Genomic DNA, 50801 nt, shown 5'->3' on the forward strand with positions numbered 1-50801 from the left:
TATATGGTACTGTACTTCTTCCTTTGATCTTTATAATATTTGATTTTTCGATTGTTGTACCAGTACCATAAGTATTTGTAGTAACTAGTGTTGCGCTGTAATTGCCAGGAGTATTATACGTTACAATAGGGTTTTGCAATGTTGAGGCTGATGGTGATCCTCCAGGGAATGACCATAACCATGAAGTAGGTAATCCTATTGATGTATCTGAAAAAGTTATAGGCAAATCAATGCATAATTTTGAATTTGCAACTTTAAAATCTGAATATGGTTTTTCATGACTATCAAAAGTTAATTTTACATTATCTATCCAAATTCTAGAGCCATAACCCGAAGTACTTACAAACTTGATTAACACATTAGGTGATCCTATAAAACTATTTAAATTAATTCTTTCAGTTCTCCAATGCGAATCTAGTGTAGGTACCCAATTATTTGGATCAGCACTTAAATAAGTTTCTAATTGAAGGTTGTTTTTAGAATAAATATTTACCCAAGTAACACCACAGTCAGATGAGGCTAAAACATCTAATTTATCAGGGCTATTGGCATCAAATTTTGCATAAGCTAAATCAAAAGAAAAATCAGTTACACCAACAGTTAATTTTAGAGGTTGCAACATTATTTCATCAATATCTCCTGTTGGATTATCTGCGTTATTTATTACCATAGACGATGATGAATTATGCCCAACATCTGCACGTTTTTCCCATGTTAAGTTACTTCCTGAATTAGTAATTTCCCATCCAGCAGGTAAAAAAGAGCCTTCAAAATCTTGAGTAAAATTAGTTCCAACTGGATTGGCAATAGTAATAAAACTGGATTTATTATTTGTTGTACCTGCACCAGCAGCGTTAGTTGTAGTTAATGATACAAGATATGTACCAGGTGTATTATAATTAATGGTTGGGTTTTTTAAAATTGATGTTGACGGACTTCCTCCAGGAAATGACCATGCCCAAGTTGTTGGATTTCCAGTCGATGTATCTAAAAAAGGAATTGATATTGATGAACAATTGGTTTTTCTAACACTTGAAGTAAAATCTGAAACTGGAGTTGAATTTTGTGTAATTGCAACATTTACATTATCTATCCAAATTCGAGTTCCGTATCCCGATTTATTTTTAAAACGAATTGTTACATTGGGATTTCCTATATAAGAACTAAGGTTAATTACTTCTTTTCTCCAGTTATTTTCAGCAGTTGGAAACCAATTATTAGTCAGTGCAGTAGGAACAACAGTAGTTTGAAGCGCATCTAAGGATTTTGTATATACATTTGTCCATGTTAAACCGCAATTTGTTGAAACCTCTACCGATAATTGATCAGGACTTAAATCATTAAATTTGGTATATGCTACATCAAAAAACATTTGACTATTAACTCCAGAAGTAAAATTATAATAAGGCAACTGTATATAATCTAATTCATTTAATACAGAATTATCACTATTATTCATAATCATACACGCAGTATCACCATTTCCTACATTACTTCTTTTTTCCCAAGCTAAACCAGCGTCTGGATTTGTAATTAGCCATCCATTAGGTGGGAAAATACCTGTAAAACTTTCGGTATAGTTTCCAGAAGTAGGCTGTCCAACTTTTATATAATTAGTTACCGTTTTTGGATTTGTACCAAGAGCATTAGTCACGGTTAAAGTTACGGGGTATAATCCTGCTGTTGCATAAGTAACTGTAGGACTAACAGCAGTTGACGTTGATGGACTTCCTCCTGAAAAACTCCATACTCTAGAAACAGGTAACCCTAAAGAAATATCTTTAAAAACAATACCTTTACCTGGGCATATTGCAGTTGTATTTGCCGTAAAATTTGCCGTTGGTATACTGGCAAGAACTCCAGTAGCTATGAGATTGCTTGGTTGCCAAAGAAATTTTCTAGGATAATTTGCAACAGTTCCGTCTTCTAGCCAAAATGTCATGGCGCTTGTTTGATTAAGAGTAAACATGTTTTGACAATCAACATTATAATCCATATGATTCTCTGAATTCGCATAGACTCCGCAGCTGTTTAAGACATTTCTAGTGCATCCTTCGGCAACTTTAGTAGGAGGTGTATCGGCCATACCGTCATTAATTGGGTCGCAATCATCTTGAAAAGTATGGCGAAGTCCAAAATAATGACCTAACTCATGTGAAAAAACTTTTGCAAATGTTACTGAAGACGAAGACCCACAAGTACTACCAATGTAACGATAATTAAATGTAACGTGTGGTACTACATTTTGTACTGGAAGAAAGGCATGCCCAGACCCAGAAGCTCCTTGACCTGTATTGGGTTCATCTACAATAACAACATCTAAATAGTATTTAGAGTTGCTACCATACCACATATAGTTGTATATTGCTGGATTATAACCATCAATTATATGGGCTTCTGGATGCCAGTCTAATCCTGGAGTTTCCATTAAATTTCCAGTTGGATCTACTGTAGCCATTACAAATTGAATATCCATTTTACTTTTTACACTATTAAATCTCGGGTCAGTAGTTAAAAAACCAGGAAATAAACCATTAAAATCTTTATTTGCAATTTGCAACGCATCGTCAATTCTGCATTTCATATCTACTTTAGTAAAACTAGCTGCACCATCTGTTAAGATGTGAAATACAACAGGGATGACATACGGTAAAGCTGTTGGGGATTTATTAGCTTTGTTTTTGAAGTTTTCTAATTTAGGTAATGATTGCCTAAATAAAACCTCTTCTTTTTGTGATAATTTCACACCACAACCTACCTTGTTTTGGGCAAATGTGGTAAAGGTTATTAAAAAAAAGAGTAGGATACATAAATAATTTTTATTATTCATAAGTCGTTAATTGTTAACAGTTAATTCGTTTTAACACAGCCAAATTCTTACTTTTAATCAACAAAAAAAATAATGATATACATATATGTAAAATGATATAGTTAATCTTTAAAACGTTTCCATTTCATAAGCATAAACTTATCGCCAAGCTCGGTTATAATCATTCCTGCACCAGATAATAAATCCTTATTTTTAATATATTCTACCAGCTCTAAATGATTCAATATTTTATAAGTAGGATGGTAATTACCCTGCGATTTTTTTTTTATTCTATACTCTTTTACCCAGTTACTTACCGTAACATGCGAAACCCCAATAATGCGTTCTATTTCTCGATAACTAAGCCCTTCTAAATAAAGCTGTAAAGCTTTAACAACATAATAATCATCAATCTTTTTACCTAGTTTATTTACTGTAAAATAATAATTGCATTTTTTGCATAAATACCTTTGTTTATTATTAATCACACCGCTTTTTATAATCACATTGTTTTGGCATTTTGGGCAAGCTAAAATCTCTATATATATAAATTTTGCATAAATATATTAAATTAGCAATTATAATAAAAACACATTTAATATTTTTATTTAAAAAAAAATAAAAAGTATCTAATTTTAAAGCTAAAAAAATAAGTTTTTATCATTTTAAATCATTTTAACGCCATGCGATAATTTATAGCAAATTTAGTCTAGCAAGCCCTACCGCTATTTATTACCACCATAAAAACAAAACCAATAAGGCTTAACAAAAGCATACTAGGATTATTTTTTCTCGATATCACCGCAATTGAAGTAGAATACGTACTTTTAACCCAACTATATAATTACCCAAAAGGAATTAATTTTGTAACACAATTACCTAAAAAAGAACCATCAAAATAATACATAATGAGAAAAGCATTCCTAATAATTAGTATGACAATCCTTTCCCTAACAGGAATATTAATTTATATTAATTTAAAATTTAGTTTTCTACTAATAATATTTGTACCACTACTCATAATGGGATTATATGATATGCTTCAATCTAAAAAAACAATACGCAGAAACTTTCCATTACTAGGCAGAATGCGATATTTACTAGAATCTATCGGACCAGAAATGCGACAATATTTTGTTGAAACCGATTTAGAAGGAAAACCTTTCAACCGCTTACAACGAAGCATCGTATACCAACGAAGCAAAAAAGAAACAGACTCTATGCCTTTCGGAACACAACTAGATGTGTATAAGGAAGGTTACGAATGGATTAATCACAGTATCCGCTCTATTCCTTTTTCGCAAGTAAACCAAAACCCGAGAGTTCACATCGGATCATCACAATGCACAAAACCTTACCAAGCCAGTTTATTTAACATCAGCGCAATGAGCTTTGGCTCACTTAGCAAAAACGCCATTTTAGCCTTAAATAATGGCGCAAAACAAGGCGAATTTTACCACAATACAGGCGAAGGTGGCTTATCACCTTACCATTTGCAAGGCGGAGACGTAGTTTGGAATATCGGAACAGGATATTTTAGTTGTCGCACACAAGACGGCAAATTTAACTATGACCAATACACAAAAAGAGCCACTTTACACAACGTAAAAATGATCGAAATAAAATTCTCGCAAGGCGCAAAACCAGGTCACGGCGGCATTTTACCCAAAGAAAAAGTAACAGACGAAATAGCAACAATACGCCTAGTTTCTAAAGACCAAGATATATTATCACCACCTAGCCATTCTGCTTTTACAACACCTTTAGAATTAATAGATTTTATAAAATTGCTACGAAAAGGCTCAGGCGGAAAACCCATTGGAATAAAAATTTGTATCGGCAATAAATCAGAATTTTTATCCATTTGCAAAGCCATGGTCGAAACCAAAACCTACCTCGATTTTATTACCGTCGATGGTGGCGAAGGCGGTACTGGTGCCGCACCACAAGAATATTCAGACCACGTAGGCATGCCACTACGAGATGCCATCGCCTTTGTTTATGACGCCCTAAACGGATACGGAATAAAAGACCAAATTAAAATCATTTGCAGCGGAAAAGTTATTACAGGATTCGACATCATCAGAAATCTTTCTCTTGGCGCAGATTTATGCAACTCAGCACGAGGAATGATGTTTGCACTAGGCTGCATTCAAGCACTAGAATGTCATGCAAATACCTGCCCAACAGGTGTTGCCACCCAAAAACCAGAATTAACCAAAGGATTAGTTCCCGAAGAAAAAAGTATCCGAGTAGCAAGATTTCAGCACGAAACCGTAAAAAGCGCAATGGATCTAATGGCATCAGCCGGAATAGACCATCCAGACAAAGTAGACCGATCAGTTGTTAGCACAAGAACACATCTAGGCAAAACACAAACCTTTGAAGAAACATACCCCGAAATAAAAACAAACTCATTATTAGAAGCAAACACAGTACCTAACGAACTATTTCCCGCTTGGAAAAAAGCAAGTATAGCAAAATTTTAGGAGCTATTTCCCGCTATCCGTTACAATCTTTTTTTCGGAGAAAAACCTCAAAAAAGGATTTCCACTACTATCGGGGCTAAAATATCAGCAACCATAAGTGACCAATCAAAAAAACAGTACTATTTTTTTAACAAGTGTCAAAAATAAAAAAAATGAAACTACTTACATACAAAACATCAGCAACAGAACCAAGACTAGGATTTATTCATAACAATCAAATTATCGATATGCAAGATTTTGGCGAAATATCCAATTTCCCATTACCAAATGATATGTTAGAACTAATAGACCTTGGATTTGAAATTATTACCGAAATAAATGATTTAATTTCAGAAACAACCCAAGCACAAATAGATCAAATTAGTTACACAATAGACCAAATTACCATCCTTGCCCCCATCGAAAAACCAAGAAAAAACATCATCGGAATTGGCCTAAATTATACCCAACACATAACAGAAAGCGCAAAAATACTAGGCACAACAGGCAAATTACCCACAAAACCAATTATCTTCTCAAAACCAACCACAACAGTAACCGGAACCAATACAAATATTATAAAAAACACAAAACTAACCCAACAATTAGATTGGGAAGTAGAACTAGCAGTTGTTATTGGCAAAAAAGGAAAATATATTCAAAAAACACAAGCATTAGATTATGTTTTTGGCTATACCATAATCAACGATATTTCCGCACGAGATTGTCGCCGTGAAGGACAATGGATCGTTTCTAAAGGACAAGACACATTTGCACCAATGGGACCTTATTTAATAACAAAAGACGAAATAGAAAACCCACATAATTTAAACTTATCCTTAAAAGTAAACGGCCTAGAAAAACAAAATTCAAATACAAAATACTTATTATTCAACATCAATGATATAATCGAAGATTTAAGCATTATTTTCACATTAGAACCTGGAGATATTATCGCAACAGGAACACCATCAGGCGTTGGAGCAGGAAGAAACCCTCAAGAGTTTATGAATCATGGCGATATTGTAGAAGCTACTATACAACAAATAGGAACAATTATAAATACAGTTCAAGAAATTTAATTTTTTTAGAAAAAATCAGCTATTGGTACAAAATTGTTCGGCAAAAAACATTAAAAACAACTTTATATTCAAATTTTAAATAATCTACAATTTATATATGAAGTATTTTATACTTTTGCGGTTTACGTTTCAAATAAAGGATATATAATAAAACATGAAGAAGAAAATTGAAATTTTAGCTCCTGCTAAAAATTTAGTGCAAGGAATAGCCGCTATCAATGCCGGTGCAGATGCTGTATATATAGGTGCACCATTATTTGGAGCTAGAACCAATGCAACCAATTCTATAGAAGATATTGCCGAAATGGTAACTTATGCTCATTTATTTAAAGCCCAAGTATTTGTGGTAATAAATACCATATTATATGAGAATGAATTAGAACCTTGCCGACAATTAATTCACCAATTATACACTATTGGCGTAGATGCGCTTATCGTACAAGACATGTCTATTATGGAAATGGACATTCCTCCTATCGTTATTCATGCCAGTACACAAGCTAACAATAGAGACCCCAAACATGTTAAATTCTTAAAAGATGCTGGAATGCAACGCGTGGTATTGGCAAGAGAATTAAACTTAGACCAAATTAGAGAAATTAGCCAAGCTACTAATGTCGAATTAGAATTCTTTGTTTCTGGCGCACTTTGTGTTTCCTTTAGCGGGAACTGTTATATGAGTATTGCAGGTGGCGAACGCAGTGCAAACAGAGGTTCTTGTGCTCAAAACTGTCGTCTTCCTTATAACTTAACCGATGGTACAGGCAAAACTTTAATCGAAAACAGTCATTTATTATCTATCAAAGATTTAGACTTAAGCGACCAATTGCCCAATCTAATTGAAGCTGGCGTAACCTCATTTAAAATTGAAGGTCGGTTAAAAGACATGGTGTATGTAAAAAACAACACTTCCTATTTAAGAAAAAAATTAGATGCCTTTTTAGAAAATAACGATACCTTTCAAAAAGCCTCTTCTGGTCGTACATTTTACAACTTTGAAGCCGAAATGGATCGCAGCTTTAATCGTGGTTATACCGATTATTTTGTAAACAAACGCAAAGAAAAAATAGGAAATTGGGAAAGTCCAAAATCGCAAGGGCAAGTCATTGGTAAATTAATCGAAATTAAAGCCAATGGTTATGTGATAGAAAATTATGAGAAACTAAACAATGGCGACGGACTTTATTTTATTAACGAGCAAGGCGAAGCCGATGGTACCCAAGTAAACATCATTATTAATAACATTGTAGTTCCTAACACTCTTAAACCACTGGCTATTGGTACCATGATTTACAGAAATTCTGATGCCGAATTTAATAAAATGGTAGAAAAAGAGAACAGTGTCGTGCGCAAAATTGGCGTTACTTTACAATTTACCGAAACTTTAGAAGGATTTCAATTGCTTGCCATCGATGAAGACGGACACCAAAGCATAGCAACTTTAACAATAGAAAAAGAAGTGGCAAAAAACGAAACCTCTACAGTTCCGAATATAAAAACCAATTTAGCCAAAACAGGAAATACCCCTTTTATTATAGATGATATTCAGGTAAATTTTTCTAACAATTGGTTTTTACCTATTTCTAAAGTAAACGAAGTAAGACGAGAAGTTCTAGAACAACTCATAGATATTCGTGTTAACGAATACCATCGCGAAGAATTTCAAATTACAAAAACAGACCATCCTTATCCTGTCGAAAAACTCGATTTTACTTACAATGTATCCAACCATTTGGCAAAAGCTTTTTACAAACGTCATGGCGTAACCGAAATAGAAAAAGCCTTCGAGTTGCAATGGGATCCAGGAAAAGCAAGAGTAATGACTACTAAGTATTGTGTAAAATACGAACTAGGCAAATGCGCTCGTTTTCAAAGAGAAACTATGGGCGAAAAAGTCGTAGAACCACTTACATTGACACATGGTGAAAATGCTTATAAATTAAAATTTAACTGCAAACCGTGCGAAATGGAAATTTGGGAAAAAGATGCCGATTTAGAATTTGAAGATGAAGACGAACAATTGGGTTATGTTGCCCAAAAGAGATAATTATTGAATATAATAGATATAAAAAATCCGTTGATGAAACTTATCATTAACGGATTTTTTTATATCTAACAATTGGTTATTAGTACTTTAATAGTTCTAATAATCCTTCTTCAAATCTTACTTTAGGCAAATATTGGTCTTCTAAAGCTTTTACAAAAGGAATAGCACTTTCTAAACTTCCCACACGTTTTACGGGAGCGTCTAGATACTCGAAGCAGTTTTCCATGATTAAAGCCGAAATATCACTAGCAATGCCACCAAACATAGAATCTTCTTGCAAAATTATACATTTTCCTGTTTTCTTTACCGAAGCAAAAATAGTTTCGGTATCTAAAGGTTGTAACGAGCGCAAATCGATCAAATCGGCTGATATTTCAGGGTTTTTGTTTAATGTATCTAAAGCCCAGTGCACTCCTGCACCAAATGAAATTACTGTAACTGCTGTTCCTTCTTTTATCATAGCCGCTTTCCCAAATGGAATGGTATAATAATCTTTAGGAACATCTTGGTACATGCTTCGGTACAATTGTTTGTGTTCGAAGAACATAACAGGATTTGGATCATTTATTGCTGTATTTAATAATCCTTTGGCATCGTAAGGAAATGCTGGATAAATAACTTTTAGCCCTGGTGTTTTTGTAAACCAAGCTTCATTGGTTTGCGAATGAAAAGGACCAGCTTGCGTACCACCACCACAAGGCATACGAACCACTACGTCGGCATTTTCTAACCAACGGTAATGTGATTTTGCTAATAAATTTACGATTGGATTAAATCCTGTCGAAACAAAATCGGCAAATTGCATTTCAACAATCGCTTTGTGTCCGTTTATAGACAATCCCATGGCTGCAGAAACTACTGCGCTTTCACAAATAGGTGTGTTACGAACTCTTTCTTTGCCAAATTGCGCTACAAAACCATCAGTGATTTTAAATGCCCCACCATATTCTGCAATGTCTTGTCCCATAATAACCAAGTTATCATGACGCTCCATAGATTGGCGCAAACTATTAGAAATTGCATCAATCATTCTAATATTTTCTACTTCTTCAGAATGGTTAACCTCTTCAAAATCATAAGATTTGTAAACATCATTTAACTCTTCACTTAAACTAGCTATAATTTCTGGTTCTTTTTGAACGAGTGCCCAATCAGTATCTATTTCTTTCTTTAATTCTGCTCTAAAAGCCTCATCATCGTCATCAGATAAAACAGCTGTTGCTTTTAGGTAACTTCTAAAATTTTCAACTGGATCTTTTATAGCCCACATATCCATGAGTTGTTGCGGCACATATTTTGTACCACTCGCTTCTTCGTGCCCACGCATCCTGAAGGTTTTAAATTCTAAAAGAACTGGACGAGGATTTTCTTTCATTGATGCTTTTAATTCTGATATTAAATTATAAACATCAAGAATATTATTACCATCAACAATATGTGATTCCATACCAAAACCAATACCTTTATCTGCTAAGTTTTCGCAGCGGTATTGCTCGTTTGTTGGGGTAGATAATCCGTAACCATTATTTTCGATTACAAAAAGAACGGGCAATTCCCAAACAGAAGCAATGTTTAGTGCTTCGTGAAAATCTCCTTCGGAAGTAGCACCTTCACCTGTGAAAACTGCGGTTACTTTTCCGTTCTTTTTTAATTTATTTGCTAAAGCGATTCCGTCTGCTACCCCTAATTGTGGTCCCAAATGCGAAATCATTCCTATTATATTGTATTCTTGTGTACCAAAATGAAACGAACGGTCACGACCTTTTGTAAACCCATTGGCTTTTCCTTGCCATTGCGAGAAAAGGCGGTGTAGTGGTATATCTCTTCCTGTAAAAACCCCTAAATTACGGTGCATAGGTAAGATGTATTCGTCTTTGTCTAGAACTGCTGTAATTCCTACTGAAATGGCTTCTTGACCAATTCCTGAAAACCACTTTGAGACTTTTCCTTGACGGATAAGAATGAGCATTTTTTCTTCGATTAATCTTGGTTTTAGGATTCGTTTGTATAAATCGAGTAAAGTTTGGTTGGATATGTTTTTTCTGTCGAAATTCATTGTTATTGTATTTTTTTAATGTGGCGTAAAAGTATAAAAAAGAGATGGTTTTTTTGAGTACGAATTACACAAATTATCACGAATTTTAAAATAATAATGAATAATTACTGGTTTGCCTAGCCCTGATAGAAGTGAAAATCCTTTTTGTTTTTCCTTTAAAAACAAAAAGATTGCAACGAATAGCAGGAAATTGCTCCTAATAAAAAATATATTTATACATTTGTTTTATGATGGTATTATCCATTTGTAAGTTATTAACATATTATTTAAGAGATGCAAAACATTCCTAGTGTTGACTTGCGTGATTTCCTTTCGGGTAACCCGGAACGTAAACAAAAATTTGTAAATGAAATCGGAAAAGCTTTCGAAGAGATTGGCTTCGTAGCGTTAAAAGGTCATTTTTTAGATGACAAATTGGTTGGTGAATTGTATGGCGAAATTAGAAATTTTTTCTCCCTACCATTAGAAACAAAAGATGGCTATGAAATCCCTGGAATTGGTGGGCAGCGTGGTTATGTTTCTTTCGGGAAAGAACACGCAAAAGGCAGAAAAGAAGGAGATTTAAAAGAGTTTTGGCATTTTGGTCAATATGTGGACAAAGATTCGAAATATGCTGCTGAATATCCTGATAATGTAGAAGTTAAAGAATTGCCGAGATTTAACGAGGTTGGTAAAGAAGCTTATCAAATGTTAGAAAAAACTGGAATTACAGTTTTACAGGCTTTGGCATTGCATTTGGGTTTAGATGAGTTTTATTTTGACCAATATGGTTATGAAGGAAACTCGATTTTAAGACCTATTCATTATCCACCAATTACTGTTGAGCCTGAAAATGCTATTCGTGCTGCAGCTCATGGAGATATTAACTTGATTACTTTATTAATGGGTGCTCAAGGTCGTGGTTTACAAGTTCAGAATCATGATAGCGAATGGATTGATGCTATTGCAGAACCAGACGAATTAGTTATAAACGTTGGTGATATGTTGTCTCGCCATACCAATAACAGATTAAAATCGACAATTCACCAAGTGGTAAATCCGCCAAGAGAATTGTGGGGAACATCCCGTTATTCTATCCCATTTTTTATGCATCCAGTAAGCGAAATGCGCTTAGATGTTTTAGAGAATTGTGTTGATGCGGAAAATCCAAAATTATACGAAGATATTTCGGCAGGAGAATTCTTGTACGAAAGATTGGTCGATTTGGGATTAATCAAAAAATAATTTATAATTTTATATCATTAAGAAAGACATTGAGTTCGCTTGATGTCTTTTTTGGTTTTCAGATTACAAGCCATAATAAAAAACTTTTTTTGAACACAGATTTAAGAAATTAGAATAATTTAAGAAATTTCTCAAATTTCTTAAATCTGTATTCAAAAAATTAATAAATAAACGCCAAACAGAAACAAATATGAAAAATTTTCCGCATCAAGAATTAACTAAATCGTTAATTGGTATTTATTATGATGTATATAATGAATTAGGTTACGGATTTCTTGAAAAAGTATATCACAATGCAATGCAGATAGAATTAAAAAAAAGAGGGTTTGAAGTTGAAAATCAAAAAAAATTAAATGTTCATTATAAAAATGAAATCGTTGGAGAGTATATTCCAGATTTAATAGTAAATAATTCAGTAATTATTGAGTTAAAGTGTGTTGAGTATATGGTTGAAGCCCACGAATGTCAACTATTAAATTATTTAAAAGCAACAGATTGTGAAGTAGGTTTGTTATTAAACTTTGGAAAAGACCCACAATTTATTAGAAAGATTTTTACAAATGAATTTAAAAAACATAATAAGTATTAAGATTTCTTAAATTTCTCAAATCTGTGTTCAAAAAACATTAAAATTATGGACTTACAAGACCAACTAAAAAACCTTTTCCCAAATCACGAGCCAGCTCCAGAAGAAGCAATTCCAGAAGTAGAACACGAACTATACGTTCAAAAAGAACCTATGATTTGTAAATACGAAAAACGAAAAGGAAAAGCCACCACAATTATTGAAGGCTATGAAGGAAGTGACGAAGATTTTAAAATTTTAGCCAAAGAAATAAAAACCAAACTCAGTGTTGGCGGAACTTTCAAAGACGATTCGATAATAATTCAAGGAGATTACCGCGATAAAATTATGGAAATACTGAAACTAAAAGGATTTAAAGTAAAACGTGTGGGAGGATAAGCAATTTTAGAGTTTAGATTTCTCAAAACAAAAAAACATAAGAAACATAAGAAACACTTTGTAAACTTTGCGAAAACCTTTGTGAACATTATGGTTAAAAAACATAAGAAACACTTTGTAAACTTTGCGAAAACCTTTGTCAACTTTGTGGTTAAAAAACAAAAAAAAAAAACATAAGAAACACTTTGTGAACTTTGTGAAAACCTTTGTAAACTTTGTGGTTAAAAAACAAAAAAACATAAGAAAAACTTTGTGAACTTTGCGAAAACCTTTGTGAACATTGTGGTTAAAAAACAAAAAACATAAGAAACACTTTGTGAACTTTGCGAAAACCTTTGTGCACTTTGTGGTTAAAAAAAAAACATAAGAAACACTTTGTGAACTTTGTGAAAACCTTTGTAAACTTTGTGGTTAAAAAGCAAAAAAAAACATAAGAAACACTTTGTGAACATTGTGGTTAAAAAACAAAAAAAATGATACAATCATCAGAATTAATACTAAACCCAGACGGAAGTGTATATCACTTAAACCTACTTCCTGAAAATATAGCACACAACATTATTTTTGTAGGTGACCAAGAACGCGTATCAAAAATTACACAACATTTCGATAGCATCGAATTTTCAACACAAAAAAGAGAGTTCAAAACTCAAACAGGAACAATAAAAGGCAAACGAATTACAGTAATGTCTACAGGAATTGGTCCAGACAATATAGATATTGTAATGAACGAATTAGATGCTTTAGTCAACATCGATTTAGCAACACGCAAACCAAAAGAAAATCTTACCTCTTTAAATATTATTAGAATAGGCACTTCAGGCTCTTTGCAAGCCGATATACCTTGTGATAGTTTTGTAATGGCAAAATTCGGATTAGGATTAGACAACATGCTTCGCTCCTATTTAATCGACGAAGTTTCAATACCTGAAATGGAAGATGCTTTTATAAAACACACCAATTGGGATTTAAGAAAAGGAAAGCCTTATATAATTCCTTGTTCAGAAGAATTAGAAAAACTAATAGAAAGCGAGAAAATACACAAAGGAATTACAGCAACCGCAGGAGGCTTTTATGGTCCGCAAGGTCGTGTTTTACGTCTAAATATTCAAGACGAAAGTTTAAATTCTAAAATGGATAACTTCAATTTTGAAGACAACAGAATTACCAATCTAGAAATGGAAACTAGTGCAATATATGGGCTTGGTAAACTTTTAGGTCATCATTGCTTGTCACTAAATGCTATCATTGCCAATCGTGCTTCTGGAACCTTTAGCCAAGATCCTTACAAAGCCGTTGATGAGTTAATTGCGTATGCTTTAGAGAAATTAAGCAAATAAAAAGAAACACGGATTTAAGAAATCCGAGAAATTGTATAGATTATTCAAATTTCTCAAATCTGTGTTCAAAAAATAATAAATGAACCTAATCCTAGAAACCGACCGACTTATGCTTCGCCCGTTTGAATTATCAGATGCCGAAGCACTTTTTGATATGGACAAAAATCCAGAAGTTCATAATTATTTATGGCAAAAACCAGTTACAAAAATTGAAGAAGTACACGAGTATATCAAGATGGTTCGTCAACAATATTTAGAGAATAATATTGGGCGTTTTTCAACCATCATAAAAGAAACAGGAGAACTAATTGGTTGGACAGGCATAAAATTTGTAAACAATCATATCGAAAACGGAAACACCAATTTTTACGATTACGGTTATCGTCTAAACGAGAAATTTTGGAACAAAGGTTACGCAACTGAAGCATCAAAAGCTTGGTTAGATTATGGTTTTAATACAATGAAAATTGATAAAATGAACGCTTATACACATTTTGATAACGGTGCATCAAATCATATTCTGCAAAAAGTCGGCATGAATTTCATAGAAGATTATTTAGATGAACACGGTGCTCCTTGGAAATGGTGGCAAATGAATAATCCCAATTTGTAACGATATGAATTGGCAAGAAACTATAAACTTCGTTAAACAAATTCCGTACGGAAGAAACACAAATCGTCACGATTTTTCGCTTGTAATATCAGAAAATAAAGGAACTTGTAGCTCCAAACACGCTTATCTGAAAGATTATGCCAATAAAAACAACATTGCAAACGTTCAATTAATTATTGGCATTTATAAAATGTCTGAAACCAATACAAACATTGGAAAAATCCTAACAGATAATAATATCAATTATATTCCAGAAGCACATTGTTATTTAAAAATTGATCAAAAAATAGTCGATGCTACTTCTAATGAATCCAATTTCGAAAAAATAAAATCCGATTTACTTCAAGAAATCGAGATAGAACCCTACCAAGTTGCCAATTTTAAAGTAAAATACCATCAAGAATTTATAAAAAACTGGCTAACAGAATCTAATACTGCTTTTTCTTTCGAAAAAATATGGGAGATTAGAGAAAAATGTATTCAAAAGCTTTCAATATAAAACTACATTTGTCATTTAGAACAAAACTACAATGAAAATAATTCTTACAGGAGCAACAGGCGTTTTAGGATCTCATATTATGTATGAAATTTTAGAGCTTTTTATAACTAATTCTATTAGCGGCAAACTATTTCTTATCACCAGAAATAAAGGAAAAAACTCAGCAAAAGACAGAATAAACGAACTTTTATCTAGTAGCTATACACCTCAAATTCTTGCCGAAAAAGGATTAGAAAAATTACATTCTTATCTAGAAATCATAGATACCGATTTGTCTGAAATTGAAGATAATAATGCCCAAAAAATACGTGGTGCCTATTTTATTCACTCCGCAGGTTATGTTAATTTATCTACTGATGAAAACCAAAAAGAAAAAATATTTAATGAAAATGCCCAAATTACAAAAGACATTTTTAAAACCTTTTCTCCATTTATCAAAAAATTTATCTATATTAGTACTGCATTTTCCTCAGGAGTTAGAAACGGACTTATAGGCAACGATTTTCACAATCTAGATTTTATCCCAGAACACAGAAATGCTTACGAAAATGCAAAATTTCATTCAGAAAGCTTTGTAAAACAGCAATGCAAAACTTTAGGTTTGCCGTATCAAATTCTTCGTCCAAGCGTTATTGGAGGAAAAATGTTAGGAAAAGAGAATAATTATTTCATTCCTAAATATATGGTTTTTTATCTTCTAGCAAAATTTTTTCACTTTACGGCACAACGAAAAAACGAACAAGAAAATGTACGATTTCAAATAAATGAAGCAACAGGGTTAAACATTATTCCTGTAGATTATGTGGCAAAAGTAATTGTAAATTCTTTTCAAAGAGAAGATATTCAGCAACTTAATATCGTGCATAACAAAAGTTTTAATATCGTAAAAGGAGTGCAACTTATTATGCAAGAAGTAGGATATACTAATTTTAGTTTAATACAAAACACACTCGATTTTAATTACAAAACCAGTATCGAAAAATTATATTACGAAAGTATCGGAAAACATTTAAAACCTTATTTCACAACCAATCCTAACGAATATGACACCACATTATTAAACTCTATTCTCGAAATCCCAAAACTAGATACAGAAGCATTTACAAACATGATTCGTTATGCGAAATTGCATAATTTTAAAGATATAAACGTCTAATTTTAGAAGCTATTCATGACAACAATAAAAATAGTAGGGGTTCCAGAACATTTCAATTTACCATGGCAATTATGCCTAGAAAATGGCGAATTTGAAGCTGAAAATATAGATTTACAATGGACAGACATCCCTGAAGGAACAGGAAAAATGTGCCAAATGCTTCGTGATAAACAAACAGATATTGCCGTAATTCTAACCGAAGGAATTGTAAAAGACATCGTATCAGGAAACCCAAGCAAAATAGTACAAATTTATGTGCAAAGCCCACTTATTTGGGGAATTCACGTCGATGCAAATTCAAAATACCACAAGCTTTCAGATTTAGAAAACAAAAAACCAGCCATTTCCCGTTTAGGATCTGGATCACATTTAATGTCTATTATAAATGCACAAAATCAAGGTTGGAAAACCAGCAACCTGCAATTCGAAATAGTAAACACAATAAACGGCGCTGTAGAAGCCTTAACAAACCAAACTGCCGATTATTTTATGTGGGAACAATTCATGACAAAACCATTAGTTGACAACGGTATTTTTAGAAAAATTGCCAATTGTCCTACGCCATGGCCATGCTTTGTCATTGCCGTTCGTGAAGAAATACTTGCAAAACATCCAAAAATTATTCATAAAATTCTCGAAATAATTAATACCAAAACTTCAAAATTTAAAGAAATTACAAACATCAATACAACATTATCCTCAAGATACAACCTAAAAACAGAAGATGTTCAAGAATGGTTAACCCTAACCCAGTGGTCACAAGAACAATTATCAGAAAAAATGTTAAACAAAGTTCAAAATCAGCTATTTGAACTATCTATTATTCATAAAAAGATTACTTTTGATACCATAGTCAGATAATTGCTTATTTTTATCGTTTTTACAGTAAAGAATGTTACAATTCACAAAAGGATTTATTAAAAAATGCAAAGAAACGCTTTCTTTACCAAAGCCTTGGGATAATATTGTCATTTTTTTATTAAACATCTTACTAACCATTCCTGTATTTATCATCATAAATCAGAATTTAATCAATCCAAATTGGCAACTTCCCATAGATAGAATTTTATTATTTATAATAATCCTAACCTGTTTTCAGCTCATTCTAAGAGCACTCAAAACAATTATTGTAATTTGTATCTTTATATATCTAGTCTTTCTTATTTACGGATCAGTCTTTGGCGATTATAGCTTTTATAGAGTTTACGACGACTATCGTTCTATGATGTACACAATGGAAGAAAACCCCTATCCGCAGGATATTATTGTTAGCAAATTATTGCCATTCCCAAACAAAAACAAAGTACTAAGAGCCATAGATTTTCAAAACCCTAAAGTTAGAAATTTCGCATTATCAGCAACCACAAAATACTTCAAAGATACCAAACAAATAAAAGGATACAGAAATTACAGAACAACAATACAATGCTTTGCTGTATTTAAAGAAATAAAATCACGTTGGAACTACGTAAACGATCCCCAAGGAAACAACTACATCGCTTACGCATCAGAATCATTGCAGCACTTTTCTGGCGATTGCGACGACCACGCAATTCTCATGGCAGCAGGCATAAAAGCAGTAGGCGGAATCCCAAGACTAATCGAAACAAACGCACACATATATCCCGAAATGCTAATTGGCAACAAACGCGATTTACAAAATGTAATATACCTAATAAAAAAAGTACTTTTTGTCGAAGAAAGCAAAAACAAAGAAATTCACTATCACATAGATGAGCGCGGACAAATATGGCTAAATCTCGATTACACAGCAAATTACCCAGGCGGAAAATTTATGAGCGAAGAAATACTAGGGCAACTAACCCTAAATAATTAGAAGCACAACAACACATTTCTTTTCAAGATTATTCCCGCTCTGCGTTACAATTCTCGCAAAAAAGCGAGAGATTTTCACTTCGATCGGGGCTACAATTCATAGTAGAAAATACCATCAACCATACTAAAAATTACCATTCAATTTCAGAAAAACCATTCAATTTTAAGTACTCATTGGTTAACCTAAAATGATTATTTCCAAACCAAAAACCACGATTAGCACTCAATGGCGAAGGATGTCCAGATTCAAGAACCAAATGCCTTTCCCTATCTATTTTACGCCCTTTCTTGTGCGCAAAACTACCCCAAAGCAAGAAAACAACCCGTTGAGAATGAGTAGAAACATACTCGATAACAGCATCGGTAAAAATATTCCATTTCAAATGTTTATGGCTGTTAGCCAAATCCTTACGAACCGTTAAGGAAGCATTTAAAAGTAAAATTCCTTGCTTTGCCCAAGACTCTAAATTACCAGAAGTTGGCGAAAAAACTAGATCATATTCAGCATTTATTTCAGCAAAAATATTCTTTAACGAAGGCGGAATTTTTACACCATCATTTACAGAAAAACACAAACCATTAGCTTCCCCAACCCCATGATAAGGATCCTGACCAATAATAACCACCTTCAAATTTGTAAAATCACAAAAATTAAAAGCATTAAAAATCAAATCCTTTGCAGGAAAACAAGAATAATTTTCATATTCTTGATCAATAGTTTTCATTAAATCTTCAAAATAAGGCTTCTCTTTTTCAATTTCAAAAAAACCCAACCAAGAATTAGCATTAATCATAGGTAACATTTATTATTATTGCACAAATATAATCAGTTTAATTCATTACTACTGCTAAACTTTGTAACTTTGGGGCTTTGCAACTTAGAACCTTTGCAGTTAAAAAAAATGATTTCAATTACCGAAAAAACCCTTCAAGATTTACAATTTTCTACTGTTTTAGAAACAGTTTCTAGCATTTGCAATACTGATATTGGTGCAGCAAAAGCCCTAGAAATAACACCTTTCAAAGACGAAGAAACAATGATGACAGCTTTGCATCAAACCTCAGAATATATAGCTTCTTTTCAAAATAACAATGCCATTCCTAATCATGGTTTTGACGCCATTACTTATGAAATAAAATTTCTAGGCATCGAGGATAGTTTCCTAGAAGTAGGAAGTTTTCGGAAAATTGCAACTTTATCTGAAAACACAAATGTTTTACTTCAATATTTCAAAAAATTTGAAGATTATTATCCTAATCTATATAAAAAATCAAGCCAAATTGAACTCACAAAATACATCATTAGTAGTATAGCCGATGTAGTCGATAAATATGGCGAAATAAAAGACAATGCTTCTCCCAATTTATTAGAAATTCGCAGGGATATGAACCTAGTTCGTGGCAAAGTAAATCAAAGTTTTGGCATGGCACTAACCCAATATAATAGTTTGGGTTATTTAGATGATATTAAGGAAAGCTTTGTTAATAACCGTAGGGTTTTAGCGGTCTTAGCTATGTATCGTCGCAAGGTAAAAGGAACCATTTTAGGAAGCTCTAAAACAGGAAGTTTAGCCTTTATAGAACCCGAAGCTACACTAAGATATTCCCGAGAATTAAGTAATTTAGAATATGAAGAAAAAGAAGAAATAACTAGAATTTTAAAACTATTAACTAATATAATTCGCCCGTATTTACCACTACTAATTCAGTATCAAGATTTTTTAAGTGACATCGATGTAATTGCTGCCAAAGCAAAATATGCCAACAGAATAAACGGAATTTTGCCAAAAATAACAAAAGAAAGAAGAATATATTTTCGTGATGCCTACCACCCTATTTTGTATTTAACAAATAAAGGAAAAAACGAAATTACACATCCACAAACCATCGAATTTGATTCTAAAAACAGAATTATTGTAATTTCTGGACCTAATGCTGGAGGAAAAACTATTTCCTTAAAAACTGTAGGACTGCTACAATTAATGTTGCAATCTGGAATGCTAATTCCAGTGCACGAACGAAGCGAAACCTGCTTATTTGATCGAATTTTAACAGATATTGGCGACAACCAATCGATTGAAAATCATTTAAGTACTTACAGCTATCGATTAAAAAATATGAACTATTTTCTAAAAAAATGCAATGCAAAAACATTGTTTTTAATCGACGAATTTGGTACTGGTTCCGATCCTGATTTGGGTGGCGCTTTAGCAGAAATTTTCTTAGAAGAATTTTACCATCGTGAAGCTTTTGGAATTATTACAACACATTATACCAATCTTAAAATACTAGCTAATGAACTGCCATTTGCTACAAATGCCAACATGCTTTTTGACGAAAAATCACTAGAACCCATGTATAAATTAGCTTTAGGACAAGCAGGAAGTTCCTTTACATTTGAAGTAGCTCAAAAAAATGGCATTCCGTTTGGGTTAATAAATCGTGCCAAAAAGAAGATAGAAACTGGTAAAGTTCGTTTCGACAAAACCATTGCTAATTTGCAAAAAGAACGATCTAAAATGGAAAAAACTTCAATTAATCTGAAAGAAGAAGAAACCAAAGCACGTGAAGAAAGCAAAAAAATGGAGACTATAAATGCAAAAGTCAAGCAAAAATTAGAAAACTACCAAGAATTATATGATAGTAACCAGAAAACCATCTATTTAGGGCAAAAAATAGAAGCCCTTTCAGAAAAATATTTTAATAATAAAAATAAAAAAGAATTACTTGGTGAGTTTTTAAAAGTGGTAGAAATTGAAAATTCAAAACGAATAAAAGCCACTAAAACTGAAATAAAAGCCATTGCCGAAAAGAAAAAAGTAATTATAGAGGAAGTAACCGTTCAGGTTGAAGAAATTCGTAAAGAGAAAAAAGAAAAGAAACTCAAAGCAAATTTAGTACCTGAAAAAGTAAAAGTAATACTAAAAATAGGCGATAGAGTTAGAATGCTCGACGGAAAATCTGTAGGTACAATAGATAAAATCGAAAAAAACAAAGCCATTGTAAACTATGGTGTTTTTACATCAAAAGTAAATTTAGAAGCTTTAGAATTTGTACAGCCAAAATAATTTTTAAAATCCTACAAAAAAAAGGTTTTGTATAAATTACAAAACCTTTTTTTAAAAATTAAGTTATAGCTTAAAAAGCAACATTCCATCTTGGCAAACGATTGTTTTGGTCAAGGAAATTTTGTAAAATTTGTCCTTCTACAAATGTAGGAATCCCTTTTGTTGTATCATTATAAGTATCGTACCAATATACTTCTAATCTTGCAATATTTTCTTTTTTCATTTGTGCTGGCCAAGAATATTTACGCCCTGTTTTTGCAAACTGATGACCATTTACAATTTTGTCATACAATCCGCCACCTTTACTTTTTAGCGAACCATCATTTTGTATAGTTCCCGTAGATCCAACCATGATTAACTCTTTTACTTCACCATCTACTGCATAAACAAGGAAAACTCCACTTGCTGTTTCTGTAGCATTACAAGCTACCTCTAAACTATCATCTATTGTAAAAGTAAAACTATTGCTTACTTTAAAATTTTTTAATTCTTTATACATTTTCTATATTATTCGTTTATTTGATCATTCGAAAGCTAAAAACCAAAGGATTGCAAAAGTAGTACAAAAAAACCGTCTAATACTAATTGCAAATCCTGTTTTAAAGATTTTTTATCTCAAAATAGGATTTTTACACACAATGCGCAAAATAACTTTCTTAATCATTCTAAATCTGCTATATCAGTAATCTATTATTATTTTAATTACAAACAGTAGTATAAATCAATTTCAAAAAAGGAAAACTTTTTTTTATACTACGAACTACAATACTTATATTTGCAGCTCAATAATTACTACACATGAAAATTTCATATAACTGGTTAAAACAATTTATAAAAACTGATTGGGATTCCGAAAAAACAGCATCTATGCTTACCGATCTAGGACTTGAAATAGAAGGAATAGAAAAATACCAATCTATAAAAGGCGGACTAGAAGGAATCGTAGTAGGTCATGTACTTACTTGCATCCAGCACCCAAATGCCGATAAATTAAAAATAACAACAGTCGATTTAGGAGACGGAAATCCAATTCAAATTGTTTGTGGTGCCAGTAATGTAGCCGCAGGACAAAAAGTCCCCGTAGCCACAATTGGAACCATTTTGTACGACAAAGAAGGAAAATCATTCGAAATAAAAAAAGGAAAAATTCGTGGAGAAGAAAGTCACGGAATGATTTGTGCCGAAGACGAATTAGGTCTTGGCCATAGTCACGAAGGGATTATGATTCTAGACGAAAAACTAACACCAGGAACACCTGCTGCTGCAGTTTTTAATATAGAAAATGATGAGGTTTTCGAAATAGGACTCACACCAAACCGTGCCGATGCCATGTCGCATTGGGGAACAGCAAGAGACCTAAAAGCCGGAATGCTTCAAAACGGAACCAATATCGAACTAATTACACCTTCGGTTTCCAATTTTAAAATCGAAAAAAGAACCTTAAAAATTGATGTCAAAGTCGATGATAATAAATTGGTTCCTCGTTATTGTGGTGTAACCATTTCCGATATAAAAATCGGAATATCACCAGCTTGGCTTCAAAACAGATTGAAAGCCATCGGGATAACACCAAAAAATAATGTTGTCGATGTAACAAATTATGTTCTACACGAATTAGGACAACCATTACATGCTTTTGATGCAACCAAAATAAATGGTAAAATTATTATTAAAAATGTTGCAGAAGGAACAAAATTTACCACATTAGACGATGTAGAGCGCTCTTTGAGTACTGAAGATATTATGATTTGCGACGAAAACGGACCACTTTGCATTGCAGGTGTGCTGGGCGGAAAAGATTCAGGAGTATCTCAAAATACAACTTCTATATTTTTAGAAAGTGCTTATTTTAATGCTGTTTCTGTAAGAAAAACCGCAAAACGACACACCATAAGTACCGATGCTTCTTTCAGATTTGAAAGAGGAATAGACCCCAGTATCACAGAATACGCACTAAAACGAGCTGCAATTTTAATTTGCGAAGTATCTGGCGGACAAATAACCTCAGATATTATAGATATTTATCCCAAGAAAATTGAAGACCACCAAGTTATGTTGAATATTGAAAAAGTCAACAAAATAATTGGTCAAGAAATTCCAGACGATACCATCAAAAAAATATTGGCTTCGTTAGATATAAAAGTAAATAGTATATCTAAAGTGGCATTAGGACTTGTAATTCCTGCTTATCGTGTCGATGTAACTAGAGAAATTGATGTAATTGAAGAAATACTAAGAGTGTACGGCTATAATAACATTAATTTTACACAAAAATTAAATGCTACAACTTCTCATTCGTCGAGGACTGAAGATTATAAAATTCAGAATATAATTGCCAACTTATTGGTTGCAAATGGCTTCAACGAAATGATGGCAAATTCGCTAACAACGCCTACATATACTAGCTTAAGTGATAGTTTAAATGAAAGTAATAATGTTTTAATAATCAATCCGTTAAGCAATGATTTATCAGCCATGAGACAATCATTATTATTCTCAGGATTAGAAGCAATTTCTTTCAATATTAATAGAAAAAATAGCGATTTACGATTATTCGAATTCGGAAAAACATACCACAAATTGTTATCAGGAAATCAAGAAAACAGCCACCTAACTTTATTTATGACAGGAAATAAAATTTCCGAGAGTTGGACAAATCCACAAAAAGCATCAGATTTCTTTTTGTTTAAAGGTTATGTATTGGCTATTTTAGAACGATTGGGATTATCTAAAATTATTTCATCACCATTAAATACCGACGTTTTTGCCGAAGGAATGGTTTACGAAATGGGAAATTCTACACTGGTAGAGTTTGGTACAGTTAAAAAATCGATTTTAAAACATTTTGATATTAAACAAGAAGTGTTCTTTGCTGATTTTAATTGGAATTCGATTATTAAACAAATTTCAAACAATATCAAATTTACCGAAATTTCTAAATATCCCGAAGTTCGTAGAGACTTAGCCCTTTTGATAGACAATGAAATTCAATTTGTGCAACTATTTGATATTGCTAAAAAAACAGAAAAAAACTTACTAAAAAACATTAATTTATTCGATGTTTACGAAGGTAAAAATCTTCCAGAAGGCAAAAAATCGTATGCAATTAGTTTTATTTTACAAGACAACGCAAAAACACTAACCGATGCTCAAATTGACAAAGTAATGAGTAAATTAACTCAGAATTTTGAAACCGAATTGGGTGCTACATTGCGATAATATTTTTTATATAAAATTGAAAAGGGATATTTAAAAAAATATCCCTTTTTTTATGGGTAAAATATTTGATTTAATAATCATACCTATAATTTGTACCGTAGTGATATTGTTGTGCTTTTTTAATATTTCGATGTTCCAGAATGATTTGGATTTATATCTTTAAAAACTATTGAGCATAAATAACCTATAAAAAAACTCCAGTAATTACTGGAGTTTTCTATATCATCTAAGAATACATTTTCTTTCTTAATTCCTGAATTTTCTCATCTTCCAGATATTCATCAAAAGTGGTATAACGGTCTATCACTCCTTTTGGTGTAATTTCTAACACACGATTGGCAACAGTTTGTGCAAACTCATGGTCATGTGTGGTAAATAATATCGACCCTTTAAAGTTTTTTAACGAGTTGTTAAACGCTGTAATCGACTCTAAATCTAAGTGATTAGTTGGTTCATCAAGCATCAACACATTGGCACGCATCATCATCATGCGAGATAACATACAACGTACTTTTTCTCCTCCAGATAAAACCCGACCAGTTTTTAAGGCTTCTTCGCCAGAAAAAATCATTTTTCCTAGGAAACCACGTACATAAACTTCGTCACGCTCTTCTTCGGTTTTTGCCCATTGGCGCAACCAATCTACGAGTGTCAAATCATTTTCGAAAAAACTGTGATTGTCTGCTGGCAAATAGGATTGGTTGGTTGTAATTCCCCAATCGAAAGTACCAGAATCAGGAGTCATATTTCCGTTTAATATTTCGTAAAAAGCTGAAGTAGCACGAGAATCTTTCGAAAAAATAACTACTTTATCTCCTTTTGCCATATTCAAATCTACATTTTTAAATAAAACCTCACCATCTATCGAAGCGCTTAGGTTTTCAACATTCAAAATCTGATCTCCTGCTTCACGTTCGGTATCAAAAATAATAGCTGGATAACGGCGAGAGGAAGGTTTTATATCTGATAAATTTAATTTATCGATCATTTTTTTACGAGAAGTGGCTTGTTTAGATTTTGCAACATTGGCACTAAAACGACGAATAAATTCTTCTAATTCTTGTTTCTTTTCTTCGGCTTTCTTATTTTGCTGCGCTCTTTGTTTTGCTGCTAACTGAGATGATTCGTACCAGAAAGTATAGTTTCCTGAATAATGATTTATTTTTCCGTAATCGATATCGGAAACGTGTGTACAAACTGAATCTAAAAAGTGTCTGTCGTGAGAAACTACTAAAACTGTATTTTCGTAATTTGCCAAGAAATTTTCTAACCAACCTATGGTTTCAAAATCCAGGTCGTTGGTAGGCTCATCCATAATTAGCACATCAGGATTACCAAATAAGGCTTGTGCTAACAAAACACGAAGCTTCAATTTTCCTTCCATATCGCCCATCAAAGTATAATGATAATCGGCAGAAATTCCAAGATTAGAAAGCATTGCACCTGCATCAGATTCGGCATTCCAACCATTCATTTCTTCAAAACGAACTTGTAACTCTCCTATTCTATCTGCATTTGCATCGGTATAATCTGCATACAAGTCATCCATTTCTTTTTTTACAGCAAACAAAACCTTATTTCCCATCATCACTGTTTCAAGAACCGTAAGATCATCAAACATATTATGATTCTGGTTTAGAACCGACATACGTTTTCCCGGTTCTAGGATAACACGACCCGAAGTTGGATCTATTTCGCCTGCAATTATTTTAAGAAATGTAGATTTTCCAGCACCATTAGCGCCAATAATTCCGTAGCAATTACCTTGTGTAAAGGTTGTATTTACTTCGTCGAATAAAATTCGCTTACCAAATTGTACTGATAAATTTGAAATTGTTAACATTGATTTATTTATTTTTATAAAAGTCTTGCAAAAGTAACAAAAATAGTGGAAGTTTACGGTATGAGTTTCGTGTTATAATTCATAAAAATAAAATTAATGAACTTTCCTGTTACCTTTAATATTTTTGAAACCGTTGCTCCTATTCATTATTTCTTCGAAACAATGGCTTTTGTAATTGGAATTAGACTGTATTATCATCAAAAAAATGGAATTATAGATCCAATTTCAGATATGAATCGCCTTTGGATAATGCTTGGTGCCATGCTTGGTGCGCTTGTTGGTTCGAGGTTAATTGCTATTTTAGAATCTCCAGAGACTTTAAACCAAATTACACTCTTGAGTTTGTACCAAAGTAAAACCGTGGCTGGCGGATTTCTAGGCGGATTATTTGGTGTAGAAATTACCAAAAAAATTATTAAAGTGAGTATTGCTTCGGGAGATGTTTATGTAATACCTATTATAATAGCGGTTTTTATTGGACGAATTGGTTGTTTTTTATCCGGAATTGCGGAGCCAACTTTTGGTATAGAAACCACTTTTTTTATGGGAATGAATTTGGGTGATGGCAAACTTCGACATCCTGTGGCGTTATACGAAATGATGTATATGGTTTTACTTTTTGTTTTATTTAGTAAATTAAAAAGTAAATCGATGAAGAATGGAGAACGTTTCAAACTATTTATGATTTTATATTTCACTTATCGATTTGCAGTAGAATTTATCAAACCCTATCATCCTATTTTCTTAAATTTAAGTAGTATCCAGTGGAGTGCCATTTTTATTTTTGTATATTATTGGAAGTTTATGATTAGAACATTTAAAAACCTATTTTCTTAATGAAAACAAGAGATTATATCTATTACGATTACACAAAAAGTTTGTGCCCAGAATGTTTGCATACAATAGATGCAAAAATTGTTTTTCAGGACGATAAGGTTTTTATGCTTAAACATTGCAAAACCCACGGAGATAGCAAAGTAATGATTGCCGATGATGTTGAGTATTATAAACAAATTAGAAATTATAACAAACAATCGGAAATGCCTTTGAAATTTAATACCAAAGTACATTATGGTTGCCCATACGATTGTGGTTTGTGTACAGATCACGAACAACATTCATGCCTCACGGTTATTGAAGTTACCGATCGTTGCAATCTTTCTTGCCCTACTTGTTATGCCAGTTCTGCACCCAATTATGGGAGGCATAGAACTCTTGAAGAAATAGAAAAAATGTTCGATGCGGTGGTGGCAAATGAAGGAGAACCTGATGTAATTCAGATTTCTGGTGGCGAACCAACGGTGCACCCAGATTTTTTTAGAATTTTAGATATTGCAAAGTCCAAACCTATTAAACATCTAATGGTCAACACCAACGGAATTCGAATTGCAAAGGATATAAAATTTGTTGAAAAATTAGCCACTTATATGCCCGATTTCGAGCTGTATTTACAATTTGATAGTTTTAAAAAAGAAGTTTTAGAGAAATTGCGTGGCGAAGATCTAACCGAAGTGCGAAAGAAAGCAATAGACCATTTGAACCAATTTAATATTTCGACAACCTTAGTCGTTACCCTTCAAAAAGGCGAAAACGACGACGAAATAGGAGAAATTATTAAGTATGCCTTAACACAAAAATGTATTCGTGGCGTTACTTTTCAGCCCACACAAGTTGCTGGTCGTAACAAAGATTATAATGACGGAGAAGGAAGAATCACACTGACTGAAGTGCGACGCAAAATTTATGAACAATATCCCTTATTTACGCCACAGGATTTAATTCCAGTACCCTGTAATCCTGATGCTTTGTGCATGGCTTATGCCTTAAAAATTGACGATGATGTTTTCCCAATGACGCATTTAATAAATCCTGAAGATTTGCTAAACAATTCTAAAAACACCATAGTTTTCGAGCATGACGAAAAACTAAAAACACACATGTTAAATCTTTTTAGCACAGGAATTTCGGTCGATTGTGCTGAAGACCAAATCATGGGAGAACTTATGTGCTGCTTACCCAGAGTACAAAGTGATAATTTGCATTACGATAATTTATTCCGAATTCTAATCATGAATTTTATGGATCCTTATGATTTTGATGTTCGTGCTGTGAAGAAATCTTGTGTTCATATTGTAGACAAACGCTATAAAATTGTACCTTTTGAAACGATGAATATTTTTTATCGTGATAATAAAATTGAAGAAATTAGAAAAGAATTAAATATGTAATATTATGGAAAATTTTTTTTTAACCCTTTATTTAATCATAATGACACTAACTGTTTTTACATTTGTGATAGCTTTTTTTATGGCAATTTTTAGTAAAAAAAAGAACAAACTAGCTAGTAAATTACTAATTGGTTCTGTAATAGTTTTTATCATCGGTTTTGGTGGTTGCATTGCATTAATCAGTTTAAGCTAATCAAAAATGAATAAAATTATTAATTTTATTAGTATCCTAATTGTTGGAATAAGTATAATTTCATTTTTCATATCAATACTTTATCTAATTTTTGATAAAAAAAATCGTAAAAAAGCTTTACAAACTCTATTAGCATCTGTTATACTTTTTATCATCGGATTTAGCGCTTGTGTATCTACTTTTGATTTAGATGTGAGATAGATAATGGCAAATCATAACGCAGATAAATTGGCTATATTAATTTATATTGTTTTTGTTTTTTTTATACATAATAAACCCATAAGCAACAAAATTTTATTATATACAAGACTAATAACTTGCTCATTAGTTCTATATTTTAACTGTCTATTAACAGCATATTATCAATTATAAAAATACATTTGCTTATCATAAATATATTTCGATGATTGCCTATTTCAAAAAAACAATTTACCTACTTCCTATTACCGCCATCTCACTTTTGTGCTCTTGCAAACAAGGAACAACAGAAGAAGGTTTTAAAGCTTATTTTGGGGGAGAAATAATAAATCCGAACTCAAAATATGTCTTTTTATGCAAAGACAATGAAGTTATAGATACTATCATTTTAGATCATAAAAACAGGTTTCTAAAAAAATACGATTCCCTAGTTCCAGGCATGTACACTTTTAAGCATGAACCAGAATATCAGCAAATTTACTTCGAAAAAAACGATAGTTTAATGGTTCGCTTAAACACAAATGAGTTTGATAATTCTCTTACTTTTTGTGGGCGTGGCGACGAAAAAAACAACTTCCTCATGGAACTTTTTTTGAAAAATGAAGCCGAAAAAAATGCTTCATTCGATTTATATGATAAAGATTTTAAAACATTTTCAAAAGACATAGAAAAAAATTATAATACAAGCAAAGCTTTCTATTTAAGAAGACAAACAGAATTAGGCTGGAGTGAAGATTTTGACTTATATGCAAAAGCAATGCTAGAGATGCCCTATTTTACTAAAAAAGAAATGTATCCATTTGTGCATGAGCGTCGTACAAATAAAAAATCTTGTAACGATATACCAAAAGATTATTATAATTTTAGAAAAAAAATAGATTTTAACAACGAAAAATTAACTACTTTTTCTCCCTTTGTTCGCTACCTAACATCTATGCTTAACAATGTAACTTGCAAAGACAATGATGAAAAATCATTAGAAAATAACATCAAAAAATTGCAGGTTGCCGATTCACTATTTACAAATGTTAAAATAAAAAATTCAGTTTTAAACAACATTACTTTCATGTATTTACTTGAAGATCAAAACATGATAAGTAATAAATCCTTTTTAGATAAATATTTTAAGCTTTCTACCGATATGGAAAAGCAAAAAGAAATTAAGAAAATACAAGAATCTATTCAGTATTTATTGCCTAATAAATTATTACCAACTATTAATTTAGTCGATAAAAACGAAAAGCCCGTCACAATAAAGAATTTATTTACTAAAAAAACAGTTCTTTTCTTCTGGAGTTCCGAAGCAAAATCACATCTAGAATTAGTGCACCTACGAATTACCGAATTGAAAATAAAATACCCAAATTGGAATTTTGTAGCCATAAATATAGACACTTCCGACAAGCAATGGAGAAATACATTATCTAAATATAATTTTAAAAACACAACCGAATTGCACGCCACAAATTTTCAAGATATTAAAAATAAATGGGTAATTACTAAAATTCATCGTGCCATGCTTATAAATCCCGGTGGAAAAATAAAAAATGGTTTTGTAAGTTTATTTGATGCTAATTTCGAAAATTATTTGAAATAGAATTAGGCATTAGGCATTAGGCATTAGGCAAAAGTAAAAAAGCAATTTCATTCAAACTGAAATTGCTTTTTTTATTGTAATTGATATTGCTTTTTGAAATTAAAAACTATCTATTTCCTTTCTCAAAATCGGCAATAAACTGTGCAATTCCAATATCTGTCAAAGGATGTTTTAGCAAACCTAAAATAGATGACAAAGGACCAGTCATAACATCGGCACCAATTTTGGCACAATTAACCACATGCATAGTATGCCTAACTGATGCTGCAAGAATTTGCGTTTCAAAACCATAATTGTCATAAATATCACGAATTTCCTGAATCAAATTTAAACCATCAGTAGAAATATCATCTAATCGTCCTATAAATGGCGAACAATAAGTTGCCCCCGCTTTTGCCGCTAAAAGCGCTTGTCCAGCCGAGAAAATTAAAGTAACATTTGTTCTAATTCCCCTATCAGAAAAATATTTACAAGCCATAATTCCTTCTTTAGTCATAGGCAATTTTACCACAATTTGATCGTGTAATTCAGCTAATTCTTCGCCCTCACGAATCATTCCGTCATAATCCATGGCATTTACTTCGGCACTAACATCACCTTCTACAATATTACAAATATCAACATAATGCTTCAAAATGTTATTTTTTCCCGTAATTCCTTCTTTGGCCATAAGCGACGGATTTGTCGTAACGCCATCAAGAACACCAAGTGCTTGTGCTTCTTTTATTTGTGCAAGATTTGCTGTGTCTATAAAAAATTTCATATTTTATATAATTTAATATTATTATTAAAATTTGGGCGTGCCCCAGCAAAAAAAGCTGGGTCGTGCTTTCGGCTATATCTTTTTTTCGTTCCTCAAAAAAGGATAACGCCTCAATCACTCACGCGAGAAACAAAATTACAAATTCAATTTCAATATTAATGACAAAAAACAATATCAATGGTAAAAAGATGATTAATTTTAAACCTCATTTTTAATTCGTAATTCGTAATTTTTTATTCGTAATTCTTATTAAAGCTTATAATGGTTCATTAACATTTTTTCATACACTTTATCTGGCAAAATTCTTTTCAATACAATAGAAATTTTTTGCATAAAAGCCCCTACTTTATAATGTATTTTAGGATTTGGATTTCGAATAATTGCAAAAACTGCTTGTGCCATTTCGTTAGGATTGCTGCCAGAATCTACATGTTCATCCATCGATTTTAAGGTGTTTTGGTAAGGAATTTCGTAAGCAGAACCTTTTATAACTGGCGCATGATAACGACCTGCAGCGATATTAGTAGCAAAATCCCCTGGCGCAATATTAGTAACGTGTATGCCAAAAGATTTAGTTTCCATACGAATGGCTTCTGTAATTAGTCCTAAAGCGCCTTTCGATGCCGAATAAATTCCCCGATAAGGCAAGCCCATATAACCCGCAATCGAAGTAATATTAATAATTAACCCTGATTTTTGAGTTCGCATTTGTGGCAAAACAGCTTTCATTACTTCTATGGCGCCAAAGAAATTAGTATCAAAATGATTTTTAATTTCTTGTATCGGAATTTCTTCTATTGGGCCAGTAATTCCTACACCTGCATTATTTATTACCACATCTAATCTTCCAGATTTTTCAATAACTTCTGCAACTGCCCTCTCAATTGAAATTGCATCACGAACATCTAGTGCCACTAACGGAAAGATCGAATTATTAATTCTTTCTGGATTTCTACTGGTACCATACACAATAAATCCTTTTTGATGCAAAAATTCTCCAATGGACTTTCCTATTCCTGATGAACCACCAGTTATTAAAACTACTTTATTCATTTTTTATATTTTAAATGCAAAATTTAATCTAGTAAGCTATTTAAACCACATAATTCTCCATAACCTGAAATACCTTTATAATTTAGTTTAACAATCAAAGCATCTCTATGGGAATAATTCCCATAAGCTATCGAAAAAGTTTCCTTGAGTTCGAAACGAACAATTTGCCAAGATAAATTCATAAAAGTAGGAATATCTATAAACAAAAAAAATCTGAACAATGTCAGATTTAAAAAATGGCAAGCGACCTACATCGCACCGCTCAACCACATACCTTTGCTGCGTTCCCACCCTGGAGGAGTCTGCAGGAGCTGGTCGTGTAGGACTTGCCGTTGCAAATATACAACCTTTTTATATTTTTGCAAGTACTTTTGTTTATATAAAATGAAGTTATATATTGTATTCACAAAATAGCTAAAAATGAAAAAATATAAAACATTAGTAATCACATCATTAACCTTTATTTTTATTGGTTGTGGGGATAAAAATAATTCTAAAAATTTATTTTCTATCGATGAAAGTAAGTTTAAATCGATGTTTCACAATAGTGATACAATTAATCTAACATTAAAAAACGAAGCAAATAAAACAATAGATTCCGTAACTTATTATAATAATGACACAAAAATTGGTACTGCAAAAGGCAATTCCTCTTTTAATTTTTCATTGATTAATCAAAAAATAGGCTATCAAAACCTAAAAGCTGTAGCGCATTTTGAAGGATTAAAAGAAGAAAATTCGACAAGAATAGAAATGCTTTCAAGTATAGAACCCAAAATATTAACCTATAAACTTTTAAATACTTACCCGCACAACATAGATTCATTTACGGAGGGTTTAGAGTTTTATGGTGATTATTTGTATGAAAGTACAGGTCAAAAAGGATCCTCTTATTTTGTAAAAACAGATCATAAAACAGGTAAAACATTACAAAAAACAATTTTAGACTCTAAATATTTTGGAGAAGGAATTACTTTTATTAATGGAAAAATGTACCAGTTAACTTGGCAAGAAGCAACAGGTTTTATTTACGATGCCAATACTTTAAAACTAGAAAAAACATTTCAATTTGATAAAAATATAGAAGGTTGGGGTATGACAAACGACAAAAAATATATTTATCAATCTGACGGAACCGAGAAAATCTGGAAAATGAATCCCGAAAATCAAAAAATGATTAGTTTTATAAATGTATATACTAACACTAGTAAGATTAAAAAAATAAACGAACTAGAATGGATTGACCAAAAAATATATGCCAATATCTGGGAAAAAGATGCTATCATAATCATAAATCCTTTAACAGGTGCTGTTGAAGCACTTGTAGATTTATCTGGTTTAAGAAAGTTAGCAAAAGTTAGCGATGCCGATACTTTGAACGGTATTGCTTACAATCCTAGAACCAAAACCATTTTTGTAACTGGAAAAAACTGGGACAAAATGTTTGAAATAAAAATAGACTATTTGCATTAGATAATAAAACAGCATTATATTTGTAGTTAAGCACTATTTATGGGCAGAAAAACAAATTTATGATAAAAATAAACTTTCAAAATCACTTATCGAAACTATTGCCGAATCAGATTTGACAAAATTTAAAACTAGAAAAAGGAAAGCTTAAAGATTTCCCAATAGTGAGCTCATTAATTGGAATTTGAAAAAAAGGTCTTGCAGTAAATGATTATTGCTTTTTAAATAAAATGATACTTTTTCTTCAAGAATTATTTGCTCTATCAGATGAAAAACGAAAAAAGATTATTGAAGATTTAGATGATAGTGAATATTAAGCAGAAGCTGGTAAAAAATTAATCGCAATTATCTATAAGTTAGAAGGTTGGTTCGTAATAAATGCTTTTTCGCTTAGCCTAAAAAAAGCATATTGAAAATCTGTAACTATATGAATCCAAAACAGGTCATGTAGCCAAAATAAAATATTGCTATAAGTATAGTAAAATAAAAAAAAATGTAACTTATCTTAATCTAAAACTGAAGTTACAAAAAATAAAACAACCCTTTTAAAAAGGGTTTTATTCGTGTAAAAAAGTGCTAAAGCCTACCCTTCAATGAGCTGAAAACCCAAGCATTTAGCAAAAAACCTAAACCAACAGTTGCAAAACCCCAACCCGCTACATCGGCATATCGGTAAGCACCAAGACCTATTAAGACCAAGCCCATTACCACCATCATTAAAGTTGCCCAACCTAAAATTGTATTTTTATTCATTCCCATAACTTTATGTTTGTTTAATTTGAGGGGGGCAAATATCAGTATTTTTTAAATATTTTCCTATGTTAATTAAAAATCTTAACCAACATTTCTTTCAACAAATCAGATTGAGGCAAAGCATTTGCACCAACACCTTTACTTTTTACATCAATATCACGTAAAGAAGCCACAATTTGACTCACTTTTTTCATAGGATAATTGCGCAAAGCAATATCATAATCCTTTAAGAAAAAAGGGCTTACACCTAATATAGGAGCCACCGTTTTTGGGTTTTTGTCTTTTAGCCCATGGTACTTTAGCAATTGAATAAAAAAGCTAAAAACCAAACTTGTCGTAACAACCATAGGATTATCCTTTGGGTTTTGCGCAAAATGGTCGGCAATTTTGTATGATTTTAATTGATTTCTCTCGCCAATGGCTTTTCTAAATTCAAATATATTAAAATCTTTACTAAAACCTATATTTTCTTCAATAATAGCTGGTGTAATAGTACTTCCTTGTGGTAATATAATGGCTAATTTATCCAATTCGTTGGCAATTTTGCTCAAATCGGTTCCTAGAAAATCGACCAACATGGCAGATGCTTTAGGCTCTATATTTAATTTTTTTCCTGACAAAACTCGCTTTAGCCACTCACCTACTTGGTTTTCGTATAATTTTTTACTCTCGTAAACCACCCCTTTTTGAGCTAATATTTTAGTTATTTTCTTGCGTTTGTCTAAAGTTTTATACTTATAACAAATAACTAAAACAGTTGTTGGCTGAGGGTTTTCGGCATAAGATTCTAATTTATCTATTGTTCTAATTAAATCCTGAGCTTCTTTTACAATGACAACCTGACGATCTGCCATCATTGGATACCGTTTTGCATTCGAAACTACGTCTTCAATCGTAACATCACGACCATATAAAACCGTCTGATTAAAATCTCTTTCATGCTCTTGCAGAATATTTTTTTCGATATATTCAGACAATTTATCAATATAATAAGGCTCTTCGCCCATTAAAAAATAAATAGGTTTTATATTTCCAGCTTTTATATCGTTAATTATTTTTAGTACCTCGTCCATTATTTATTTCAAAATTCGTTGTTCAACATTCGCTTATTTCAGATTTGAAAAACGAAAAATTTAAACTTATTTAATACTTTTGTACAATGCAAAAACTAAATTTTCCAACTTATACATTTCGGTTCAAAAATAGTGAAAATAAAGTTTCTATTTTTGATGAAATTCGTAAAAAATTTATAGTACTTACACCAGAAGAATGGGTACGTCAAAATGTAATTTGTTTTTTATTAGAAGAAAAAAAATATCCAAAATCATATATTAATGTCGAGAAAATCATTAAAATAAATGGCTTAACCAAGCGATACGATATAGTAGTATTTGAGCCAAATGGAAAAATATTTTTATTAATAGAGTGCAAAGCTCCAGAGGTTCCTATATCACAAAATACTTTCGATCAGATTGCAAGATACAACATTGTTTTAGAGGCAAAATATTTAATGGTAACTAATGGTTTAAATCATTATTTTTGTAAAATGGATTTTGAAAACCAAAAATATTTGTTTTTGAAAGAACTGCCAGAGTTTATAAAATAGATTATTGATGAAAGACAAAAAAATAGCTGTTGTAATTCTCAATTGGAATGGGCAAAAATTATTAGAACAATTTTTACCTTCAATCGTCCGACATTCAGATCAAGCAACGATTTATGTAGCAGATAATGCTTCTACTGATGCTTCTATTACATTTGTAAAAAGCCATTTTCCCGAGGTAAAAATTATCCAAAACAATAAAAATTTTGGTTTTGCAAAAGGATATAACCAAGCTTTACAAGATGTTGAAGAAGAAATTTACGCATTAGTGAACTCCGATATTGAAGTTACTAAAAACTGGTTGCAACCTATTATTAGTTTATTTGAAAATGAACCTAAAACGAGTATCGTTCAGCCAAAAATTCTTGATTTTAAAAACAAGAAATGCTTTGAATATGCTGGTGCTGGTGGCGGATTTATAGATAAATATGGCTTCCCTTTTTGCCGTGGGCGCATTTTTGATACTATCGAAAAAGATAACGCACAATACAACGATACAACAGAAATATTTTGGGCTTCTGGTGCTTGCTTTTTTATTAGAAAAGAAATTTTCCGAGAACTAAATGGTTTTGATGTTGATTTTTTTGCACACCAAGAAGAAATCGACTTATGCTGGAGAGCATTTAACAAAGGATATATTGCAAAATATTGCGGGAAATCTACTGTATATCATGTGGGCGGCGCAACTCTAAATACCGAAAATCCAAAAAAAACTTTCCTTAATTTTAGAAATTCATTATGGATGCTTGCTAAAAATCTTCCAAAAAACAAATTATTTCCAGTACTTTTTATTAGAATGTGCTTAGACGCAATTGCAGCAATACGCTTCTTGACAAAAGGAAAGTTTAAGCATTTTTGGGCTGTTTTAGAATCTCATTTTTATTTATATTATTTTCTATTAAAGTTTTTAGGCAAACGCAACACCAACCAATCTGAAAGGTATTATAAAACAAAAAGCATAGTTTACCTTTATTTTATTAAAAATATCAAGCTTTTTAGAAACAATTTTTAAAGATTAATACTACCTTTGCCCTTTCTTTATAGAATATTATTATGACAAAATCGCTAGAAAAAAAAGGTCTTTTTACAGGACTAATTGAGCAAGATGAAAACGGAAATTTCTTTTGCGGAGAATATTTATTAGATTATAAAATGGTAGTTTCTAATTTTAAATTAGGCGACAAAATCACGCTAAAAACCGCTATTACAAATCCAAGCGATATTTCTTTTAAAGCTTACGAAAAAAAATCTAAAAACTTCGCTTTATTTAATCTGAAACCAGATCACGAGTAATAAAAAAAAGGTTTAGAAAATTTCTAAACCTTTTTTTTATCAAATTTGTCACAAAACTATTCTTTTTGCTCATTAAATTTTTTTACGATTGCTTTTAGTTGTGCAGCTCTATCTGTTTTTGCTTTTTTTACCTTATCCTGAGCTTTGTGCAACTTATCATTGTGCTTTTTGATATTCTTTTCGGTGTTTCTACTCATGATAATTGCGTTTTATTTCTTCTAAGTTCTTATTGGTGAAAATTAATTCATTAATGATTTTTTCTCTTAATTCATCAATATTTTTATTACTAAAATATTTTGCCCAACTGGTTAAGGTTAATATATTTCTGGCCTGTTTTATTCTTTTTGCCGTTTCTAGTGTATTTCTTAAAACTGGTTTATTGTTAAAATTAGGATTATTTTTATGTTGGTAATTTATCGTTTTTTTATCAAAATTGGCTTCTAAATAATATAGCTTTTCAAGGTTATTGTCTGGATAAAAACTGTCCCATTTTGCAAAACCTAACTTTCTTTTAGATTCTGATTCTGGTTCGAAAGCAACCAATCGCCATTTGCTATTTGCTAATCTTCCCCAATGATTAGACAAACGATACATTCCTACTTCGGTATAAAAATAGTCGCTTCCTGATTGGCTTTTATAATTCGGAATTAAAAATTCGACAGTCTTAATTTCGACTTCATTAAAAACACAAAAAGTATTTTTGAAGGATTTAGAATTAGGTTTAAATTTATTTATTAACACAATTTTTTAGTTTTCATTTTTACTACTTTATAATTGTAAAAATACAAAAAGGCACTCATTAGCCGCGATACAACAATTATAAATCGCAACAAAATAACAACAATAACTCTTTACAATAGATAAAAATGTTGCAAAAATAAAAAATGGTATTACTTTTAACATTTATTACTTTATTTAAAATAAAACAAATGCAAATTCAAGGACAAATTGTAGATATAGAAAACAAACGAATTTATTCCGGTGAAATTACTATTCAAAATGGTAAAATCATATCAATAATTGAGAAAAATCATGAGGTAAAAAACTATATTCTTCCAGGATTTATTGATGCACATATTCATATCGAAAGTTCTATGCTTGTTCCTTCAGAATTTGCAAAAATTGCTGTCCTACACGGAACCGTTGCTACCATTTCTGATCCGCACGAAATTGCCAATGTACTGGGAAAAAAAGGGGTTTATTATATGATTGAAAACGGAAAACAAGTACCGTTAAAATTTCATTTTGGAGCGCCATCTTGTGTTCCTGCAACGGCCTTTGAAACTGCTGGTGCCATCATCGATTCTGAAGAAATTAAAGAATTGATGGCTTCTCCTGATATTTATTATTTGTCGGAAATGATGAATTATCCTGGAGTTTTATTTGATGATGACGAAGTTTTAAAAAAAATTGCTTGGGCAAAACATTTCAACAAACCTATTGATGGTCACGCACCAGGATTGCGAGGAGAACCTATCAAAAAATATATTTCGGCAGGAATTACAACCGATCACGAGTGCTTTACTTATAGCGAAGCACAAGAAAAATTATCTCTTGGTATGAAAGTTATTATTCGGGAAGGAAGTGCTGCAAAAAACTTTGAAGTCTTAATAAGCTTACTTCCAGCAAATTACGAAAACATGATGTTTTGTTCCGATGACAAACACCCTGATGATTTGATTTTAGGACACATTAATTTACTGTGTGCCAGAGCGGTTGCCAAAGGAATTGATGTTTTTAAAATCTTGCAAGTGGCTTGTGTAAATCCAGTTCATCATTACAAAATGAAGGTGGGTTTGTTGAAAAAAAATGATGCAGCCGATTTTATTGTTGTAGAAGATTTAGTCAATTTTAAAGTCAATAAAACTTATATAAATGGTGAATTGGTTGCCGAAAACGGACAATCATTTGTAGAAAATATTAATTTTGAAACGCCAAATAACTTTAATATTACCAAAAAGAAAATTAGTGATTTCGAAATTCCAAGTTTAGCAGAAAAAATTAGAGTCATTGAAGCTTTAGAAGGACAGTTAATTACCAATGAAATTCATCACAATTCATTTATTAAAAACGGAAAATTAGTTTCAGATATAGAGAATGATATTCTGAAAATGGCAGTTGTAAATCGTTATCAAAATACAACTCCAGCAATTGCTTTTATTAAGAATTTTGGTTTAAAAAAAGGTGCTATTGCCAGTTCTGTAGCCCATGATTGCCATAATATTGTAGTCGTTGGAACATCGGACGAAGAAATTTGCAATGCTGTTAATTTGATTATCAAAAATACTGGCGGAATTTGCGCTGTAAATGGTACTCAAAATAAATCATTAGCCTTACCAGTTGCAGGAATTATGAGTGATAAAGATGCTTGGGAAACGGGGAAATTGTACCAAGAAATTGATGCCATGGCAAAAGATTTGGGGAGTACGCTAAAAGCGCCATTTATGACACTTTCGTTTATGGCACTGCTAGTAATTCCTGATTTGAAGCTATCTGACAAAGGATTGTTTAGTGGAAATACGTTCTCGTTTGTTGATTTGAATGTAGAATAAGAATTTATATTGCTACAAAACAAAAATAAGCTTAAATACCTATATTTTAAATTATATAAGGTATTTAAGTTTTTTTTTTAATTATTTATGCTTTTAAAATCAAAGCTTCTCCTTCAAATTGAATTTCATTCCAGCCCGTTTTGATAAAATTACGGATATTTTGATGATTTGTACCTTCTGGATTTCCTAAAACATCTTCAAAATAATAAGAACCAAAACAAGCAAGCATCTGATTTACTGATAATTCTTGCAATAATCCGAAAGCAAATAATTTACAAGAACCTGAATTTTCGCCTATATTGTTATATTGAGAACCATTTTTAAAAGCTGTTGGAGTAAAAATATAATTTTGTTCAATTACCGCTATAGTTTCTTCAAAAGTTATTCTTATAGGTGATTCATGTAGTTTTTTTATAAAATCTTTTAATTGCATATATTAATCCTCGTTATCAAATTTACTTTCTTTTTTTTCTTTTGCAGCAATTTTTCCGCCCACAATAACCACAATTTCCCCTTTTGGTGGTTTTATTTCAAAATGGCTTAAAACTTCTTCGGCTGTACCTCGAATGGTTTCTTCGTGAAGTTTAGAGATTTCTCGGGAAACAGAAACAGGTCTTTCGGCTCCAAAATACTGAACAAATTCTGCTAATGTTTTTACTAATTTGTGTGGCGAAACATATAAAATCATGGTTCTGGTTTCTTCGGCTAAAGCCAAATAACGGGTTTGACGGCCTTTTTTTTCGGGCAAAAAACCTTCAAAAATAAACTTATCATTAGGAAAACCACTATTTACTAGAGCGGGCACAAATGCTGTTGCTCCTGGCAAACAATCTACTTCTATATTATTTTCTACACAAGCTCGTGTGAGCAAAAATCCTGGGTCTGAAATGGCTGGTGTTCCTGCATCGGAAATTAAAGCAATATTTTCGCCAGTTTGTATGCGTTTTATAATATTCTCGATGGTTTTGTGCTCGTTGTGCATGTGATGGCTGTGCATGTGGGTCGAAATCTCAAAATGCTTTAAGAGTTTTCCGCTTGTACGAGTGTCTTCGGCAAGAATTAAATCGACTTCTTTTAGTACCCTAATGGCACGAAAAGTCATGTCTTCAAGGTTACCAATTGGTGTTGGAACTAGATATAATTTCCCCATTTATACAAATTTACTGGCTACAAATTCCATAAAACGATTTGCAAATTCTTCTTTTCCTTTCCAATCGTTGTAATCTGGTTTTACCATTTCTTCGATAAAATTCTTGGCGTCTTCTAAGGAATTGAAAGTAGAGATTTGAGACACTACTCTATTAAAATCTTCTGTGCTACCATCAAATAATTGTTTTTCGAAAGCTAGTTTGTCATTTAATCCAATATTAATACTTTTGTTAAGTTTGTCATTAAGATTTGTAACAGGTTTAAGATCTACTTTATCAGAAAAAGTTTCTTTTTCAGTTTTATCTTCTAAAATTTCAACTGCAATTGCAGAATCTTCTGTTTTTTTAATGTTAGAAACCCTTTCAAAAACAGGTTCTGGTTGCATATTACTCAAAAAATCATCTATAGAAACTTGCTTTTTTTCTGGTTTAGAAATTTCGATAATTGGCCATTCTTCTGTTGCTATTTCTGGTTCATCAACAACTACTATTATTTCTTCAGCAATAGCTTCTACTGGAAGTATTTCTTCATTTATAATATGTACAATTGTTGGCTCATCATTTATTTTGACAAGTAATTCTTCCTCTTTAATTTCTGCCACAATGATTTTTTCATCAAAATCAAATGCTTTCTCTAATTTATTTTCAATATCATATAATGAAATTGTTGGTTTTATATCGCCAAAATTTTCTTCAACAAATAATAGTACAGAAAGTTTTTCATATAACCTTTGTGTTTGATGATGTAATTCCCGTACATCTTCCTTATTTTTTAGCTTCAAAATTTTGTGTGCAATGCTAATTAATTCGGCTTCTAACTTCTTTTTCATTTGTATATTTTGAAATATTTATTTTATATGTAGAGTTACTTTTATTACAAAAATGCTTTAAAATAATTATTTTATAACTTTTACAATTATACGCTCTAAAGCTATGTTTTTTTAATAAATTTGTTCTGTTACAAAGTAATAAAAACTATTCATTTTTATCATTATAAAAATAAAAAATGTTTCTCGAAAATACAGTAAATCATAAAGAGCAGTTTGGTTGGATTGAAGTTATTTGCGGATCGATGTTTTCGGGTAAAACCGAGGAGTTAATTCGTAGATTAAAAAGAGCACAATTTGCCAAACAAAAAGTCGAAATTTTTAAACCCACTATCGATACCAGATATGATGACGAAATGGTGGTTTCGCACAACAAAAACGAGATTAGATCTACGCCTGTTCCCGCAGCTGCAAACATTGCAATTTTAGCCCAAGGTTGCGATGTTGTTGGGATTGATGAGGCGCAATTTTTTGATGACGAGATTGTAAAAATTTGTAATGACCTTGCCAATTCAGGCATTAGAGTTATTGTGGCTGGATTGGACATGGATTTTAAAGGAAATCCTTTTGGCCCCATGCCAGCACTTATGGCAACGGCAGAATATGTTACAAAAGTACACGCCGTTTGTACCCGTACAGGAAATTTGGCCAATTATAGTTTTCGCAAAACCGATAATGACAAACTCGTTATGCTTGGCGAAACCGAAGAATACGAACCCTTAAGTCGTGCCGCATATTATAATGCCATGAGAGAAAATATGATTGTAAAAGATGCTGAACATTTATAATAAAAAAAATTGGACCCATTGACTATATCCTTACACAATATAATTCCTATTCTAGATGCCAATTTTCAGGGTATTGACGATAATATTTACTACGATAATATCTCGATAGATAGTCGTTCGCTTCAAAACAACGAAAACACTTTGTTTTTTGCACTAGTTGGTCCTAATAATGATGCCCATATTTATATTGGAGATTTAATCTCCAAAGGTGTTAAAAACTTTGTAGTTACCTATATTCCTAAAAGATTAACTGGCAAAGCAAATTTTTTAATTGTAAAAAATACTCTTGTAGCTTTACAAATATTTGCCCGTTATTATCGTAATTTATTTCATTTTCCAATCATAGGAATTACAGGAAGCAACGGAAAAACCATTGTAAAAGAATGGCTTAATTTCTTATTAAGTCCTGATTATAATATAATTAGAAGTCCTAAAAGCTACAATTCGCAAGTTGGCGTTCCCCTTTCTGTGATTGCAATTAATGAAAATCATAATTTAGGCATTTTTGAAGCCGGAATTTCTACCAAAGACGAAATGGAAAATCTTCAAAAAATAATACAGCCAACCATTGGGATTTTAACCAATATAGGGACCGCTCATGATGAAGGTTTTGCTGATATTTCTGAGAAAATAAAAGAAAAACTCAAGCTATTTACTGCCGTAGAAGTTTTAATTCTTAATAAGAATAAAACCATCGAAACTTTTATTAACAAAGAGATTAATACTTTTACTTGGAGTACAAATGATCAGTCTGCCGATGTTTTTTTTCAGAAAAAAACACTCAATGATCATGCTCTTTTGAATATTACAAATCAGGGGAAATATTTTAAAATAAAAATTCCATTTATTGATGAAGCTTCACTAGAAAACAGCATGCATTGCATTTTGGTAATGTTATATTTGAAGTATGATTTAGATACAATTAAGCATCGTATTTCTCAATTATTTCCAGTCGAAATGCGATTGAAGGTAAAAAACGGAATTAACAATTGTACTTTAATTGATGATAGTTATAGTTCTGATTTTCAGTCTTTAAAAATAGCTTTAGATTTTCTTGAAAATCAAAAACAACACTTAAAAAAAACACTCATTTTATCAGATATTTATCAGTCAGGATTAGAAAACGAAGACTTATATGTTCGTGTTTCTCAGCTTATTATTTCAAACAAAATAAATCGAGTAATTTGCATTGGAGGTGTAATTTCTAAATATAAAAACAAGTTTCTCAATGTCATTTCTTACCTTTCAACAAATGATTTTATTGAAGATTTTGACAATCTAGATTTTACAAACGAAACTATTTTAATAAAAGGATCTCGACATTTCGAATTCGAAAAAATTGTAACCTTACTCGAGGAAAAAACACATGAAACAGTTTTAGAAATTAACCTTAATGCCATAAGCCATAATTTAAATTACTTCAAATCGAAACTAAATCCCAAAACCAAAATCATGGTTATGGTAAAAGCTTTTGGTTACGGAAGTGGCTCATTTGAGATTGCCAAACTCCTCGCCCACCACAAAGTAAATTATCTTGGTGTGGCATTCGCCGATGAAGGAATCGAACTCCGCCAAGCAGGCATTCAATTACCTATCATGGTTCTAAATCCAGAAATGACCAGTTTCCCATCGATAATTCAATACAATTTAGAACCCGAAATATATAGTATTCGAGGTCTGAAAGCATTTATAAAAATTACCCAACAAAAAGAACTTACCAGTTATCCTATACATATTAAGATAAATACAGGTATGAATCGTTTGGGTTTTGATGCGCAAATTATTCCAGAACTCATCTCAATATTACAAAAGCATGATTCAGTTTTGGTAAAAAGTATTTTGTCTCATTTAGCGGCAAGCGATGATTTAGCACAGGATATTTTTACCCGAAAACAAATTTCAGATTTTGATACAATATCTAATAAAATTACCACAAAATTAAAAATAAATCCTATTCGCCATATTTCAAACACCTCTGCAATAAGCAATTATCCGCAAGCGCAGTTTGATATGGTTCGATTAGGCATTGGGTTATATGGCGTTTCTAATGATGCCAATGAAACAAAAAAACTTGAAAATGTAGGGACATTAAAATCGATAATTTCACAAATTCGCAATTTAAACAGTGGCCAAAGCGTAGGGTATAATAGACGGTTTATGGTAAAAAAACCTACTACAATTGCTACAATCCCAATAGGCTATGCCGACGGAATTTCACGTGCTTGGGGAAATGAAGTTGGTTATGTTTTAGTTAATGAACAAAAAGCCCCCATCGTAGGAAGTATTTGTATGGATATGCTAATGATAGATGTCACAAAAATTAATTGTTCTGAAGGTAATCAAGTAATTATCTTTGGCAAGACCCCATCAGTAACCACCATCGCAAAAGCAACAAAAACAATACCTTACGAAATATTAACAAGTATTTCAAGCAGGGTAAAACGGGTTTTTTACAGAGAATAATTACACGAAATTTGGTTCTTATTAAAATAAAATCTTAAATTAGCTTTTTTTAAAAATTTTAAAAATAATTTAAAAACAAACAAATTATGGGTTTTTTCGCAGATTTTAAAGCATCTTTAATGAAAGGTGACGTATTAAGTTTAGCAACTGCGGTTGTTATTGGTGGGGCATTTGGGAAAATTGTTGGTTCAGCAGTTGATGATATTATTATGCCAATTGTAGGAGTATTAACAGGTGGAGTAGATTTTACAACTAAATTTATTGCCTTAAACGGACAAAGCTATGCTGATTTAGCAGCAGCAAAAACTGCAGGAGCAGCTTGTTTAACATACGGAAATTTAGTGCAAGCAATCATAAACTTTATTATTATTTCGTTCTTCATATTCGTAGTTTTAAGAGCTGCAGAAAAAGCAAAAAAGAAAGAAGAAGCAGCTCCAACTGCACCAGCAGGACCTTCGCAAGAAGAATTGCTTACACAAATTAGAGATTTATTAAAAAAATAAATAACAAAAGGACTTTAGACTACCCAAAAAAACAGAAAATATTATTTCATAATAATTTATAAAAAACTTACTATTTATTTTAGAATAAATTTAAGAATACTATATATAATAAGTATTAAATTGCGACATAAAACATAAACAACGCTATGAACAGCATTAAAATACTTTGGGTAGACGACGAAATCGATTTGCTAAAGCCACATATTTTATTTCTAGAAAAGAAAAATTATATCATAACTACTTGTAATAACGGCCGTGATGCGGTAGATATATTTCAAGAAGAAAATTTTGATATAGTTTTTCTTGATGAAAATATGCCTGGAATGTCAGGGTTAGAAACCCTTGCAGAAATAAAAGAAAAAAAATCTTCAATACCTGTAATCATGATTACAAAAAGTGAAGAAGAACATATCATGGAAGAAGCAATTGGAAGTAAAATTGCAGATTATTTGATAAAACCTGTCAATCCGAATCAAATTTTATTGAGTTTAAAGAAAAATTTAGACCACTCGCGTTTAATTTCTGAAAAAACAACACTAGATTACCAGAAAGAATTCCGTAAAATTTCTATGGAGATGAATATGGTCAATTCCTATGAAGATTGGGTAGAATTTTATAAAAAATTAATCTTCTGGGAGCTTGAATTAGAGAATATTGATGACCAAAATATGTTTCAAATTCTAGAATCTCAAAAAGCAGAAGCCAATAATTTATTTGGAAAATTTATCGAAAAAAATTATGAAGACTGGTTCGAACCAAAAGCCGACAAGCCAGTACAATCTCACGATTTATTTAAAAAATTAGTTATTCCAGAACTTAAAAAAGAAGAAAATGTACTTTTTGTTGTAATCGATAACTTGCGTTATGACCAATGGAAAGCCTTCGAAAACGTTGTAAACAATCATTACAAACTAGAAAGTGAAGTCCCTTATTTTGCCATTTTGCCAACAGCCACACAATATGCTCGAAATGCAATTTTTTCGGGTTTACTACCCTCGGAAATGGAAAAACAATTTCCACAATACTGGAAAAATGATACCGAAGATGGAGGGAAAAACCTTTACGAAGCAGAATTTCTTACCGCACAGCTAAAACGAAATGGTTTAAATATCGAACAAGAATATTTCAAAATAACCAATCTAAATAACGGAAAAAAATTAGCAGAAAATTTTAAATCATTAAAAGACAAAAAATTAGTTACCGTAGTTTATAACTTTATAGATATGCTATCGCATGCTAAAACCGATATGGATGTAGTAAAAGAGTTAGCATCAGATGACAAAGCATACCGGTCATTAACCTTAAGCTGGTTTAAAAATTCTCCATTACTAGAAATAATTCAACAAGCTCAAAAACTAGGCTTCAAACTAATTATAACCACGGATCACGGAACAATAAATTGCAAAAATCCGTCTAAAGTTATAGGAGATAAAAATACAAGTTTAAACTTACGTTACAAAACTGGCCGTAGTTTAACTTACGAAAACAAAGAAGTATACGCAGTAAAAGATCCTAAAAAAATTGGTTTACCATCTATAAATATGACAAGTATTTATATTTTTGCAAAAAATGATATTTTTTTAGCTTATGTAAATAATTACAATCATTATGTAAGTTATTACCGAAATACTTACCAACACGGAGGAATTTCGCTCGAAGAAGTTATTGTACCATTTTTAGTATTTAGCCCAAAAAAATAAAATTTCATTTTTAGCGCAGACCCTTATTTATATAATTATCTAACAATCTGCAACAAAAAAATAATCTATAAACAATAATTATATTGTTAAAATGAAAATCGAATTTAATCTTGACGAAATTGAAATTGTTTCAAAAAAAATTTTAAGTAAAAATCCTGAAAAATTAATCCTCTTTAACGGAGAAATGGGCGCTGGAAAAACAACTTTAATTAAAGTTTTATGCAAACAATTAGGGGTAAAAAGCCCAACAAGTAGCCCTACATTTTCTTTAGTAAATGAATACAAAAGCGATAATAATAAATTGATTTATCATTTTGATTTGTACCGACTAAAAAATCAGAATGAAGCACTAGACATGGGAATAGATGAATATTTGTATTCTGAAAACTGGTGTTTTATAGAATGGTCAGAAAAAATATCCGATTTAATACCAGAAAAGCATTCGATAATTACCATTTCAGTCTTAAATAACAATAAAAGATTAATTGAACTTAAATAAATGTACTAAATTTTCGTAATTTGTGCAAAATAAGATTTTTACCATGACAATTACACCTTTTAGCAAACAAGATTTACTTCCACAAGAAGAAAAACTAGAAATAGCTAAGCACAAGAGCGAACTTTTTATTGGTATTCCAAAAGAAACCTCCTATCAGGAACGCAGAATTTGCCTAACACCAGATGCCGTAAATGCAATGACTGCTCAAGGTCATAGGGTTTTGATAGAAGCAGGAGCAGGAGAAAATTCGAGTTATTCCGACAAGAATTATAGTGATGCAGGAGCAGAAATAACCAACGATACTAAAAAAGTTTTGGCTTGTCCGATGATCTTAAAAGTAGAGCCTGCAACTTTAGTTGAAATAGAAATGATGCACCCTAAAACGATTATCATTTCAGCAATTCAACTAAAGACTAGAAAGAAAGAATATTTTGAAGCCCTACAGAAGAAAAAAATAACCGCTTTAGCTTTCGAATACATTAAAGATGAAGATGGGTCATTTCCAGCTGTAAAATCGCTAAGCGAAATTGCAGGAACAGCATCTGTGCTAGTGGCTGCAGAATTGCTAACGGCAAGTAAATTCGGAAACGGACTTCTTTTTGGAAACATAACAGGCGTCCCTCCTACCGAAGTTGTAATTCTGGGTGCTGGAACTGTGGCAGAATTTGCTGCCAGAACCGCCATAGGATTGGGCGCAAGTGTTAAAGTTTTTGATAATTCAATAACAAAATTACGCCGTTTGCAAAACAATTTAAATCAAAGAATATTTACTTCAACCATTCAAAATAAAACGTTACTAAAATCATTACAACGTTGCGATGTTGCTATTGGCGCAATAAGAGGAAAATACAGAGCCCCAATTGTAGTAAGCCAAACCATGGTAGAACACATGAAAAAAGGCTCTGTGATTATTGATGTAAGTATCGATACAGGAGGATGTTTCGAAACTTCAGAAATTACGACTCACGAAAACCCTACATTCATAAAAAACGGAATTATTCACTATTGCGTACCCAATATTCCTTCTAGATATTCCAAAACAGCATCGTTATCTATTAGTAATATCATCACACCATATTTACTTCAAATTGCAGATGATGGTGGAATAGAAAGTGCTATTCGTTGCGATTCAGGTCTAAAAAATGGTGTTTATTTCTACCACGGAATTTTAACCAATAAAACTATTGGCGAATGGTTCAATTTGAATCATCGAGATATAAATTTAATTGTATTTTAAATTCTAAATTCAGTTAATTCTAGCTACTTTTGCTAAAATAAAATAAAATAAAATGAAATTTTCTTACAGACTAAGTTATTATCTTTTTGGATTCCTTGTGGGTTGCATATTTTTATTTTTTGTATTAAATAAAAAAAATACCCGTTGCACTTATTTTCCTAATGATAGGGTTTTAAATAATTTAAGATCGAAACCATTTTATTACTCTAATGTAGCATCAAAAGAATTAGCGGAAGATTGGTTAGATACCATCGATGTAAAAAACACTTTACAATATGGCGATGTAGATTTTAGCAGAAGCAATCTTAAAATATCGAAAGGCAAATTATATACGATAATTGGCAAAACCATTAAAAATCAACCTATTGAAGTTATAGTGGAAAATTATGAAGACAAGGTAGTTTTAAAAGAAGTAAAAAAACAATAATTTATTTCAAAAAAAAGATTGTTTATATAAAAAAAGGTCTTATATTTGCACTCGCAATAGCGCAAGAGATTGCAACCCGAAAGGGCGATTAGCTCAGCTGGTTCAGAGCACCTCGTTTACACCGAGGGGGTCGGGGGTTCGAACCCCTCATCGCCCACAAGTTTAATAACAAATGGTTTCAAAACCCTATAAATCTTATGATTTATAGGGTTTTTTCTTTTGCGCATATACCAAATTATTCATTCAATCTTAATTGGAAAGGGAATCAAGGGATAAATCCTAAAAGTTGTGGGGAAATATAAAATGTTAACTTTTGTATTTTAAAATTTACAATCCAATACAAAGAATTTCTAAGTCATTTTAAAGACTGGGATCAAATAAAACACGCAAAAGAATGGCTGCTTTTTCCTAAAAACATAGCCAAGCGTTTGTCAATAGACCAAACCTCCTTGTCCAATGGTGAACTCTATACAATTCTAACCCACAAATCCGCCAAAGGTAAAGCAGGAACTATAGTAGCAATGGTTTCTCGAACCAAAGCAGATGCAGTAATTGAATCATTGAAAAAATCCCTCTCAAACAAAGAAACCTAGTTACCGAAATTACCCTGGATATGGCAGCAAATATGGGCTTAATAGCCAAGAAATGTTTTCCAAATGCAACCTGTGTAACAGACCGATTCCATGTTCAAAAACTAGCCACAGAAGCTTTGCAAGAAATCAGAATCAAATATCGCTGGCAAGCTATAGACCAAGAAAATGAGGCTATAGAAGCGGCCAAGAAAAATAAAAAAAGATTTGAACCTGAAGTATTGACTAATGGAGATACTACGAAACAATTACAAGCCAGAAGTCGCTATTTCTTGTACAAAAACAAATCAAAATGGTCGCAAAGCCAAATAGAACGAGCAATTTATTATTTGAATTATACCCTGATATTCATAAAGCATACAATCTCACCCAAGACTTGCGCACTATATTTGAAAATACAACCGACAAAATAATAGGCTTTGCCAAATTAGCCAAATGGCACGAAAAAGTAAATCAGTCTGGATTCAAGTCATTCAATACAATATCCAGAACAATAATCAATCATTATCAAACCATCTTAAACTATTTTGACAACAGAAGCAAAATACTTCGGCTAGAATCTTTTAATGCCAAAATTAAAGCGTTTAGAGCACAATTCAGAGGAGTGAGAAATATAGAATTCTTCCTTTTTAGACTAACTAATATTTATACCTAATTTTTGTCAATCCACAGGTTTTAGGATTGATCTGTTT

Annotated in this window: 45 protein-coding genes, 1 tRNA gene, 1 other RNA gene and 1 pseudogene (1 of these 48 cut by a window edge); 31 read left to right on the forward strand and 17 right to left on the reverse strand. The window is 31.8% G+C overall.

From position 1 onward, the window contains the following. Both B0A57_RS03615 and B0A57_RS03620 read right to left on the reverse strand, forming a co-directional pair. On the reverse strand, positions 1 to 2830 hold the 5' portion of the coding sequence (locus B0A57_RS03615) for a PKD domain-containing protein (RefSeq protein ID WP_034098159.1). The gene continues 827 nt to the left of window position 1, outside the view; only the first 2830 of its 3657 coding nucleotides appear in the window; its start codon is at positions 2828 to 2830; the stop codon falls past the left edge of the window. Between the two features lie 101 nt (positions 2831 to 2931). Further along, positions 2932 to 3372, reverse strand: coding sequence for an IS1/IS1595 family N-terminal zinc-binding domain-containing protein (locus tag B0A57_RS03620; RefSeq protein WP_089081993.1), 441 nt, complete (start codon positions 3370 to 3372; stop codon positions 2932 to 2934). 345 nt (positions 3373 to 3717) lie between these two features. Here B0A57_RS03620 and B0A57_RS03625 point away from each other — a divergent pair, with 345 nt between their 5' ends. The 3 genes from B0A57_RS03625 (at position 3718) to B0A57_RS03635 (ending at position 8406) form a co-directional block, all read left to right on the forward strand. Beyond that, on the forward strand, positions 3718 to 5298 hold the full coding sequence (locus tag B0A57_RS03625; protein ID WP_011963170.1) for an FMN-binding glutamate synthase family protein: 1581 nt from the start codon (positions 3718 to 3720) through the stop codon (positions 5296 to 5298). Positions 5299 to 5450: 152 nt separating this feature from the next. Further along, positions 5451 to 6359 (forward strand): fumarylacetoacetate hydrolase family protein, encoded by a 909-nt coding sequence (locus tag B0A57_RS03630; protein ID WP_034098157.1) that lies wholly within the window; start codon positions 5451 to 5453, stop codon positions 6357 to 6359. A 154-nt stretch (positions 6360 to 6513) separates the two neighbouring features. After that, complete coding sequence (locus tag B0A57_RS03635) at positions 6514 to 8406, forward strand: peptidase U32 family protein (RefSeq protein ID WP_034098155.1); 1893 nt, start codon at positions 6514 to 6516, stop codon at positions 8404 to 8406. Positions 8407 to 8485: 79 nt separating this feature from the next. Here the strand turns inward: B0A57_RS03635 and B0A57_RS03640 are convergent, their stop codons facing one another. After that, positions 8486 to 10462 carry an alpha-ketoacid dehydrogenase subunit alpha/beta gene (locus B0A57_RS03640; RefSeq protein WP_011963173.1) on the reverse strand — a complete coding sequence of 659 codons (1977 nt, stop codon included), beginning with the start codon at positions 10460 to 10462 and terminating at the stop codon, positions 8486 to 8488. A 273-nt stretch (positions 10463 to 10735) separates the two neighbouring features. Here B0A57_RS03640 and B0A57_RS03645 point away from each other — a divergent pair, with 273 nt between their 5' ends. The 9 genes from B0A57_RS03645 to B0A57_RS03685 all read left to right on the forward strand — a co-directional run bounded on the left by B0A57_RS03645 (position 10736) and on the right by B0A57_RS03685 (position 18095). Continuing rightward, positions 10736 to 11686 carry an isopenicillin N synthase family dioxygenase gene (locus B0A57_RS03645; protein WP_038466976.1) on the forward strand — a complete coding sequence of 317 codons (951 nt, stop codon included), beginning with the start codon at positions 10736 to 10738 and terminating at the stop codon, positions 11684 to 11686. A gap of 190 nt (positions 11687 to 11876) precedes the next feature. Further along, positions 11877 to 12275 (forward strand): GxxExxY protein, encoded by a 399-nt coding sequence (locus tag B0A57_RS03650; protein WP_011963175.1) that lies wholly within the window; start codon positions 11877 to 11879, stop codon positions 12273 to 12275. 45 nt (positions 12276 to 12320) lie between these two features. Further along, on the forward strand, positions 12321 to 12650 hold the full coding sequence (locus B0A57_RS03655) for a translation initiation factor (protein WP_034098153.1): 330 nt from the start codon (positions 12321 to 12323) through the stop codon (positions 12648 to 12650). 473 nt (positions 12651 to 13123) lie between these two features. Then, complete coding sequence (locus tag B0A57_RS03660) at positions 13124 to 13990, forward strand: nucleoside phosphorylase (protein WP_034098151.1); 867 nt, start codon at positions 13124 to 13126, stop codon at positions 13988 to 13990. 79 nt (positions 13991 to 14069) lie between these two features. Next, complete coding sequence (locus B0A57_RS03665) at positions 14070 to 14603, forward strand: GNAT family N-acetyltransferase (RefSeq protein ID WP_034098148.1); 534 nt, start codon at positions 14070 to 14072, stop codon at positions 14601 to 14603. A gap of 4 nt (positions 14604 to 14607) precedes the next feature. Beyond that, entirely contained in the window at positions 14608 to 15102 is a 495-nt protein-coding gene (locus B0A57_RS03670) for a hypothetical protein (RefSeq protein WP_034098147.1), read from the forward strand. A gap of 31 nt (positions 15103 to 15133) precedes the next feature. Next, positions 15134 to 16258 carry an SDR family oxidoreductase gene (locus tag B0A57_RS03675; RefSeq protein ID WP_011963180.1) on the forward strand — a complete coding sequence of 375 codons (1125 nt, stop codon included), beginning with the start codon at positions 15134 to 15136 and terminating at the stop codon, positions 16256 to 16258. A 15-nt stretch (positions 16259 to 16273) separates the two neighbouring features. Further along, positions 16274 to 17119, forward strand: coding sequence for a substrate-binding domain-containing protein (locus B0A57_RS03680; RefSeq protein WP_034101124.1), 846 nt, complete (start codon positions 16274 to 16276; stop codon positions 17117 to 17119). A 31-nt stretch (positions 17120 to 17150) separates the two neighbouring features. Further along, positions 17151 to 18095 carry a transglutaminase gene (locus B0A57_RS03685; protein ID WP_034098145.1) on the forward strand — a complete coding sequence of 315 codons (945 nt, stop codon included), beginning with the start codon at positions 17151 to 17153 and terminating at the stop codon, positions 18093 to 18095. A gap of 130 nt (positions 18096 to 18225) precedes the next feature. Here B0A57_RS03685 and B0A57_RS03690 read toward each other — a convergent pair whose 3' ends face one another. Next, positions 18226 to 18888, reverse strand: coding sequence for a uracil-DNA glycosylase (locus B0A57_RS03690; RefSeq protein ID WP_034098189.1), 663 nt, complete (start codon positions 18886 to 18888; stop codon positions 18226 to 18228). A 108-nt stretch (positions 18889 to 18996) separates the two neighbouring features. Between B0A57_RS03690 and B0A57_RS03695 the strand changes: the two genes are divergently transcribed. After that, positions 18997 to 21162 (forward strand): endonuclease MutS2, encoded by a 2166-nt coding sequence (locus B0A57_RS03695; RefSeq protein ID WP_011963184.1) that lies wholly within the window; start codon positions 18997 to 18999, stop codon positions 21160 to 21162. Between the two features lie 70 nt (positions 21163 to 21232). Here B0A57_RS03695 and B0A57_RS03700 read toward each other — a convergent pair whose 3' ends face one another. Continuing rightward, on the reverse strand, positions 21233 to 21661 hold the full coding sequence (locus tag B0A57_RS03700) for a hypothetical protein (protein ID WP_011963185.1): 429 nt from the start codon (positions 21659 to 21661) through the stop codon (positions 21233 to 21235). 299 nt (positions 21662 to 21960) lie between these two features. Between B0A57_RS03700 and pheT the strand changes: the two genes are divergently transcribed. Then, on the forward strand, positions 21961 to 24381 hold the full coding sequence (gene pheT / locus B0A57_RS03705; RefSeq protein WP_034098143.1) for a phenylalanine--tRNA ligase subunit beta: 2421 nt from the start codon (positions 21961 to 21963) through the stop codon (positions 24379 to 24381). 226 nt (positions 24382 to 24607) lie between these two features. Here the strand turns inward: pheT and B0A57_RS03710 are convergent, their stop codons facing one another. Next, positions 24608 to 26224, reverse strand: coding sequence for an ABC-F family ATP-binding cassette domain-containing protein (locus B0A57_RS03710; RefSeq protein ID WP_011963187.1), 1617 nt, complete (start codon positions 26222 to 26224; stop codon positions 24608 to 24610). 96 nt (positions 26225 to 26320) lie between these two features. Between B0A57_RS03710 and B0A57_RS03715 the strand changes: the two genes are divergently transcribed. From B0A57_RS03715 to B0A57_RS03735, 3 genes are all read left to right on the forward strand, one after another. Beyond that, positions 26321 to 27061: a prolipoprotein diacylglyceryl transferase gene (locus tag B0A57_RS03715; RefSeq protein ID WP_034098141.1), complete on the forward strand. Its 741-nt coding sequence runs from the start codon at positions 26321 to 26323 to the stop codon at positions 27059 to 27061. Further along, positions 27061 to 28452 (forward strand): radical SAM protein, encoded by a 1392-nt coding sequence (locus tag B0A57_RS03720; protein WP_034098140.1) that lies wholly within the window; start codon positions 27061 to 27063, stop codon positions 28450 to 28452. Before B0A57_RS03715 ends, B0A57_RS03720 begins: the two co-directional genes overlap by 1 nt. Positions 28453 to 29048: 596 nt before the next feature. After that, positions 29049 to 30440, forward strand: a complete 1392-nt coding sequence (locus B0A57_RS03735) for a thioredoxin family protein (RefSeq protein WP_034098136.1) — start codon at positions 29049 to 29051, stop codon at positions 30438 to 30440. A gap of 106 nt (positions 30441 to 30546) precedes the next feature. On the opposite strand, the gene fsa is transcribed toward B0A57_RS03735, so the two are convergent. From fsa to ffs, 4 genes are all read right to left on the reverse strand, one after another. Then, on the reverse strand, positions 30547 to 31203 hold the full coding sequence (gene fsa, locus B0A57_RS03740) for a fructose-6-phosphate aldolase (protein WP_011963193.1): 657 nt from the start codon (positions 31201 to 31203) through the stop codon (positions 30547 to 30549). Positions 31204 to 31452: 249 nt separating this feature from the next. Next, a complete protein-coding gene (locus tag B0A57_RS03745) occupies positions 31453 to 32256 on the reverse strand; it encodes an SDR family oxidoreductase (RefSeq protein ID WP_011963194.1) in 804 nt (267 codons plus the stop codon). A 23-nt stretch (positions 32257 to 32279) separates the two neighbouring features. Next, positions 32280 to 32477 carry a hypothetical protein gene (locus B0A57_RS12045; RefSeq protein ID WP_162179047.1) on the reverse strand — a complete coding sequence of 66 codons (198 nt, stop codon included), beginning with the start codon at positions 32475 to 32477 and terminating at the stop codon, positions 32280 to 32282. Between the two features lie 13 nt (positions 32478 to 32490). After that, an RNA gene (ffs, locus tag B0A57_RS03750) (signal recognition particle sRNA small type) lies at positions 32491 to 32588 on the reverse strand. A gap of 88 nt (positions 32589 to 32676) precedes the next feature. On the opposite strand from ffs, the gene B0A57_RS03755 reads away from it, so the two are divergent. Beyond that, on the forward strand, positions 32677 to 33729 hold the full coding sequence (locus B0A57_RS03755; protein ID WP_034098134.1) for a glutaminyl-peptide cyclotransferase: 1053 nt from the start codon (positions 32677 to 32679) through the stop codon (positions 33727 to 33729). Positions 33730 to 34302: 573 nt separating this feature from the next. Here B0A57_RS03755 and B0A57_RS03760 read toward each other — a convergent pair. Beyond that, entirely contained in the window at positions 34303 to 34485 is a 183-nt protein-coding gene (locus tag B0A57_RS03760; RefSeq protein ID WP_011963197.1) for a CAL67264 family membrane protein, read from the reverse strand. Positions 34486 to 34547: 62 nt separating this feature from the next. Further along, complete coding sequence (gene holA, locus B0A57_RS03765; protein ID WP_011963198.1) at positions 34548 to 35552, reverse strand: DNA polymerase III subunit delta; 1005 nt, start codon at positions 35550 to 35552, stop codon at positions 34548 to 34550. A gap of 86 nt (positions 35553 to 35638) precedes the next feature. On the opposite strand from holA, the gene B0A57_RS03770 reads away from it, so the two are divergent. Genes B0A57_RS03770 through B0A57_RS03780 form a run of 3 tightly spaced genes read left to right on the forward strand, consistent with a single transcriptional unit; the run spans position 35639 to position 37375 of the window. Continuing rightward, on the forward strand, positions 35639 to 36085 hold the full coding sequence (locus B0A57_RS03770) for a type I restriction enzyme HsdR N-terminal domain-containing protein (RefSeq protein WP_011963199.1): 447 nt from the start codon (positions 35639 to 35641) through the stop codon (positions 36083 to 36085). A 7-nt stretch (positions 36086 to 36092) separates the two neighbouring features. Further along, positions 36093 to 37094: a glycosyltransferase family 2 protein gene (locus B0A57_RS03775; RefSeq protein ID WP_011963200.1), complete on the forward strand. Its 1002-nt coding sequence runs from the start codon at positions 36093 to 36095 to the stop codon at positions 37092 to 37094. Positions 37095 to 37135: 41 nt separating this feature from the next. After that, entirely contained in the window at positions 37136 to 37375 is a 240-nt protein-coding gene (locus B0A57_RS03780; RefSeq protein WP_011963201.1) for a hypothetical protein, read from the forward strand. A gap of 56 nt (positions 37376 to 37431) precedes the next feature. Here B0A57_RS03780 and B0A57_RS03785 read toward each other — a convergent pair whose 3' ends face one another. Together B0A57_RS03785 and B0A57_RS03790 are read right to left on the reverse strand one after the other, a co-directional pair. Then, a complete protein-coding gene (locus B0A57_RS03785; protein WP_011963202.1) occupies positions 37432 to 37572 on the reverse strand; it encodes a hypothetical protein in 141 nt (46 codons plus the stop codon). After that, positions 37565 to 38116: a hypothetical protein gene (locus B0A57_RS03790; protein ID WP_011963203.1), complete on the reverse strand. Its 552-nt coding sequence runs from the start codon at positions 38114 to 38116 to the stop codon at positions 37565 to 37567. Before B0A57_RS03790 ends, B0A57_RS03785 begins: the two co-directional genes overlap by 8 nt. 188 nt (positions 38117 to 38304) lie before the next feature. On the opposite strand from B0A57_RS03790, the gene ade reads away from it, so the two are divergent. Beyond that, on the forward strand, positions 38305 to 39927 hold the full coding sequence (gene ade, locus B0A57_RS03795; RefSeq protein ID WP_034098186.1) for an adenine deaminase: 1623 nt from the start codon (positions 38305 to 38307) through the stop codon (positions 39925 to 39927). Between the two features lie 85 nt (positions 39928 to 40012). On the opposite strand, the gene B0A57_RS03800 is transcribed toward ade, so the two are convergent. The 3 genes from B0A57_RS03800 to B0A57_RS03810 are packed head-to-tail and all read right to left on the reverse strand — an operon-like array spanning position 40013 to position 41905. Next, positions 40013 to 40360: a HopJ type III effector protein gene (locus B0A57_RS03800; protein WP_011963205.1), complete on the reverse strand. Its 348-nt coding sequence runs from the start codon at positions 40358 to 40360 to the stop codon at positions 40013 to 40015. A 3-nt stretch (positions 40361 to 40363) separates the two neighbouring features. After that, positions 40364 to 41077 carry a 16S rRNA (cytidine(1402)-2'-O)-methyltransferase gene (rsmI, locus tag B0A57_RS03805; protein WP_011963206.1) on the reverse strand — a complete coding sequence of 238 codons (714 nt, stop codon included), beginning with the start codon at positions 41075 to 41077 and terminating at the stop codon, positions 40364 to 40366. Continuing rightward, complete coding sequence (locus tag B0A57_RS03810) at positions 41078 to 41905, reverse strand: hypothetical protein (protein WP_034098131.1); 828 nt, start codon at positions 41903 to 41905, stop codon at positions 41078 to 41080. 176 nt (positions 41906 to 42081) lie between these two features. Here B0A57_RS03810 and B0A57_RS03815 point away from each other — a divergent pair, with 176 nt between their 5' ends. The 9 genes and pseudogenes from B0A57_RS03815 to B0A57_RS03855 all read left to right on the forward strand — a co-directional run bounded on the left by B0A57_RS03815 (position 42082) and on the right by B0A57_RS03855 (position 50764). Continuing rightward, positions 42082 to 42690 (forward strand): thymidine kinase, encoded by a 609-nt coding sequence (locus tag B0A57_RS03815; protein WP_011963208.1) that lies wholly within the window; start codon positions 42082 to 42084, stop codon positions 42688 to 42690. An 18-nt stretch (positions 42691 to 42708) separates the two neighbouring features. Then, complete coding sequence (locus B0A57_RS03820; protein WP_034098129.1) at positions 42709 to 45153, forward strand: bifunctional UDP-N-acetylmuramoyl-tripeptide:D-alanyl-D-alanine ligase/alanine racemase; 2445 nt, start codon at positions 42709 to 42711, stop codon at positions 45151 to 45153. An 86-nt stretch (positions 45154 to 45239) separates the two neighbouring features. Then, complete coding sequence (mscL, locus tag B0A57_RS03825) at positions 45240 to 45656, forward strand: large conductance mechanosensitive channel protein MscL (RefSeq protein ID WP_011963210.1); 417 nt, start codon at positions 45240 to 45242, stop codon at positions 45654 to 45656. A gap of 146 nt (positions 45657 to 45802) precedes the next feature. Continuing rightward, positions 45803 to 47356, forward strand: coding sequence for a T9SS response regulator signal transducer PorX (gene porX, locus B0A57_RS03830; RefSeq protein WP_011963211.1), 1554 nt, complete (start codon positions 45803 to 45805; stop codon positions 47354 to 47356). Between the two features lie 91 nt (positions 47357 to 47447). Then, a complete protein-coding gene (tsaE, locus tag B0A57_RS03835; protein WP_034098128.1) occupies positions 47448 to 47855 on the forward strand; it encodes a tRNA (adenosine(37)-N6)-threonylcarbamoyltransferase complex ATPase subunit type 1 TsaE in 408 nt (135 codons plus the stop codon). Positions 47856 to 47898: 43 nt separating this feature from the next. Beyond that, positions 47899 to 49092: an alanine dehydrogenase gene (locus tag B0A57_RS03840; protein WP_011963213.1), complete on the forward strand. Its 1194-nt coding sequence runs from the start codon at positions 47899 to 47901 to the stop codon at positions 49090 to 49092. Positions 49093 to 49144: 52 nt separating this feature from the next. Beyond that, a complete protein-coding gene (locus B0A57_RS03845; RefSeq protein ID WP_011963214.1) occupies positions 49145 to 49519 on the forward strand; it encodes a DUF4258 domain-containing protein in 375 nt (124 codons plus the stop codon). An 82-nt stretch (positions 49520 to 49601) separates the two neighbouring features. Next, positions 49602 to 49676, forward strand: a tRNA-Val gene (locus tag B0A57_RS03850). A 468-nt stretch (positions 49677 to 50144) separates the two neighbouring features. Beyond that, positions 50145 to 50764: pseudogene (locus tag B0A57_RS03855) on the forward strand (ISAon1 family transposase). Positions 50765 to 50801 lie beyond the last annotated feature (37 nt).

Origin of the sequence: Flavobacterium psychrophilum DSM 3660 = ATCC 49418 (assembly GCF_002217405.1) — a bacterium.
In the GTDB taxonomy this organism is placed as follows: domain Bacteria; phylum Bacteroidota; class Bacteroidia; order Flavobacteriales; family Flavobacteriaceae; genus Flavobacterium; species Flavobacterium psychrophilum.

What these genes read in the sequence shown, in the direction of transcription:
- tsaE (WP_034098128.1), top strand. Translation starts at nt 47,448, where the DNA reads ATGAAAATCGAATTTAATCTTGACGAAATTGAAATTGTTTCAAAAAAA.
- B0A57_RS03800 (WP_011963205.1), bottom strand. Translation starts at nt 40,360, where the DNA reads ATGCAATTAAAAGATTTTATAAAAAAACTACATGAATCACCTATAAGA.
- B0A57_RS03655 (WP_034098153.1), top strand. Translation starts at nt 12,321, where the DNA reads ATGGACTTACAAGACCAACTAAAAAACCTTTTCCCAAATCACGAGCCA.
- ade (WP_034098186.1), top strand. Translation starts at nt 38,305, where the DNA reads ATGCAAATTCAAGGACAAATTGTAGATATAGAAAACAAACGAATTTAT.
- B0A57_RS03670 (WP_034098147.1), top strand. Translation starts at nt 14,608, where the DNA reads ATGAATTGGCAAGAAACTATAAACTTCGTTAAACAAATTCCGTACGGA.
- B0A57_RS03635 (WP_034098155.1), top strand. Translation starts at nt 6,514, where the DNA reads ATGAAGAAGAAAATTGAAATTTTAGCTCCTGCTAAAAATTTAGTGCAA.
- B0A57_RS03700 (WP_011963185.1), bottom strand. Translation starts at nt 21,661, where the DNA reads ATGTATAAAGAATTAAAAAATTTTAAAGTAAGCAATAGTTTTACTTTT.
- B0A57_RS03745 (WP_011963194.1), bottom strand. Translation starts at nt 32,256, where the DNA reads ATGAATAAAGTAGTTTTAATAACTGGTGGTTCATCAGGAATAGGAAAG.
- B0A57_RS03680 (WP_034101124.1), top strand. Translation starts at nt 16,274, where the DNA reads ATGACAACAATAAAAATAGTAGGGGTTCCAGAACATTTCAATTTACCA.
- B0A57_RS03715 (WP_034098141.1), top strand. Translation starts at nt 26,321, where the DNA reads ATGAACTTTCCTGTTACCTTTAATATTTTTGAAACCGTTGCTCCTATT.
- B0A57_RS03815 (WP_011963208.1), top strand. Translation starts at nt 42,082, where the DNA reads ATGTTTCTCGAAAATACAGTAAATCATAAAGAGCAGTTTGGTTGGATT.
- B0A57_RS03785 (WP_011963202.1), bottom strand. Translation starts at nt 37,572, where the DNA reads ATGAGTAGAAACACCGAAAAGAATATCAAAAAGCACAATGATAAGTTG.
- B0A57_RS03770 (WP_011963199.1), top strand. Translation starts at nt 35,639, where the DNA reads ATGCAAAAACTAAATTTTCCAACTTATACATTTCGGTTCAAAAATAGT.
- B0A57_RS03845 (WP_011963214.1), top strand. Translation starts at nt 49,145, where the DNA reads ATGAAATTTTCTTACAGACTAAGTTATTATCTTTTTGGATTCCTTGTG.
- B0A57_RS03720 (WP_034098140.1), top strand. Translation starts at nt 27,061, where the DNA reads ATGAAAACAAGAGATTATATCTATTACGATTACACAAAAAGTTTGTGC.
- B0A57_RS03735 (WP_034098136.1), top strand. Translation starts at nt 29,049, where the DNA reads ATGATTGCCTATTTCAAAAAAACAATTTACCTACTTCCTATTACCGCC.
- B0A57_RS03780 (WP_011963201.1), top strand. Translation starts at nt 37,136, where the DNA reads ATGACAAAATCGCTAGAAAAAAAAGGTCTTTTTACAGGACTAATTGAG.
- B0A57_RS03640 (WP_011963173.1), bottom strand. Translation starts at nt 10,462, where the DNA reads ATGAATTTCGACAGAAAAAACATATCCAACCAAACTTTACTCGATTTA.
- mscL (WP_011963210.1), top strand. Translation starts at nt 45,240, where the DNA reads ATGGGTTTTTTCGCAGATTTTAAAGCATCTTTAATGAAAGGTGACGTA.
- B0A57_RS03630 (WP_034098157.1), top strand. Translation starts at nt 5,451, where the DNA reads ATGAAACTACTTACATACAAAACATCAGCAACAGAACCAAGACTAGGA.
- B0A57_RS03650 (WP_011963175.1), top strand. Translation starts at nt 11,877, where the DNA reads ATGAAAAATTTTCCGCATCAAGAATTAACTAAATCGTTAATTGGTATT.
- B0A57_RS03665 (WP_034098148.1), top strand. Translation starts at nt 14,070, where the DNA reads ATGAACCTAATCCTAGAAACCGACCGACTTATGCTTCGCCCGTTTGAA.
- B0A57_RS03675 (WP_011963180.1), top strand. Translation starts at nt 15,134, where the DNA reads ATGAAAATAATTCTTACAGGAGCAACAGGCGTTTTAGGATCTCATATT.
- B0A57_RS03660 (WP_034098151.1), top strand. Translation starts at nt 13,124, where the DNA reads ATGATACAATCATCAGAATTAATACTAAACCCAGACGGAAGTGTATAT.
- B0A57_RS03710 (WP_011963187.1), bottom strand. Translation starts at nt 26,224, where the DNA reads ATGTTAACAATTTCAAATTTATCAGTACAATTTGGTAAGCGAATTTTA.
- B0A57_RS03690 (WP_034098189.1), bottom strand. Translation starts at nt 18,888, where the DNA reads ATGATTAATGCTAATTCTTGGTTGGGTTTTTTTGAAATTGAAAAAGAG.
- B0A57_RS03685 (WP_034098145.1), top strand. Translation starts at nt 17,151, where the DNA reads ATGTTACAATTCACAAAAGGATTTATTAAAAAATGCAAAGAAACGCTT.
- B0A57_RS03775 (WP_011963200.1), top strand. Translation starts at nt 36,093, where the DNA reads ATGAAAGACAAAAAAATAGCTGTTGTAATTCTCAATTGGAATGGGCAA.
- pheT (WP_034098143.1), top strand. Translation starts at nt 21,961, where the DNA reads ATGAAAATTTCATATAACTGGTTAAAACAATTTATAAAAACTGATTGG.
- B0A57_RS03760 (WP_011963197.1), bottom strand. Translation starts at nt 34,485, where the DNA reads ATGGGAATGAATAAAAATACAATTTTAGGTTGGGCAACTTTAATGATG.
- fsa (WP_011963193.1), bottom strand. Translation starts at nt 31,203, where the DNA reads ATGAAATTTTTTATAGACACAGCAAATCTTGCACAAATAAAAGAAGCA.
- B0A57_RS03625 (WP_011963170.1), top strand. Translation starts at nt 3,718, where the DNA reads ATGAGAAAAGCATTCCTAATAATTAGTATGACAATCCTTTCCCTAACA.
- B0A57_RS03810 (WP_034098131.1), bottom strand. Translation starts at nt 41,905, where the DNA reads ATGAAAAAGAAGTTAGAAGCCGAATTAATTAGCATTGCACACAAAATT.
- porX (WP_011963211.1), top strand. Translation starts at nt 45,803, where the DNA reads ATGAACAGCATTAAAATACTTTGGGTAGACGACGAAATCGATTTGCTA.
- B0A57_RS03755 (WP_034098134.1), top strand. Translation starts at nt 32,677, where the DNA reads ATGAAAAAATATAAAACATTAGTAATCACATCATTAACCTTTATTTTT.
- rsmI (WP_011963206.1), bottom strand. Translation starts at nt 41,077, where the DNA reads ATGGGGAAATTATATCTAGTTCCAACACCAATTGGTAACCTTGAAGAC.
- B0A57_RS03840 (WP_011963213.1), top strand. Translation starts at nt 47,899, where the DNA reads ATGACAATTACACCTTTTAGCAAACAAGATTTACTTCCACAAGAAGAA.
- B0A57_RS03645 (WP_038466976.1), top strand. Translation starts at nt 10,736, where the DNA reads ATGCAAAACATTCCTAGTGTTGACTTGCGTGATTTCCTTTCGGGTAAC.
- holA (WP_011963198.1), bottom strand. Translation starts at nt 35,552, where the DNA reads ATGGACGAGGTACTAAAAATAATTAACGATATAAAAGCTGGAAATATA.
- B0A57_RS03695 (WP_011963184.1), top strand. Translation starts at nt 18,997, where the DNA reads ATGATTTCAATTACCGAAAAAACCCTTCAAGATTTACAATTTTCTACT.